This is a genomic window from Pantoea eucrina, assembly GCF_001691555.1.
Classification (GTDB): domain Bacteria; phylum Pseudomonadota; class Gammaproteobacteria; order Enterobacterales; family Enterobacteriaceae; genus Pantoea; species Pantoea borealis.
Window position 1 is genome coordinate 2,329,780 of record NZ_MAYN01000008.1, and the last position, 56,378, is coordinate 2,386,157.

Annotated in this window: 57 protein-coding genes, 3 tRNA genes, 1 pseudogene and 1 other annotated feature (2 of these 62 only partly in view); of the genes and pseudogenes, 24 read left to right on the top strand and 37 right to left on the bottom strand. The window is 54.1% G+C overall.

Going from position 1 to position 56,378, the window contains the following annotated elements; genetic code table 11:
• The 3 genes from thrA to BBA90_RS17085 all read right to left on the bottom strand — a co-directional run.
• A protein-coding gene (thrA, locus tag BBA90_RS17080; RefSeq protein ID WP_065650184.1) for a bifunctional aspartate kinase/homoserine dehydrogenase I crosses the window boundary here: on the bottom strand, positions 1-682 show its beginning. Its footprint begins 1,781 nt before the window's first position; 682 of the gene's 2,463 nt are visible here — the first part of the coding sequence; it begins with the start codon at positions 680-682; the stop codon falls past the left edge of the window.
• A 26-nt stretch (positions 683-708) separates the two neighbouring features.
• Positions 709-831 (bottom strand) — a sequence feature (Thr leader region).
• A complete protein-coding gene (gene thrL / locus BBA90_RS19695; protein ID WP_071669149.1) occupies positions 767-838 on the bottom strand; it encodes a thr operon leader peptide in 72 nt (23 codons plus the stop codon). (Overlaps the previous feature by 65 nt.)
• A gap of 185 nt (positions 839-1,023) precedes the next feature.
• Positions 1,024-1,728, bottom strand: a complete 705-nt coding sequence (locus BBA90_RS17085) for a tRNA/rRNA methyltransferase (RefSeq protein WP_065650185.1) — start codon at positions 1,726-1,728, stop codon at positions 1,024-1,026.
• Between the two features lie 610 nt (positions 1,729-2,338).
• On the opposite strand from BBA90_RS17085, the gene arcA reads away from it, so the two are divergent.
• On the top strand, positions 2,339-3,055 hold the full coding sequence (gene arcA / locus BBA90_RS17090) for a two-component system response regulator ArcA (RefSeq protein WP_039382461.1): 717 nt from the start codon (positions 2,339-2,341) through the stop codon (positions 3,053-3,055).
• Positions 3,056-3,101: 46 nt separating this feature from the next.
• Here the strand turns inward: arcA and creA are convergent, their stop codons facing one another.
• Positions 3,102-3,575, bottom strand: a complete 474-nt coding sequence (gene creA / locus BBA90_RS17095) for a protein CreA (protein ID WP_065650186.1) — start codon at positions 3,573-3,575, stop codon at positions 3,102-3,104.
• Between the two features lie 194 nt (positions 3,576-3,769).
• Here creA and robA point away from each other — a divergent pair, with 194 nt between their 5' ends.
• Positions 3,770-4,651 (top strand): MDR efflux pump AcrAB transcriptional activator RobA, encoded by an 882-nt coding sequence (gene robA / locus BBA90_RS17100; protein ID WP_065650187.1) that lies wholly within the window; start codon positions 3,770-3,772, stop codon positions 4,649-4,651.
• A 296-nt stretch (positions 4,652-4,947) separates the two neighbouring features.
• On the opposite strand, the gene gpmB is transcribed toward robA, so the two are convergent.
• Positions 4,948-5,601, bottom strand: coding sequence for a 2,3-diphosphoglycerate-dependent phosphoglycerate mutase GpmB (gpmB, locus tag BBA90_RS17105; protein ID WP_039382453.1), 654 nt, complete (start codon positions 5,599-5,601; stop codon positions 4,948-4,950).
• 51 nt (positions 5,602-5,652) lie between these two features.
• Here gpmB and yjjX point away from each other — a divergent pair, with 51 nt between their 5' ends.
• Positions 5,653-6,171, top strand: coding sequence for an inosine/xanthosine triphosphatase (gene yjjX / locus BBA90_RS17110; protein ID WP_065650188.1), 519 nt, complete (start codon positions 5,653-5,655; stop codon positions 6,169-6,171).
• Here yjjX and trpR read toward each other — a convergent pair.
• Together trpR and sltY are read right to left on the bottom strand one after the other, a co-directional pair.
• Complete coding sequence (gene trpR, locus BBA90_RS17115) at positions 6,146-6,469, bottom strand: trp operon repressor (protein WP_065650189.1); 324 nt, start codon at positions 6,467-6,469, stop codon at positions 6,146-6,148. The two genes, yjjX and trpR, sit on opposite strands and share 26 nt — an antisense overlap.
• 43 nt (positions 6,470-6,512) lie before the next feature.
• Positions 6,513-8,432: a murein transglycosylase gene (gene sltY / locus BBA90_RS17120; protein ID WP_065650190.1), complete on the bottom strand. Its 1,920-nt coding sequence runs from the start codon at positions 8,430-8,432 to the stop codon at positions 6,513-6,515.
• 298 nt (positions 8,433-8,730) lie between these two features.
• On the opposite strand from sltY, the gene deoR reads away from it, so the two are divergent.
• Positions 8,731-9,495 (top strand): DNA-binding transcriptional repressor DeoR, encoded by a 765-nt coding sequence (deoR, locus tag BBA90_RS17125; RefSeq protein ID WP_065650512.1) that lies wholly within the window; start codon positions 8,731-8,733, stop codon positions 9,493-9,495.
• Positions 9,496-9,648: 153 nt separating this feature from the next.
• A complete protein-coding gene (gene ettA / locus BBA90_RS17130) occupies positions 9,649-11,316 on the top strand; it encodes an energy-dependent translational throttle protein EttA (RefSeq protein ID WP_075050757.1) in 1,668 nt (555 codons plus the stop codon).
• A 53-nt stretch (positions 11,317-11,369) separates the two neighbouring features.
• On the opposite strand, the gene nadR is transcribed toward ettA, so the two are convergent.
• The 3 genes from nadR to serB form a co-directional block, all read right to left on the bottom strand.
• Complete coding sequence (gene nadR, locus BBA90_RS17135; RefSeq protein WP_065650192.1) at positions 11,370-12,596, bottom strand: multifunctional transcriptional regulator/nicotinamide-nucleotide adenylyltransferase/ribosylnicotinamide kinase NadR; 1,227 nt, start codon at positions 12,594-12,596, stop codon at positions 11,370-11,372.
• A gap of 322 nt (positions 12,597-12,918) precedes the next feature.
• Positions 12,919-14,301: a DNA repair protein RadA gene (radA, locus tag BBA90_RS17140; RefSeq protein WP_039382437.1), complete on the bottom strand. Its 1,383-nt coding sequence runs from the start codon at positions 14,299-14,301 to the stop codon at positions 12,919-12,921.
• Positions 14,302-14,314: 13 nt separating this feature from the next.
• Positions 14,315-15,292, bottom strand: a complete 978-nt coding sequence (gene serB / locus BBA90_RS17145; protein ID WP_065650193.1) for a phosphoserine phosphatase — start codon at positions 15,290-15,292, stop codon at positions 14,315-14,317.
• A gap of 107 nt (positions 15,293-15,399) precedes the next feature.
• Here serB and BBA90_RS17150 point away from each other — a divergent pair, with 107 nt between their 5' ends.
• Positions 15,400-16,071: a YtjB family periplasmic protein gene (locus BBA90_RS17150; protein ID WP_065650513.1), complete on the top strand. Its 672-nt coding sequence runs from the start codon at positions 15,400-15,402 to the stop codon at positions 16,069-16,071.
• Positions 16,072-16,169: 98 nt separating this feature from the next.
• On the opposite strand, the gene yjjG is transcribed toward BBA90_RS17150, so the two are convergent.
• From yjjG to BBA90_RS17165, 3 genes are read right to left on the bottom strand one after another with little or no spacing between them, the layout of a single operon-like run.
• Entirely contained in the window at positions 16,170-16,850 is a 681-nt protein-coding gene (gene yjjG, locus BBA90_RS17155) for a pyrimidine 5'-nucleotidase (RefSeq protein ID WP_065650194.1), read from the bottom strand.
• Between the two features lie 19 nt (positions 16,851-16,869).
• Complete coding sequence (rimI, locus tag BBA90_RS17160; protein WP_065650195.1) at positions 16,870-17,310, bottom strand: ribosomal protein S18-alanine N-acetyltransferase; 441 nt, start codon at positions 17,308-17,310, stop codon at positions 16,870-16,872.
• The gene (locus BBA90_RS17165; protein ID WP_065650196.1) at positions 17,282-17,692 is read right to left on the bottom strand and encodes a DNA polymerase III subunit psi; all 411 of its coding nucleotides are present in this window, start codon (positions 17,690-17,692) and stop codon (positions 17,282-17,284) included. The genes rimI and BBA90_RS17165 overlap by 29 nt, the downstream gene beginning before the upstream one ends.
• Positions 17,693-17,798: 106 nt before the next feature.
• On the opposite strand from BBA90_RS17165, the gene rsmC reads away from it, so the two are divergent.
• The 4 genes from rsmC (at position 17,799) to BBA90_RS17185 (ending at position 19,283) form a co-directional block, all read left to right on the top strand.
• A complete protein-coding gene (gene rsmC, locus BBA90_RS17170) occupies positions 17,799-18,830 on the top strand; it encodes a 16S rRNA (guanine(1207)-N(2))-methyltransferase RsmC (RefSeq protein WP_065650197.1) in 1,032 nt (343 codons plus the stop codon).
• A 134-nt stretch (positions 18,831-18,964) separates the two neighbouring features.
• A tRNA-Leu gene (locus BBA90_RS17175) sits at positions 18,965-19,051 on the top strand.
• A 31-nt stretch (positions 19,052-19,082) separates the two neighbouring features.
• Positions 19,083-19,169: transfer RNA gene (locus BBA90_RS17180), tRNA-Leu, on the top strand.
• A 27-nt stretch (positions 19,170-19,196) separates the two neighbouring features.
• Positions 19,197-19,283, top strand: a tRNA-Leu gene (locus BBA90_RS17185).
• 90 nt (positions 19,284-19,373) lie between these two features.
• Here the strand turns inward: BBA90_RS17185 and BBA90_RS17190 are convergent.
• Positions 19,374-19,658 (bottom strand): DUF1435 domain-containing protein, encoded by a 285-nt coding sequence (locus BBA90_RS17190; protein ID WP_065650198.1) that lies wholly within the window; start codon positions 19,656-19,658, stop codon positions 19,374-19,376.
• A 216-nt stretch (positions 19,659-19,874) separates the two neighbouring features.
• On the opposite strand from BBA90_RS17190, the gene BBA90_RS17195 reads away from it, so the two are divergent.
• The 3 genes from BBA90_RS17195 (at position 19,875) to BBA90_RS17205 (ending at position 22,427) form a co-directional block, all read left to right on the top strand.
• A complete protein-coding gene (locus BBA90_RS17195; RefSeq protein WP_065650199.1) occupies positions 19,875-20,969 on the top strand; it encodes a GGDEF domain-containing protein in 1,095 nt (364 codons plus the stop codon).
• Between the two features lie 161 nt (positions 20,970-21,130).
• The gene (gene fhuF, locus BBA90_RS17200; protein WP_412159298.1) at positions 21,131-21,871 is read left to right on the top strand and encodes a siderophore-iron reductase FhuF; all 741 of its coding nucleotides are present in this window, start codon (positions 21,131-21,133) and stop codon (positions 21,869-21,871) included.
• A gap of 91 nt (positions 21,872-21,962) precedes the next feature.
• The gene (locus BBA90_RS17205) at positions 21,963-22,427 is read left to right on the top strand and encodes a YbaK/EbsC family protein (protein ID WP_065650201.1); all 465 of its coding nucleotides are present in this window, start codon (positions 21,963-21,965) and stop codon (positions 22,425-22,427) included.
• A 35-nt stretch (positions 22,428-22,462) separates the two neighbouring features.
• On the opposite strand, the gene BBA90_RS17210 is transcribed toward BBA90_RS17205, so the two are convergent.
• The 4 genes from BBA90_RS17210 to BBA90_RS17225 form a co-directional block, all read right to left on the bottom strand.
• Positions 22,463-23,452 (bottom strand): nucleoside hydrolase, encoded by a 990-nt coding sequence (locus tag BBA90_RS17210; RefSeq protein ID WP_065650202.1) that lies wholly within the window; start codon positions 23,450-23,452, stop codon positions 22,463-22,465.
• A gap of 21 nt (positions 23,453-23,473) precedes the next feature.
• Positions 23,474-24,487, bottom strand: coding sequence for a LacI family DNA-binding transcriptional regulator (locus BBA90_RS17215; RefSeq protein WP_065650514.1), 1,014 nt, complete (start codon positions 24,485-24,487; stop codon positions 23,474-23,476).
• A 76-nt stretch (positions 24,488-24,563) separates the two neighbouring features.
• Positions 24,564-25,952, bottom strand: coding sequence for an MFS transporter (locus BBA90_RS17220; protein WP_065650203.1), 1,389 nt, complete (start codon positions 25,950-25,952; stop codon positions 24,564-24,566).
• 506 nt (positions 25,953-26,458) lie between these two features.
• On the bottom strand, positions 26,459-27,409 hold the full coding sequence (locus BBA90_RS17225) for a hypothetical protein (protein ID WP_065650204.1): 951 nt from the start codon (positions 27,407-27,409) through the stop codon (positions 26,459-26,461).
• Positions 27,410-27,824: 415 nt separating this feature from the next.
• Here BBA90_RS17225 and BBA90_RS17230 point away from each other — a divergent pair, with 415 nt between their 5' ends.
• Positions 27,825-28,844, top strand: a complete 1,020-nt coding sequence (locus BBA90_RS17230; RefSeq protein WP_065650205.1) for a glycosyltransferase family 32 protein — start codon at positions 27,825-27,827, stop codon at positions 28,842-28,844.
• Here the strand turns inward: BBA90_RS17230 and BBA90_RS17235 are convergent.
• Positions 28,818-29,729 (bottom strand): LysR family transcriptional regulator, encoded by a 912-nt coding sequence (locus BBA90_RS17235; protein WP_139074204.1) that lies wholly within the window; start codon positions 29,727-29,729, stop codon positions 28,818-28,820. The two genes, BBA90_RS17230 and BBA90_RS17235, sit on opposite strands and share 27 nt — an antisense overlap.
• Before the next feature lie 128 nt (positions 29,730-29,857).
• On the opposite strand from BBA90_RS17235, the gene BBA90_RS17240 reads away from it, so the two are divergent.
• Positions 29,858-30,247, top strand: coding sequence for a tautomerase family protein (locus tag BBA90_RS17240; protein ID WP_065650207.1), 390 nt, complete (start codon positions 29,858-29,860; stop codon positions 30,245-30,247).
• Between the two features lie 179 nt (positions 30,248-30,426).
• Entirely contained in the window at positions 30,427-32,721 is a 2,295-nt protein-coding gene (gene opgB / locus BBA90_RS17245; protein WP_065650515.1) for a phosphatidylglycerol--membrane-oligosaccharide glycerophosphotransferase, read from the top strand.
• 8 nt (positions 32,722-32,729) lie between these two features.
• On the opposite strand, the gene BBA90_RS17250 is transcribed toward opgB, so the two are convergent.
• Both BBA90_RS17250 and BBA90_RS17255 read right to left on the bottom strand, forming a co-directional pair.
• Positions 32,730-33,443: a GNAT family N-acetyltransferase gene (locus tag BBA90_RS17250; protein ID WP_065650208.1), complete on the bottom strand. Its 714-nt coding sequence runs from the start codon at positions 33,441-33,443 to the stop codon at positions 32,730-32,732.
• A 52-nt stretch (positions 33,444-33,495) separates the two neighbouring features.
• The gene (locus BBA90_RS17255) at positions 33,496-33,993 is read right to left on the bottom strand and encodes an RcnB family protein (RefSeq protein ID WP_065650209.1); all 498 of its coding nucleotides are present in this window, start codon (positions 33,991-33,993) and stop codon (positions 33,496-33,498) included.
• A gap of 226 nt (positions 33,994-34,219) precedes the next feature.
• On the opposite strand from BBA90_RS17255, the gene BBA90_RS17260 reads away from it, so the two are divergent.
• Positions 34,220-34,900, top strand: a complete 681-nt coding sequence (locus BBA90_RS17260; RefSeq protein WP_065650210.1) for a YecA family protein — start codon at positions 34,220-34,222, stop codon at positions 34,898-34,900.
• Positions 34,901-35,475: 575 nt separating this feature from the next.
• Here the strand turns inward: BBA90_RS17260 and BBA90_RS17265 are convergent.
• The 7 genes and pseudogenes from BBA90_RS17265 to BBA90_RS19560 all read right to left on the bottom strand — a co-directional run.
• A complete protein-coding gene (locus BBA90_RS17265; protein WP_065650211.1) occupies positions 35,476-36,522 on the bottom strand; it encodes a DUF1176 domain-containing protein in 1,047 nt (348 codons plus the stop codon).
• Positions 36,523-36,633: 111 nt separating this feature from the next.
• Positions 36,634-37,011, bottom strand: coding sequence for a DUF1090 domain-containing protein (locus BBA90_RS17270; RefSeq protein WP_065650212.1), 378 nt, complete (start codon positions 37,009-37,011; stop codon positions 36,634-36,636).
• Positions 37,012-37,344: 333 nt separating this feature from the next.
• Entirely contained in the window at positions 37,345-38,031 is a 687-nt protein-coding gene (locus BBA90_RS17275) for an outer membrane protein (protein ID WP_065650213.1), read from the bottom strand.
• A 32-nt stretch (positions 38,032-38,063) separates the two neighbouring features.
• Positions 38,064-38,561, bottom strand: coding sequence for a GlcG/HbpS family heme-binding protein (locus BBA90_RS17280; protein ID WP_065650214.1), 498 nt, complete (start codon positions 38,559-38,561; stop codon positions 38,064-38,066).
• A gap of 103 nt (positions 38,562-38,664) precedes the next feature.
• A complete protein-coding gene (locus tag BBA90_RS17285; RefSeq protein ID WP_065650215.1) occupies positions 38,665-39,294 on the bottom strand; it encodes a response regulator transcription factor in 630 nt (209 codons plus the stop codon).
• Positions 39,291-40,613 (bottom strand): sensor histidine kinase, encoded by a 1,323-nt coding sequence (locus BBA90_RS17290; protein WP_065650216.1) that lies wholly within the window; start codon positions 40,611-40,613, stop codon positions 39,291-39,293. The genes BBA90_RS17285 and BBA90_RS17290 overlap by 4 nt, the downstream gene beginning before the upstream one ends.
• A 180-nt stretch (positions 40,614-40,793) precedes the next feature.
• Positions 40,794-40,976 (bottom strand): annotated as a pseudogene (locus BBA90_RS19560) (tyrosine-type recombinase/integrase); the annotation flags it as partial.
• On the opposite strand from BBA90_RS19560, the gene BBA90_RS19390 reads away from it, so the two are divergent.
• A complete protein-coding gene (locus BBA90_RS19390; RefSeq protein ID WP_167350682.1) occupies positions 40,904-41,125 on the top strand; it encodes a hypothetical protein in 222 nt (73 codons plus the stop codon). The pseudogene BBA90_RS19560 and the gene BBA90_RS19390 overlap by 73 nt on opposite strands.
• Before the next feature lie 168 nt (positions 41,126-41,293).
• On the opposite strand, the gene BBA90_RS17295 is transcribed toward BBA90_RS19390, so the two are convergent.
• From BBA90_RS17295 to BBA90_RS17340, 9 genes are all read right to left on the bottom strand, one after another.
• Positions 41,294-42,130 carry a DUF4942 domain-containing protein gene (locus tag BBA90_RS17295; RefSeq protein WP_065650217.1) on the bottom strand — a complete coding sequence of 279 codons (837 nt, stop codon included), beginning with the start codon at positions 42,128-42,130 and terminating at the stop codon, positions 41,294-41,296.
• Positions 42,131-42,243: 113 nt separating this feature from the next.
• On the bottom strand, positions 42,244-42,564 hold the full coding sequence (locus tag BBA90_RS17300; protein WP_065650218.1) for a TA system toxin CbtA family protein: 321 nt from the start codon (positions 42,562-42,564) through the stop codon (positions 42,244-42,246).
• A 33-nt stretch (positions 42,565-42,597) separates the two neighbouring features.
• The gene (locus BBA90_RS17305) at positions 42,598-42,963 is read right to left on the bottom strand and encodes a type IV toxin-antitoxin system YeeU family antitoxin (RefSeq protein ID WP_065650219.1); all 366 of its coding nucleotides are present in this window, start codon (positions 42,961-42,963) and stop codon (positions 42,598-42,600) included.
• Positions 42,964-42,994: 31 nt separating this feature from the next.
• A complete protein-coding gene (locus BBA90_RS17310) occupies positions 42,995-43,216 on the bottom strand; it encodes a DUF987 domain-containing protein (protein WP_065650220.1) in 222 nt (73 codons plus the stop codon).
• An 8-nt stretch (positions 43,217-43,224) separates the two neighbouring features.
• Positions 43,225-43,695: a RadC family protein gene (gene radC, locus BBA90_RS17315; protein WP_065650221.1), complete on the bottom strand. Its 471-nt coding sequence runs from the start codon at positions 43,693-43,695 to the stop codon at positions 43,225-43,227.
• A 70-nt stretch (positions 43,696-43,765) separates the two neighbouring features.
• Positions 43,766-44,587 carry a DUF932 domain-containing protein gene (locus tag BBA90_RS17320; protein WP_065650222.1) on the bottom strand — a complete coding sequence of 274 codons (822 nt, stop codon included), beginning with the start codon at positions 44,585-44,587 and terminating at the stop codon, positions 43,766-43,768.
• A gap of 622 nt (positions 44,588-45,209) precedes the next feature.
• A complete protein-coding gene (locus tag BBA90_RS17330; protein ID WP_065650224.1) occupies positions 45,210-46,049 on the bottom strand; it encodes a hypothetical protein in 840 nt (279 codons plus the stop codon).
• A gap of 59 nt (positions 46,050-46,108) precedes the next feature.
• Positions 46,109-46,543, bottom strand: coding sequence for a hypothetical protein (locus BBA90_RS17335; protein WP_065650225.1), 435 nt, complete (start codon positions 46,541-46,543; stop codon positions 46,109-46,111).
• 361 nt (positions 46,544-46,904) lie between these two features.
• Complete coding sequence (locus tag BBA90_RS17340) at positions 46,905-48,179, bottom strand: hypothetical protein (RefSeq protein WP_065650226.1); 1,275 nt, start codon at positions 48,177-48,179, stop codon at positions 46,905-46,907.
• Between the two features lie 329 nt (positions 48,180-48,508).
• Here BBA90_RS17340 and BBA90_RS17345 point away from each other — a divergent pair, with 329 nt between their 5' ends.
• From BBA90_RS17345 to BBA90_RS17370, 6 genes are all read left to right on the top strand, one after another.
• On the top strand, positions 48,509-48,712 hold the full coding sequence (locus BBA90_RS17345; protein WP_065650227.1) for a helix-turn-helix transcriptional regulator: 204 nt from the start codon (positions 48,509-48,511) through the stop codon (positions 48,710-48,712).
• Between the two features lie 351 nt (positions 48,713-49,063).
• Positions 49,064-50,095: a YagK/YfjJ domain-containing protein gene (locus tag BBA90_RS17350; RefSeq protein ID WP_065650228.1), complete on the top strand. Its 1,032-nt coding sequence runs from the start codon at positions 49,064-49,066 to the stop codon at positions 50,093-50,095.
• Between the two features lie 945 nt (positions 50,096-51,040).
• Positions 51,041-53,425: a dynamin family protein gene (locus tag BBA90_RS17355; protein WP_065650229.1), complete on the top strand. Its 2,385-nt coding sequence runs from the start codon at positions 51,041-51,043 to the stop codon at positions 53,423-53,425.
• A complete protein-coding gene (locus BBA90_RS17360; protein WP_430914193.1) occupies positions 53,422-54,327 on the top strand; it encodes a diguanylate cyclase regulator RdcB family protein in 906 nt (301 codons plus the stop codon). Before BBA90_RS17355 ends, BBA90_RS17360 begins: the two co-directional genes overlap by 4 nt.
• Positions 54,324-55,397: a patatin-like phospholipase family protein gene (locus tag BBA90_RS17365; RefSeq protein ID WP_065650231.1), complete on the top strand. Its 1,074-nt coding sequence runs from the start codon at positions 54,324-54,326 to the stop codon at positions 55,395-55,397. Before BBA90_RS17360 ends, BBA90_RS17365 begins: the two co-directional genes overlap by 4 nt.
• Before the next feature lie 922 nt (positions 55,398-56,319).
• Positions 56,320-56,378: the 5' portion of a contractile injection system protein, VgrG/Pvc8 family gene (locus tag BBA90_RS17370; RefSeq protein ID WP_065650232.1), read on the top strand. It continues 271 nt past the right edge of the window; the window shows 59 of its 330 coding nt (coding positions 1-59); its start codon is at positions 56,320-56,322; its stop codon lies beyond the right edge, outside the window.

Genomic DNA, 56,378 nt, shown 5'->3' on the forward strand with positions numbered 1-56,378 from the left:
CGGTCCAGATTTCGCAGCAGTCAGCGCGCAGACAGGCGGCCAGCACGGCAGCCGAATAGTCGGAACCGTTACGCCCCAGCACCACCAGCTCACCCTTTTCATTACCGGCGGTGAAGCCCGCCATCAGGATCATATGATCGGCCGGGATCTGGCTGGCGGTGATACGGCGGGTGGATTCAGGAATATCCACGGTGGATTCCAGGTAGTGCCCCACGGCCAGCAGCTTCTCAACCGGATCGATAACGGTTACCGGATAACCACGCGCCTGCAGCAGCGCTTCCATAATGGCAATCGACAGCTTTTCGCCGCGACAGATAATAGCCGCATTGACCGCATCCGGGCACTGCCCCAGCAGGCTGATACCGTGCAGCACCTGCTTCAGCTGAGCAAACTCCAGCGCAACAAAAGTGCTCATGCGATCAACGTCAAACCCCGGCTGGGCCGCCGCGAGTCCCTGCAGGAGATCGGCAAAAATGCGCTCAGCGTCACTGATATTCGGCAGGGGATCCTGGCCGCTGATGGTTTTTTCAATCATCGCTACCAGGTGATTAGTAATTTTTGCGGGTGCAGAGAGCACGGTGGCAACCTGTCCCTGCTGCGCATTGCTTTCCAGAATGTCCGCCACGCGCAGAAAACGCTCTGCGTTGGCTACTGAGGTTCCGCCGAATTTCAGCACTCGCATGGTTAAAGCTCTCCTGAATTTTTGCCGAAAAAAAAGCCCGCACTGTTGAGGTGCGGGCTTCTTTTTTATTTTTTCCTGTATGCGTCAGCCCGCACCGTTACCTGTGGTAATGGTGGTGGTAATAATTGTTGTGGTGTTCAGGCTGTCGTTACGCATTAAGATTTTTCTGTCTGTCTTTGTCTTGTCCGTCTGCCTTCCAGAAGTAAAGCAAAGCACACGTTAAGTCAACGAATTTGTCTTTTGCGGGTGAACCTGCAGCCGGGCAGTGCTGCGCTGAATCGGGCAAATGCTGTTAAGATCGTTTACGACAAACGCGAGATGCCCGATCAGCAGCTACCAACTCAGGGTTTTTCCGAGTAATTCTCTGCCAGCTTTTTTTCCACATCGTGCAGCAGCCGGTGCAGCATTGCGCTGTCGCGCTGCTCCAGCAGACCGATGCGCTGCTCGATCCAGTCCACCATTTTAGTGTCATCGCTCACCTCCAGCGTGGTAAGCAGCTGCTGAAACCGCTGACGCAGCGCCTGCAGCTGCAGCGCATTCGCCGTTTCTGCCGGGGTGACGGTGACCTGATTAAGTGAAGCGAGCTGATAGCAGTAGACCATGACCGCCTGCCCCAGATTCAGGGAGGGATAATCCGCCGCCATCGGGATACCGGTCAGCAGGTCGACCCGATCCAGCTCCTCGTTTGTCAGTCCGCTATCTTCACGTCCAAATACCAGCGCAATGCGCGGCAGCCACTGCCGCTTTTCCTGCAATATAGTCTCAACCTGTGCAGGCGTAGCGTAGTAGCGAAACTTCGCCCGGCTGCGTGCAGTGGTGGCAACAGAAAAATCGACATCGGCCAGCGCTTCACTCAGCGTGGCGTAAGTCCGGACACTGTCGAGGATTTCACCGGCGCCGTGCGCAACACGTCGCGCCGCCGGATCCTGCCATGCGTCGCTGGCGACAATGCGCAGCTCAGTAAAGCCCATGGTTTTCATTGCGCGGGCAGCGGCACCAATATTTTCCGGGCGGGCGGGTGAAACCAAAATCAGGGGAAAAGACATAATTTTTCCGGTAGCAAATTAACACTGTGCGCTATGGTGGCATGCAGTGATAAAAATACCAATTGTTATGCAGTGATAAAGCGGAATGTTAATAATGTTAAACTGTCGGAATAAATTGTGCTGAAGACATTTGTCACTCTCAGGCAAATATTATGGCGTTATAAAACATAAACCCTGTTAATTCATTGCACTACGCCAGCTATTTATGCAATTTGCACGCGTTTAAAACCGCGGGTTAAATGTAGCGAAAATGCTGCTTTTTGTGAGCTAAGCTGGCAATACAGGAGAAGTTTTTCATAAAAGTGTTAACGTGCTACACTTGCTTTTGATATAAGTCAACGAAGCGTTGTTTTTATGCTTATCGGTTGTTGCTGGTGCTGTTAGGTTGCTGTTAATGCGGTTAGGATAAACGCTATTCCGATCCCAACGGGGCGCACAGATATTCATTCTGACCGGCTGAGCTGACACTGACGTTGACCTGATGGATGGTATATTCCGAAGATTATTTCGTACTCCGGTTGCGCACACGCCTATGACACATTTTTATTTTGTCGCGGCAACGGTTGTACGCCCTGTTTTCGATTTGTTGGCAAATTTTAGGTAGCAAAACATGCAGACCCCGCACATTCTTATCGTTGAAGACGAACTGGTCACGCGTAACACGCTAAAAAGTATTTTTGAGGCGGAAGGTTACGTGGTCTATGAAGCCACTGATGGTGCTGAAATGCATCAGGTTTTAACAGACAATGACGTAAACCTGGTGATTATGGATATCAACCTCCCAGGGAAAAATGGATTGCTGCTGGCGCGCGAGCTGCGTGAACAGGCAAACGTCGCGCTGATGTTTCTGACCGGTCGCGATAATGAAGTGGATAAGATCCTCGGCCTGGAAATTGGCGCTGATGACTACATCACTAAACCTTTTAATCCGCGTGAGCTGACCATTCGCGCGCGCAATCTGCTGTCGCGCACCATGAACCTGGCCATGCCGGGTGAAGAGCGTCGTCAGGTTGAGAGCTATCGCTTCAACGGCTGGGAGCTGGATATTAACAGCCGCTCGCTGATCAGCCCAAACGGTGAGCAATACAAGCTGCCGCGCAGTGAATTCCGCGCGATGCTGCATTTCTGCGAAAATCCGGGCAAAATCCAGACGCGTGCCGACCTGCTTAAGAAGATGACCGGTCGCGAGCTTAAGCCGCATGACCGTACCGTGGATGTCACGATTCGCCGTATTCGTAAACATTTCGAGTCAACACCCGATACGCCGGAAATCATCGCCACCATCCATGGCGAAGGCTATCGCTTCTGCGGTGAACTGCAGGATTAAGTTAAACAGTAAAAAAACGCCCGTCCGGGCGTTTTTTTTAACGGCTTTAATGCCACGGCATAATGGGCACCGCGCTCAGCGCGTTTTTCGGTGATCCATCCACGACCTTATCGGAATAGCTCAGATAGACCAGCGCGTTGCGTTTCTGATCAAAAAAGCGCACCACCTGCAGCTTTTTGAACACCAGCGATGTCCGCTTGCGAAACACCACTTCTCCCTGCGCCTTGCCTTGTGCGATTTTCTCGCTAAGCTCTACAGGCCCTACCTGCTGGCAGGAGATAGCCGCATCCGACGTATCTTCAGCCAGCCCCAGTCCCCCTTTGATGCCGCCGGTTTTTGCCCGGCTGATATAGCAGGTGACATTTTTCACGTCCGGATCGTCGAACGCTTCGACCACGATTTTATGGTCGGGGCCGAAAATTTTGAATACGGTGTCAACAGAGCCGATCTCCTCCGCCAGCGCGACGGGGGTGAACATAAAAGTTGCCAGCGTGACTATAAGAGCGCGATTTATTGTCATTGGGTTACCATTGCAAAGGAAAGAGATGTGGCGATAATGTACCGTCACCAGATAAAAGAACCAAACCTGAACGGGTTATCACCCGCATTGATATAGCACACTTGATCAACACACAAGCGCCGCGCGTTTGTGCATTTAGTGCTATTATTCGACGACTTCATCGTTGCGCCACCAGAGAGTTATGAGGATGTTTTATGGACCAAGCCGGTATCATTCGCGATTTGCTTGTCTGGCTGGAGAGCCATCTGGATCAGCCGCTTTCACTTGATAACGTTGCGCTGAAAGCGGGTTACTCCAAATGGCACCTGCAACGGATGTTTAAAGAGGTTACCGGACATGCCATCGGGGCATACATCCGTGCGCGCCGTCTCTCCAAAGCCGCGGTGGCGCTGCGCCTGACCAGCCGCCCTATCCTTGATATCGCTCTGCAGTATCGCTTCGATTCACAGCAGACCTTTACGCGCGCGTTTAAGAAACAGTTTAATCAGACGCCTGCCTGGTATCGTCGCTCATCTGAGTGGAACTCTTACGGTATCCGTCCGCCTATTCGTCTGGATAACCAGCCCGTGCCAGAAGCACAGTTTGTCACGCTGCCGGAGACGATTCTGGTGGGGCAGACGCAGAGTTACACCTGCGCGCTGGAGCAGATCTCCCGCTATCGCGATGAGATGCGCGTGCACTTCTGGAAGCAGTTCCTGCTGGAAACCGATACCGTGCCGCCGGTGCTTTACGGCCTGCATCAGGTACGCGCCAGCCATGAGAAAGATGATGAGCAGGAGATCCTTTATACCACTGCGGTTCCGGTCGATCAGCAGGCGCTGGACATGCAGTCTAACCAGCGCGTGACGCTGGAAGCAGGAGACTACGTGCAGTTCAGCTATGAAGGGCCGCGCGTCGCACTGCAGGAGTTTATCCTGATGCTCTACGGCACCTGCATGCCGATGCTGGGATTAATCCGCCGTCAGGGCCAGGATATTGAGCGCTTCTATACCCACGGCGGCAAAAAACGCAGCGAACCGCCGGCCGATATCCGCTGCGAATACCTGATCCCGATCCGCCCGCAGCCCGTTAATTAATCGCCCAAGAAGCCTGCAGGGGCGCATTAATGGCGTCATCATATTCCGTACGCGCATCAACCCGGGCGCCATTAATGGCGCCCCTACGGGGAATGTGGGGGGCGCATTAATGCGCCCCTGGCCGCGGTAAAAACATCATCACGTTCCGCATGCGCATTAACCCGGGCGCCATTGATGGCGTCATCACGTTCCGCACGCGCATCAACCCGGGCGCCATTGATGGCGTCATCACGTTCCGCACGCGCATTAACCCGGGCGCCATTAATGGCGCCCCTACATTTTCCGTAGGGGGCGCATTAATGCGCCCCTGGCAGCTCATCCAGTGCCGGAGCGTCAAGATGCGAGACATCACCGGCGGTCTCTACGATCCAGCCAGAGGCCAGCCAGGCGCTCTGCTGATGATCCACGCGTGAAATTGAGCAGTTGCGCAGGCGCAGCCGGCGTTCCGCGTGCGCCGGTAACCCCAGAATGGTACTGACCAGCGCACCCAGCGCCATACCGTGGCTGACCAGCAGCGGCCGGCTGCCAGCTGGCAGATCGAGGCAGGCATTCAGCGCATCGTGCATGCGTGCCGCCAGCTCGCTCATTGACTCACCGCCAGGAATGCGCCCCGCTTCTGTGCCATCCACCAGCGCCTTGCGCCAGCGCTCTTCTTCGGCCGTCAGGCCATCAAGCGGACGCTGCTCCAGACAGCCCATATTGAGCTCGCGCAGACGTGCATCCAGCGTAACCGGGCAGCCGCAGGCGTCAGCAATAATTTCTGCCGTACGCCGGGTGCGACCTAAATCGCTGGCGATGACGTGCGTAATGCCCAGCGTTTTCACCCGCTCACCGACCTGACGTGCCTGCTGTTCACCTTTATCCGTCAGAGCACTGTCGGACTGCCCCTGAATGCGTCGGGCCGCATTCCAAACCGTTTCACCGTGACGAACAAGATAGACCTGTAACATGCGTGATTTCCGTTATACTGCGACAAATTTGCCTTGAGGGTTCAACCCATTATGTACCATGTTGTCGCAGCCACCACCAATCCGGCAAAAATTCGCGCGGTTGCGCAGGCGTTCAGCGACGTTTTCGGTGAGGGATCCTGCCATATTCGCGGGGTAGCGGTCGAGAGCGGCGTGGCGGCTCAGCCGCTCAGCGATGCGGAAACGCGTTGCGGCGCACGTCAGCGCGTAGTTAATGCCCGTGCGGCCGCGCCAGAGGCGGATTTTTGGGTGGCTATTGAGGCGGGCATTGAGGGCGACTGCGCGTTTGCATGGATGGTGGTGGAAAATACACAGCAGCGCGGTGAATCACGCTCTGCCAGTTTTACGCTGCCGTCGGTTGTACTGGCAGGGTTAGCAGCCGGGCGCGAGCTGGGCGAGGAGATGGCACGCCTGACTGGCGTAGAGAATATCAAACACAAGGGCGGCGCGATCGGCGCCTTTACGCAGGGCCTGCTGACCCGCTCCAGCGTCTATCATCACGCGCTGATCCTCGCACTCTGCCCGTTTACTCATCCGCTTTATCAGCAGTAATTAGCCGGGCTTCCAGCCAGCGTCTGAGTTCAGGCGGCGCTTCTTTCAGGCTGTTGGAGCCTCGCGTTATCGTTGCGATGCCCACGCCCAGCTCGTTTTTCAGCTCACGCTGGCTGATATCGCCGTTGATTAACGCTTCAATGATGCGCAGCCGCGTACCGAACGATTCACGTTCGTCGGGCGTCATCATCAGCTGCAGCATCGGCAGTGCCAGGTCATCAGCAAATGCGTGCTGCATCAGGTCGATAAAACTCAGCCAGTGATCGTCAGCGGACTGTTCAGAAAGGGATGAAGGCATAGCGGCTTCCGTACTCATTAACGAGTACGGAAGCATAACACACTCAGTAACGCTGATTCCACTCGCTGTCGCTGAGAATCTTGTCAGGTTTACCCAGGAAGTAACGATAATAGGCGTCATACGCCAGCACGTTCTTCACGTAACCCCGCGTTTCAGAGAACGGAATCGTTTCAATAAAGGCCACGGCATCCAGTTTGCCTCCGCTATTGTTGCGCCAGCTGCGCACCCGTCCCGGGCCGGCATTATAAGCGGCAGAGGAGAAGATGCGGTTCTGCCCGAACTGCTGATAAACATACTCCAGATACTGCGTGCCAATCTGGATATTGGTTTGAGGATCAAGCAGCTGGCTGCTGTTCACGTAGCCGGGAATATTGTACATCTTCACGGTATGCGCGGCCGTGGCTGGCATCACCTGCATTAATCCGCTGGCCCCGACCGGGGAGCGCGCTTTCGGGTTCCATGCGCTCTCCTGACGCGAGATCGCCATGGCGTAGCTCGGATCGATCGCCTTATCGCCGGTATATTGCTGATACAGATTGCGCCACGCCAGCGGGAAACGCTCTTTCAGGCTATCCCACATTTTTGCACTGATCGTGGCCTGCACGCTCAGATCCCACCAGTCCTGCTGGTTTGCGTAGTGCGCCAGCATCTGCTGCTGCGTGCGGGTTTTACTGACAATCAGGTTTGCCCACTCGCTGCGCGCGAGGTTATCCATGCCCCAGTACATCAGCTCACGTACGCGCGCCATCTCCGGCCCCTGCACGATGCTGTTGTCCGCAGCCGGCGCGTCATCAATTTTCAGCGGATAGTCGGTGCCAAGACGCTGCGCCGCGACCATCGGGTAGAAGCCGCGCTGCTGCATCAGCTTACGCAGGATCTCGTCCGCCTCCTCTTTACGTCCCTGCGCTATCAGCAAATCGGCCTGCCAGTACTGCCACTCATCTTTTTCTTTCGCTTCCGGCGGCAGTCGCGCAATCCAGGTGTTCAGGCCGCGGCGGTCGTTTTCGCTCAGCGCAAGGCGCACGCGACGCTCCATAAGCGCGGTGGATTCACTGTTCATCACGACGGCATCACGCCAGCGCGCCTGCTCTGAGGTCAGGTCGGCTCCCATCATGCGCCATACCACAGCCTCTTTCAGATCCTGTTCTTCTGCCTGACTCATCTTCTGCGCGTTGACCAGCTGCGGGATCATCATGCGCGCGTTATCCATATCTTCGCGCGCCACGCGCGCAAAGGCGTAGCTGGTGGCCATGCGGGTAAAGTCGGTCGGCCCCAGCGTGGCGGCAAAGGTCGTTACGGTCTGCGGGTTCTGCTGCAGGGCCAGCAGTGCGCTGGCGGTGGTCTGATAATCTGCCGGCAGCATTTTCGCCAGGTAGTTCACCAGGCTGTCGTTGCCCGCCTTCATTGCCAGCCGGATGCGCTCCAGAATGGTAATCGGCGAGAGCTGGCCTGACGCCTGCCAGACCGAGAAGAGCCGGTCACAGTCGGCGGGCAGTGCCGATCCGCGCAGCCAGATGCTTTTCGCACCGGCAAACGCCGTTTGCTGCTGGCCGGTGGCCCATTTAGCGTAATACCAGTTGCAGCGCGCCTGCACCGGCTTTGGCTCATCCGGACTAAAACTCAGGATCCCCTGCCAGTCCTGCCGGTGCGCCAGTACATTCACAAACCGCGTCTGCAGCGATTTTGCCGGCGGCAGCGTCGGATACTGCTGAATAAAGTTTTTGATCGCCAGCCCCGCTTCCTGATCGAGATCCTGCGCCAGCAGGCGATATTGCAGATAGGGATAGAGCGGATAATCCTGCAGCGTCGGCATCAGCTGCTCAACCTGGTCCATCTGTTTGTTATCCCAGGCCTGCTTGATCTGCGCATAGCGCTGTCGTTGCTGATCCAGCGAGTCGGCCCATACGCTGCCTGCCGTGCTGACCAGACACATCCCTATCATCCAGTTACGCCACTTCTCCACTCCGCTCTCCTCTCTGCTTCGGTCCAGCGTATGCCGGACTCCCTTCATGCTAACCAGGGCTTTCATCTCTCGCCACGTTCTTAACAAAATTTACCTGGTGAGTATGTTCATGCCACCCTAAGCCGCTTGTGCACCTGCAACGCAGTTTACGCCACCGCGCCTTTAAGGCTACTATTAGCCACCCGCTGCTGACGGCGCCGCAACCGCCTGAAACCTGTCAGGATTGTCTCGCTCAGAGGCTAAATGGCAAACCGCATCCGCTGCTCTGCGGCAGAACACCACTTTTACCGAGATGCTTATGGAAACCCGGCGCGACGAACGACTCAATAAGCTGGCCCAGGCCCTGAAACGCACCGATAAGCTGCATCTGAAAGAGGCGGCGCAGCTGCTGGGCGTCTCTGAAATGACCATCCGCCGCGATCTCAGCGAACCCGCCTCGCAGGTGGTACTGCTCGGTGGCTATGTGGTCAGCGATCCAAAAAGTCATGTCGGGCACTATTTTGTCTCCGATCAGCACGGGCATAACGCCGCACGTAAACGTCGGCTGGCGCAGGCCGCCGCCGCGCTGATTCGTGAAAATGATACGGTGTTTTTTGACTGCGGAACCACGCTGCCCTACGTCATCGATGCTATTCCGGACACCCTTCCCTTTACGGCTATCTGCTGCGCGATGAACACCTTTCTGGCGCTGAAAGAGAAGCCCGCCTGCAGCGTGATCCTCAGCGGCGGCGAGTTTCACGCTGACAATGCGGTGTTCACGCCAGTCGGCAACCACTCCATTCTTGATGACCTCTGCCCGGCGCTGGCGTTTATCTCAGCAGCCGGCGTGGATCTGCAGCAGGGGGCAACCTGCTACAACCTGAATGAGCTGGCGATGAAGCATCACGCCATGCTGCGCGCGCGCGAACGGGTACTGGTGGCAGACAGCAGCAAATATGGCAAGGTGCTGCCCGCGCGTATCAGCGCACTGCACCGGTTTGAGCGGCTGGTCAGCGACAGCGCTCCTGACGACGCGCTCAGTGCGTGGCTGACAGAGCAGGCGATTACGCTGCATCTGCCCTGATCGCCGTCAGCGCGTACAATTACGCAGCAGTGCGCCTGACATCACGCCTGTCACGCAAGTTTCACCGTGGCGCGGCTGTGATTAGGCCGTGAAAAAAGCTAAACTTCAGCATCTGACGTTCCACTATTTACAGACCAAGAGGCTCATCACAACGTGGCTCAATTCGTCTATAGCATGCATCGCGTCGGCAAAGTGGTACCGCCGAAGCGTCACATTCTGAAGAATATCTCTCTCAGCTTTTTCCCGGGCGCCAAAATCGGCGTTCTCGGCCTGAACGGCGCGGGTAAATCAACCCTGCTGCGTATCATGGCCGGTATCGATAAAGATATCGAAGGGGAAGCACGCCCGCAGCCGGGCATTAAAGTGGGCTATCTGCCACAGGAGCCACAGCTCAACCCGGAACACACCGTGCGTGAATCGGTTGAAGAAGCGGTGGCAGAAGTTGCTGGCGCCCTGAAGCGTCTGGATGAAGTCTATGCGCTTTACGCCGATCCCGATGCGGACTTTGACAAGCTGGCTGCCGAACAGGGTCGTCTGGAAGAAGTGATCCAGGCGCACGATGGCCACAATCTGGAAACCCAGCTCAACCGTGCCGCCGACGCCATGCGTCTGCCGGAGTGGGATGCCAAAATCGGCAACCTGTCGGGTGGTGAGCGCCGTCGCGTGGCGCTGTGCCGTCTGCTGCTGGAAAAGCCGGACATGCTGCTGCTTGATGAACCGACCAACCACCTGGATGCGGAATCTGTCGCCTGGCTGGAACGCTTCCTGCACGACTTTGAAGGCACCGTGGTGGCGATCACCCACGACCGTTACTTCCTCGATAACGTAGCGGGCTGGATCCTGGAGCTGGACCGCGGTGAAGGTATTCCGTGGGAAGGCAACTACTCCTCCTGGCTGGAGCAGAAAGATCAGCGTCTGGCGCAGGAAGCGTCACAGGAAGCTGCACGCCGCAAATCCATTGAAAAAGAGCTGGAGTGGGTTCGCCAGGGTGCGAAAGGCCGTCAGTCTAAAGGCAAGGCGCGTCTGGCTCGCTTTGAAGAGCTGAACAACAGCGATTATCAGAAGCGTAATGAAACCAACGAACTCTTTATTCCGCCTGGCGCACGCCTCGGCGATAAAGTGCTGGAAGTGAAAAACCTCAGCAAATCGTATGGCGACCGCGTCCTGATTGACGATCTGTCATTCTCGCTGCCAAAAGGCGCGATTGTCGGGATTATCGGGCCGAACGGCGCGGGTAAATCGACACTGTTCCGTATGATGTCGGGTCAGGAACAACCTGATTCCGGCAGCATCGAGCTGGGCGAAACCGTGAAGCTGGCGTCGGTCGATCAGTTCCGTGACGCGATGGATAACACCAAAACGGTATGGGAAGAAGTCTCTGGCGGTCAGGACATTATGCGTATCGGTACCACCGAGATGCCAAGCCGTGCCTATGTCGGACGCTTTAACTTCAAAGGCACCGATCAGGGCAAACGCGTGGGCGAACTCTCCGGCGGTGAGCGCGGACGTCTGCACCTGGCGAAACTGCTTCAGGTAGGCGGTAACCTGCTGCTGCTGGATGAACCGACCAACGACCTCGACATCGAAACCCTGCGCGCGCTGGAGAATGCCCTGCTGGAGTTCCCGGGCTGCGCGATGGTGATCTCGCATGACCGCTGGTTCCTGGACCGTATTGCCACCCACATCATCGATTACCAGGATGAGGGCAAGGTTGAGTTCTTTGAAGGTAACTTTACCGAATACGAAGAGTATAAGAAACGCACCCTCGGCGCGGATGCGCTGGAGCCGAAGCGTATCAAATACAAGCGTATGGCGAAGTAATCTGCTGATAAAAAAGGCGCCTCCGGGCGCCTTTTTTTATTTGTGCTCAGGCGCTAATTGCCCAGCCGCTCTTTTACCAGCTCCACACAGCGCAGGAAGCGCGCATCGTAGTTGTCCTCCTGCACGTGCACAAACTCAACGTTATTTTCCCGCAGCATGGTCACCAGAATGGACTGAAACTCACGCCGGTCCACTGAGCTGCCGAGGCTGCGCAGGCCGTCCGCCACCCACGGCACGTTGTTCTCCAGCAGGATCACCAGGTCAAACCGGTACTCATCGATCAGCGCCTGTACAAAGGGGTGTTCGCGCCCTTCATACTTCAGACAGAACGCCTGAGTGGTAATAAAGTCGGTATCGATAAAGGCGACTTTATTCGCATATTTCACGGCAAAATCGATGTACTGCGCCTGACCCAGCGCAATTTTATCGTAGTCCGAGTACTGCAGCGCCATTTCATCACCGCCCAGGTGCGAAAAGACGTAGTCGCGGCCATACTCCCAGGCGCTGGTGGTGTTGAAGATGTTCGCCAGCTTGTTGACCAGCGTGGATTTGCCGCTCGACTCGCCGCCCAGGACCGCCACGGTGCGCACAAAGAAAGGCTTCACTTCCGTCGGAATATATTCCCAGTAGCGAAACGGATCCTGACGGATCTGGCTGCCGCTGATGCTCATAAACGATCGGTGTGGATCGATGACCCGCGCCGGGATCCCCAGATACTGCTGATACATCGGCGCATCCGGCTCTTCGCTGGTATAGACGCAGTCGGGCACAATCCCCTGCTCTGCCAGAAACGCACTGACGCCTGCGCTCCAGACATCCCAGCCGTGCGGATAGGGTTCGATCCCCTCTTCGTTGAACGAGTGAATACGAATGTTTTTCTGGTATTTGAATGTCTGCAGGAGCCAGCGCAGCCGATCGCTGACGGTGGGCTGCTGCGACATGGCGCTGCTCTCAAACAGCGCGCGATCGCGCGGCTCGTCGTGGCCCATAATAATATGCAGCTCATCCACCTGACTGCAGGCGCGCTGAATCAGATAGATATGACCGGTGTGCAGCGGATAGAACTTGCCAAATACCACGCCTACGGTTTTTTCACGACGCGGAAACTCCAGCCCGAGAAAGTGATGCAGCGCCGCCAGTTTCTGCGCGCCGGGGCTTTTTATTTTCGCGTTAAGCAGCTGGCTCAGGTAGCCTTTGGTCATTCCGCTGGCGTCAGCCACCTGCTGCAGCGTATGGCCCTGCTGGCGAATCGCGGTCTTCAGATAGTCAAATGCTGACACTCAGTGTCTCCTGCGTGCAATAAAGGATGATGCGGCCCTGGCTGCGTGCATCGTCTGAACCAGGGGCGCATTAATGCGCCCCCTACATATCGCCAGGGTGGCATTTATGCCGCCCCTGCAAAATTATGCGCATCCTCAAACGTAGGGGGCGGCATTTATGCCGCCTCTGCAAAATTATGCGCATCCTCAAACGCAGAGGCGGCATTTATGCCGCCCTGGAAAGTTATGCGCATCCTCAAACGTAGGGGCGGCATTTATGCCGCCCTGGAAAGTTATGCGCATCCTCAAACACAGGGGCGGCATTTATGCCGCTCTGGCGAAATTACAGCTCATCCAGAATGGCCAGCGCATCCGCCAGCTTCTTCGCGCTGTAAACCTTCATGCCATCAATCGTTTTCTTCGGCGCGTTGCCGGCCGGCACAATGGCGCGCTTAAAGCCGTGCTTCGCGGCTTCAGAGATGCGCTCCTGACCACTCGGTACCGGCCGGATCTCGCCCGCCAGCCCGACTTCACCAAAGATCACCACATCCTGCGGCAGAGGGCGATCGCGCAGACTGGAGACCATCGCCAGCAGCAGCGCCAGATCGGCGCTGGTTTCCGTGACTTTGACGCCACCTACCACGTTAACAAACACATCCTGATCTGCCATCTGCAGGCCGCCGTGACGATGCAGTACCGCCAGTAAAATCGCCAGACGGTTCTGCTCCAGCCCCACAGCAACACGGCGCGGATTGCCCATCATCGAGTGATCCACCAGCGCCTGGATCTCAACCAGCAGCGGCCGGGTGCCTTCCCAGACCACCATCACCGAACTGCCTGACGTGATCTCATCGCCGCGTGACAGGAAGATAGCCGAGGGATTGCTGACCTCACGCATCCCCTGCTCCGTCATGGCAAAGACGCCCAGCTCATTCACCGCACCAAAGCGGTTTTTATGGCTGCGCAGCGTGCGAAAGCGCGAGTCGGCGTCGCCATCCAGCAGTACCGAGCAGTCGATACAGTGCTCCAGCACTTTCGGACCCGCCAGCGAACCATCTTTGGTCACGTGGCCAACCATGATAATCGCCACGCCGCGCGTTTTGGCAAAGCGCGTCAGATAGGCGGCGGTTTCCCGCACCTGCGCCACGCTGCCGGGTGAAGACTGAATATCCGCCATGTGCATCACCTGGATAGAGTCGATAACCATCAGCTTCGGCTCTTCCTGCTCGGCAATCAGGCAGATCTGCTCAATACTGGTTTCGGACAGCATATTCAGGTTGTCCGTGGGCAGTCCCAGCCGGTGCGCGCGCATCGCCACCTGCTGCAGCGACTCCTCGCCGGTGACGTAGAGCGTCTTCATGCTCTCTGCCAGCTTGCACATCACCTGCAGCAGCAGCGTCGATTTACCGGCACCGGGGCTGCCGCCAATCAGGATAGCGCTGCCCGGTACCACTCCGCCGCCCAGAACGCGGTCAAACTCTTTAAACGTGGTGGTGAAGCGCGGCAGCGCCTCAAGGCTGATCTCCGAGAGCTTCTGCACCCGGCTGCTGCCGGCGTTACCTGCATAGCCGCTCAGGCGCTCATTGCGCGCAGCGGCAGGCGAGGCAGCAATACGCACCTCGGTAATGGTATTCCAGGCGTGGCAGGCGCTGCATTGCCCCTGCCAGCGCGGATAGTCTGCGCCACATTCGTTGCACACGAAGGCGCGTTTTGCCGCTTTGGCCAAATCAGTTCCTCAGTTAACGCTCTTCATGAATCAGGCTGCCGGTCAGGATGCAGAACACCCCCATCAGGTCAGCGTGACGGATAGTGACTTCCGTCTGCTCATTCACTTTTGGTTTAGCATGATAGGCGATACCCAGCGCCGCGCGTTTAATCATCGGCAGATCGTTGGCGCCGTCGCCAATCGCTACCGTCTGCTGCGGCGCGATGTCAAAACGTTGTGCCAGCTGATGCAGGGTATCCGCTTTATATTGTGCATCGACAATCTGTCCAATGACTTCGCCGGTAAGCTTGCCGTCGCGCATCTCCAGCTCATTGGCGACGGCAGCGGCCAGATGCAAGGTCTGACGCAGGTGATCCGCATAAAAGGTAAAACCGCCGGATGCAATCGCGACCTGCCAGCCCAGCGCCTGCAGCTTATGTACCAGCGTGGTCAGCCCTGGCATCAGCGGCAGTGCGTCGCGCACCTGTTTAAGGATAGCCGCATCGGCGCCAGCCAGCTGCGCCACGCGCTCACGCAGGCTGGCTTTGAAGTCGAGTTCGCCACGCATCGCCCGTTCGGTGACCTCAGCCACCTGCTCACCACAGCCCGCCAGTCTGGCGATCTCATCAATGCATTCGATCTGGATCGCCGTTGAGTCCATATCCATCACCAGCAGCCCCGGCGTTTTAAGGTGCGGGATTTTACCCAGCGGTGCCACGTCGAATCCGGCATCATGCGCCAGCCGGGTGGCACGCGGCGTCAGCGAGCCAGCCAGCCGGATCACCTGGTACTCGTCAACGTTCCACGCGCTGACAATCACCATGGCAGCGCCCAGCTGATGCTGGTAATCGGTCAGCTGCTGTTTATCGAGTCCGCGCCCATACAGCAGCCAGCCTGTGCGGCCGGCACGGTAGTCCAGCGGCATAACTTCATCACCGCTCAGGGAGAGGGGTAAACCCGGCCAGAGTGAGACATCGGCGGGCAGATCGCACCAGGTAAGACGATTTGGCATTACAGCTCCTGTAGGGACAACAAAACCACGCAAGAGGCTACCTTGTCTGCGCGGGTTCTGGCAACATAATTGCCAGCCTTTCTGCTGCTATGTCACATGGGTTTCTGATGGTTAAAACTGCACTGAAATTTCGCCTGCATCGCACGGTGATTGTTCTTATCTCTCTGGCGTTGCTGGTGGTGCTGATGCAGGGCGCCTCATGGTTCAGCCTGGGTCATCAGATGGCGCGCTCTGAGCAGGTTGAAGAGCTGGCTCATACCCTCACCCGGCAGGTGGCGTTCAGCCTGAAGCCCCTGATGGATAACAGCGATGACAACCGTACGCAGATTGCCGCCATACTCGATCAGATGACGGATAACAGCCGCATCCTTGATGCCTCTGTCTATGCCGATGATGGCAGTCTGGTGGCACACAGCGGCGAAACCATTAACGTACGCGACCGTCTGGCGCTGGATGGCAAACGTGCCGGCAGCTACTTCAATCATCAGATTGTGCAGCCGCTGGAAGGCAAAGAGGGGCCGCAGGGTTTCCTGCGCGTGACGCTGGATACGCACGTGCTGGTCACCGAATCCCGTCAGGTAGACAACACCACCAATATTCTGCGCCTGATGATGCTGCTGGCGCTGGCGATTGGCATTATCCTGACCCGCACCCTGCTGCGCGACCGCCGCACCCGCTGGCAGCAGTCGCCCTTCCTGCTCACTGCCAGCCGCGAGGTGAAAGAGGATAAAGAGGAAGGGTCAGCAGAAACGATCGACACAGAAGAAAAGAAAAAATAAGCGCCGGCCTGGCCCGATACCGCTTTTATTTTACAGGCCTGACAACGCCAGGCCGCTGTTTCTGCCTGGCTTGCTGTTTTTTACACGCTTTCGCTCTGCTAAGCGGTAAGAATGGCCTGAAGCTGGGCGAGATTGTTGACCTGGAAATCAGGGGTAATATCCGCAGGCAACGGGCGCGTGCCGTGATCGATCCAGCAGGTCTTCAGACCCGCATTCATCCCCCCGAGAATATCAGACTCGGGCGTATCACCGACCATCAGTACGCGCTGCGGCGCCGGATTGCCGAGCAAGGCCAGCGTGTGGGCAAAGATCTTCGCGTCCGGCTTGGGCACGCCAACCTGCTCTGAAATCACCAGCGCATCGAACATATCGTGAAAGCCCGTGCGTTCCAGTCGCGCCTGCTGCAGGGCCGTAAAGCCGTTGGTGACAATCGCCATTTTGACGTGGCCTTTAAGGCTCTTCAGCAGTTCAGGCGCGCCTTCCAGCGGCAGGCAGATTTCTGCCATAGCATTAAGGAAATCGCTGTTTAAGATGTCCGGCTCTACGCTGAGTTTCTCTCCCCAGAGCGTAAAGCGCTGCGTCTGCAGCTGTGCGGCAGTGATGGTGCCGTTCTGGTAATCCACCCACAAAGGCTTATTGATCGCCTGATAATCGGCGTAATCGCGATCGCTGAACTGCACATCGTAGCGGGTAAACATGCGCTGCAGCCCGGCAAAGGCGTCAAAATGAAATAGCGTATCATCAGCATCAAACAGGATGCAGTCCCAGTCGTTTAACATGGTACTCCTTAATCAGCGGTCAAAGTGTCAGCGCCATAATGACGGCGTCTTCCCGTCCGCCTGCGGTGGGATAGTAATTGGGGCGTACGCTGACCTGATGAAAATCCAGCTGCTCATACAGAGCAATCGCCGCGCGGTTTGACGCGCGAACTTCCAGCCAGAGGGTCAGGACATCACGCTGCTCCAGTTCGCCGATCAGCCTCTGTAATAGCTGACGCGCATACCCGCGACGCTGAAAGTCAGGATCAACGGCGATGTTAAACAGCGACGCCTCATCCAGCACAACCTGCGTAATAGCAAAGCCGGCAAGGCGTCCGTCACTGCGCAGCCCGAAATTGAGAAAACGTTCACCCTGATTGCTGGCGAAGGTCTGTTCGCTCCAGGGAAAAGCGTGCGCCCGGCGTTCAATGGCGAGCAGCTGCGGCCGATCGTCAGGCGTGATGAGCGAGATAGTGGTCATGGTTACACATCTGTTGCCACAGCGCGCGCCTGGCTGCGCCGCTGCTAATCAGTTCATTAAGGACGGCGCTGGTGAACACCACACCGTTAAAGCTGTGCCCGCTCTCCACGCCCAGCAGCCAGCCGGGACAGGCTACCTGCTCTGGCAGCATCGGCAGCTGCTCCGGCGTCAGCGTCATCACCTGCGCAGGCGGAATATCCAGCGCCCGCAGCACGTCCCGTATCAAAGGCTCATCCAGTGCCGGCGGATGTTCCGCTACCAGCAGCAGGCGCGTATCGGGTGCCAGCCTGACGGCGATTTCCCCTTGCAGCACGCGCGGACGCCGCAGCTGATACTGCGTGATCCCCATCTGCTGCAGAAGCCAGTCGCGTCTTGTACTCATGCTGTTTTCCGCTATGCCGTAAGTAATGCGCGCTATGCTAGCAAACCCGTCGAACATGCGCCAACAAAGCACTATAATCCCCGCTCTGATTTAACAGGAGCGTTCCATGTCTGCTTTTACCCCGGCCAGTGAAGTTATTCTGCGCCACAGTGATGAATTTACCACCCGCCACGTGCTGTTTGCGGGTGACCTGCAGGATGACCTGCCCGCCCAGCTGGAAACCGCGCTCAGCCGCGTTCATACCCAGCAGTATCATCACTGGCAGAACCTGAGCCACCGGCTGGGCGATCGCGCCGTATACAGCCTCGTGGCCAGTGCGGCTGATGTGACAGACTGCACCACCCTGATTTACTTCTGGCCAAAAAATAAGCCGGAAGCGCAGTTCCAGCTGCAAAATCTGCTCGCGTTGCTGCCTGTGGGCAGCGATATCTTTGTGGTGGGCGAAAACCGCAGCGGTGTGCGCAGCGCCGAAGGCATGCTGGAGCAGTGGGTGACGCTGGAGAAAATTGACAGCGCGCGTCGCTGCGGCCTCTATCATGGTCAGCTGACGCAGCAGCCTGAGTTTGATGCCAGCCAGTTTGGCAACACCTACCTGCTGGATGGGATGACGATCCATACGCTGCCAGGCGTATTCAGCCGCGATGGTCTGGATATTGGCAGCGATCTGCTGCTGTCGACGCTGACGCCGCATACCAAAGGAAAAGTGCTGGATCTCGGATGCGGCAGCGGTGTCTTAGCGACCGCGCTGGCGCAGCACTCGCCGAAGGTGCGTTTGTGGCTGTGTGATGTGCACGCTGCTGCCATTGAGGCGAGTAAAGCCACGCTGGCGGCAAACGGGCTGGAAGGCGAGGTGTTTGCCAGCAACGTTTTTAGCGACGTGACCGGACGCTTCGATCTGATTATCTCCAACCCGCCGTTCCATGACGGCATGCAGACCAGCCTTGATGCGGCACACAGCCTTATTCGCGGCGCGGTGAAGCATCTCAACAGCGGCGGCGAACTGCGTATTGTGGCGAATGCTTTCCTGCCTTATCCGCAGATACTTGATGAGACCTTCGGCAGCCATGAAGTGCTGGCGCAAACCGGCCGCTTTAAGGTTTATCGTGCGGTATATGGCCGTGGCGCGCGCGGACGCTAAGCGCCTGATACGGCGATAAAGCGTTGCTTTTTCCAGCAGTCGGTTTATCGCCGTAAAATATCTGTTGACGCATTGCGTAAAACCTCTAGAATGCGCCTCCGTGGTTAGCAATACTGTAAAGTGTTGCCAGGTATGCGAAGGTGGCGGAATTGGTAGACGCGCTAGCTTCAGGTGTTAGTGTCCTAACGGACGTGAGGGTTCAAGTCCCTCTCTTCGCACCAATAATCACAGAGTTTATATCGCGTGCACTGCGCGAAGGTGGCGGAATTGGTAGACGCGCTAGCTTCAGGTGTTAGTGTTCTTACGGACGTGAGGGTTCAAGTCCCTCTCTTCGCACCATGCGGTGATATAAACAGACAACACGATGCGAAGGTGGCGGAATTGGTAGACGCGCTAGCTTCAGGTGTTAGTGTTCTTACGGACGTGAGGGTTCAAGTCCCTCTCTTCGCACCACTGTTGTCACCTCTCCCCCGGCAGTTAATTCCCTGAATCACATTCTTTTGCTTATCACGCGCTGCGTGATGTTGCTGTTTCTGCACGCGGTTAACCCGGATAAAAATTCACTGACGCAGCCGTAATGCCGCCAGCCAGTGCTATGCAGGATGGCAGCAATATGTAGTGCCGCAGTCGCTGATGAAACAGCATGACCAGCGTCAGCAGAAGCATAACGATCATAATTGCCCGCCACTGCGCATACCCGGGTTCCCATAGCGCAAACAGCGGCATCGCGGTACAGGGCAGCAATATCCCCCAGCCGCTATCCAGGCGCTTACCCATTACCCAGCTCACGCCCCATAAGCCACAGGCTGCCAGCATTGCTGCAATCATCATCACACTCCTTAATGATAAGAATTACCATTATCATATGACAATCATTCTCATTCTGCAGCGAATTTTTCACTGCATGACAGAAATACTGGAAAATGCTAAATTGCCGCCGATAACACACCTGATAACAACATGAAACGTGCTGACTATCCGTATAGCAGAATTTACTCTGCAGGGTAGCGCTTTGATATTTCAGGGCTGTCACGGGTAATAACAATGAAATTAAACGCTTACGATGACCTGAAACACAGCAAATATCGGCTTTCACTGATGCTGTTTTTATTTCTTAATATCGCCGTTTCACTCTTTTGTCTGCTGCCCTGCCTGAACGTTCAGATACCGGTATTTACCCTGCCCGCGGTGCTGGTCGCCGGTTTCAGTACAACGCTGCTGCTGCTTTGCCTGATCGTGCCCGGCCTGCGCTTTTCCGTATTAACGCCGGTTGCGCTGCTGCTGGGGCTGCTATGGGCATGGCATATTGATCAGAAATATCATCTGATCTCTGCGTTTGAGAGCAGCTATTTAATTATCAGTTTACTTAGCGTCTTTTTTATCAGCGCTATTGCTCTGAGCGATTATTTAACTGCCTTTTGCCTGCATATTACACCGCCGGTGCTGACCGTCCTGCTGCTGGATAACGGACAGCATCTGATGACCATTCTGTTTACTATCACGCTGCCGCTAATTGGCTTTTCCCTGCTTCACCTGATGCGCCGGCGTTTTGATCATTTCACCCGCCAGCTGATCGGCCAGCTGTATGAAGAGAAACAGAGCTTCAGCGCGCTCAGCATGCTCGACCCGCTGACCGGTCTCTATAACCGGCGGGGGCTGCAAAACCGGCTGGAAACAATTCTGGAGAACCATGCCGGCAGCCACTTTATCCTGCTGCTGGATATCGACCATTTCAAAGCCTATAACGACAATTACGGACATGCGATGGGCGACCAGGCGCTGAAACGGGTTTCGGCCGCGATCCGGGACGCCGTACGCTCGCGCGATGTGGTCACCCGCTATGGCGGCGAGGAGTTTCTGGTACTGCTGACAAATGTCAATGCGTCGATAGCCCTGAAACTCGCCGAGCGTATCCGGCAATCGGTGCTGGAACTGGAAATCCCCCATCGCTCCAATACCGCGGTAGCTACTCACGTTACCGTCAGCACCGGTATTGCTCCGATGGCAGCGCACGATTTCGACCGCGCCGTCGCCAATGCCGACCGCGCGCTGTATGTGGCTAAAAACCAGGGGCGTAATACCATCCTGGCCTGGGAGACGCTGCCGGCACGCCGGCAGGCAATCAGCGAACCGTACTAAGGTGATGAATATAACGCTATAGCAATCTTATGCTGCTGCTATCTTGCTCACTCAATCAGGAACGATTATCATTTGTTTTTCGTTTCCCGTTATCATTCAGGATTGGCATGGCTACGATTACGCGTCAGGCGCACCGCTTCAGTGAGCAGTCCCCGATCTTCATGCAGCGCGATCGCACGCTGGTACGTGCGCTGCAGGAGCTGATACGTGAGCAGTGCAGCGACCGTCAGGCGTATGTCAGACTGGGAGAACCTGCGCCCGAAGGCGCTTTGACGCTGGCTGAATGGTCGACACCCGGGCACTATCAGCGGCTGATGCAGCGCTACGGTGACTATCTCTATCACAGTCATCCTGATACGCCACGGGAGGCGAAGCCGCTGCAGTCACTCTGGGCGCAGTGGTATTTCGGCCTGCTGGTGCCCACGCTGATGATAGCGCTGCTGCATGAACCGCGTGCGCTGAGCTGCTCGCCTGAACATATTCGCGCTGAGTTTCACGAAAACGGGCATCCCGCCGCCTTCTGGCTGGATGTGCAGGAGGATGAGCCCGCGCGCTTTCTCTCTGCTCCGCAGCGCATGGCGCGCCTGATCCAGACCTGCCTGCAGCCCGCCGTGGAAGGCATGACGCAGCACGGCGACATTAACGCGCGCCTTATCTGGAATAACATGGGGTATCTGATCTACTGGTTTCTGGGTGAACTCCGGGCGCAGCTGCCTGCCGCGCTGATCGACCAGCTGGAAGAGATGCTGTTTTTCACGCCGTCGCTGCCGGACGGCAGCGATAACCCGCTTTATCGCACCATGATCGTACGCCACGGCACGATGGAGCGGCGCAGCTGCTGCCAGCGTTACCGGATCCCTGACGTCGATCGCTGCGGTAACTGTACACTGAAAGCGCAATAAGCACGCGTGCGCCGTAAATTCTCCTTTTCTCTCGTTTACACTTTTTTCGCCTTATGGCAGCGTTCAGGTTCAGTTTTTACCGGAGAACACCATGAGCCTGGAGTCGGTACAGCAGTTCTTTGCTGAGCATGCGCCGGATATCGAAATTATTGAAACGCCTGAAAGCACGGCCACCGTGGCGCTGGCAGCACGCGTTCACGGCGTCTTACCAGGACAAATCGCCAAAACGCTGTCGCTGAAAGTAAAAGAGCAGGTCGTGCTGATTGTCACCCGCGGCGATGCGCGTCTGGACAACCGCAAACTGAAAGCCGCACTGGGCGCTAAAGCGCGCATGCTGAGCGTGGATGAAGTGGTGAACTGGACCGGCCATCCGGCAGGTGGGGTCTGCCCTTTTGGCCTGGAAAACCCGCTGACCGTATACTGCGATACCTCTCTGCGCAGCTTTGATGAGGTGCTGCCCGCCGCAGGTTCGGTGCGCAGCGCGGTCCGGATCTCTCCGCTGAGAATGGCGGAGCTGACCCACGCAACCTGGGTCGACGTCTGCGAAGTGCTGTGAGAGCGCAAAAATTATCGCGCCCTCACTGTCTCATTTCAGAGCCGGTGTGGCAGACGGATAAAGGCCTGTTCAAGCATATCCAGCAGCAGCGCATTATCAACTCGCTGGATAACATGAACCAGCGCGCCGGTCTCTGGCGGAATACCCACGTCGAGGCGCAGCGGCGGACGGTAACGCCAGCTCTTGCCGCGCGTTGCACCGGGACGCAGCTCAATATCCACGAAATAATCCGCCCCTTCCGCCACGCGCTGATTCAGCAGCCAGGCCACTACCAGCGCATCATGGATCCAGCAGCCAGGCAGCTGCCGGGTCCGCATTGAGTAGTCGATCCAGGGTCCCAGCGTCTCCCGGACAAACTGCGTCAGCGGATGCGGCGGTGCCGTAATGCGCGCGAGATCGTCGCGGGTCAGCAGCGTCTGCGTAGTCGCATCCATCGGCACCAGCGTGATGGTGGCGCCGCTGTGCAGTACCTGATGAGCCGCCTCCGGATCGAGGCCAAAATTGGTATCTTTGATGTAGTCATCAAGCGCAAATACGCCGCCCATGATCACAATCTCTGCTACCGCTTCAGCCATCTCCGGATAACGCTGCAGCGCCTGCGCCACGTTAGTCAGCGGCCCGATAGCAACCAGAGTAAACTCTCCCGGATTATCGCAGATTAACTGCCCCATCACGCCGGCAGCGTCATTGCCGTCCGCCGCCATGACGGCGGGCTGACGTACGCCCTGCCACAGCGCAGCCAGCGCCGGGTCGGCCAGATTATCCAGACGCGCCCGCCACGGCAGCGGATCTTCGCGCAGCGCTTGCAGCGCCCCCTGCACTACCGGAATATTCATCCCGAGACGTTTCAGCAAATCTTTTGCCACACGGGCACCCGTCGCGCTGGGCGTGTTACCGGTGACCGTGGTGATCAGTTCCGGCGACAATGCAGGTGATGCCAGCGCCAGCGCGATAGCCAGTCCGTCATCGGTATTTGCCCCTGCGATGCCATTCCCCGGATCGCAATCAATAATTACTCGTTTCATAATGTTTTATCGTTATTGTATTTAAGGCTGCAGGCAGCCACAGGATTCACCGGTTTCGATGTAGTGCGGCAGCTCTGCCATCACTCCCTCATCCGACTGGTTTTTCAGCATAGCAATAGCGCGCTGCGCCAGCTCAGACAGCGGCTGCCGCACCGTGGTCAGCGAAGGCACGTGAAACGCGGCCTGTGTGGTACCGTTAAAGCAGACCAGCGCCACATCCTGCGGCACGCGGATCCCCTGCTCGGCAAACGCACGAATACAGCCAATGGCCTGTCCTTCATTACTGGCAAACAGCGCACGCGGCAGGCGCCCGCTGGCGATCATGCGCTGCGCCGCGTCATAGCCCCCCTGCCGCGAGTAGTCAGCCGGGAAAATCAGGTTTTCATCAACGGGCAGTCCCTGCTCCTGCATCGCATCCCGCCAGCCCTGAATACGATCCTGGGCGTTAAACATTGCCAGCGGACCGCTGATCATCCCCACCTGCTGGTAGCCGTGACTCAGCAGATGCCGGGTTACATCGCAGGCTGCCAGCCGCTCGTTCATGCTCAGCACGCTGACGCCGGGCCGCGGAGCAATGCGATCCAGCATCAGCAGCGGCGTACCGCTGGCCTGTATCACATCAATATAAGGATGACGATCGACGCTGTTGTAAAACAGTCCGTCGATCTGACGGTTAAGCATTCCCTGAATCAGCTCCAGCTCACGCTGACGATCGTCACCGGCGTCGCCCAGCAGCATAATATGGCCGTGGTTAAGCGACTCCTGCAGCAGCACATGCGCCATGGAAGCAACAAACGGGTTAGCAATGTTCGGCACAATCAGACCAAAGGTTTTGGTGGTGCCGGAGGCCAGCGCGCGCGCTACGGCGTTAGGCCGGTAGCCCGTCTGCTTAATGGCAGCCAGCACCCGCTGACGGGTCGCTTCTGCGACCGGGCGCGGCCCGTTATTGATCACATAGCTGACCACGGCTACCGAGGTACCGGCGACGCGGGCGACATCGGTACGGGTTACGTTTCCGCCGGGAGATTTTGCCAAATTAGCCTCAATATAAATGCCGCTGGCCGGATTCACCGGCCAGCGTTATGTCAATGGTCCTGCCTGCGCCTGCGCGTCAGATAGCATCCTCCGGCAGATTAAGGTCACGACCGCGCGTTTCCGGTGCGACAAACGTCGTCAGAAATCCGATAGCGGCCATTGCGCTAAAGTAAACGGCGATCGGCCACCAGTGGCCGGTCCATGAGAGCAGCGCTGCCGCGACCAGCGGTGCAGTGCCGCCAGAAAGAATCGATCCCAGCTCTTTTGCCACCGCCATCTTGGTATAGCGGTGTTTCACGCCAAACATCTCGACGCCCCAGGCCGCCTGCACGCCAAATATCCCCAGCGACGCGAGCGCCATGCCGACAACAATAACCGCAATGATAATCGTCGGATCACGGCTATCCATCAGGCTGAAGGCGGGCCACGCATAGATCATCAGCAGCAGGCAAAAGCCCCGATAGGTAATGCGGCGACCAAAACGATCGGAGAGCCAGCCCGCAAAAGGAATAATCAGAAAGCCCAGCAGCGAGGCGATAAACACCGCGGTGGTCGGTACAGATTTATCCAGCATCAGCACTTTTGCTACGTAACCGACAATAAAGCCCTGAGCCAGATAAGAGGGGCCATTCTCACCAATGCGCAGGCCCACCATAGTCCAGAACGCCCGCGTACGCTGCCAGACGCTGCGGCTGTCTGTTTCAGTGTGTGCCTGAGCCAGCGTTTCACTGCGCTGCGCCTGCAGTTCAGCCTGCTGACGCTCAAACACCGGCGTTTCGCGCAGATGGCGGCGGATCCACAGCGCCACGATGGCGATCAGCACGCTGCTCAGAAAAGGAATACGCCAGCCCCAGGCCAGCAGGCTCTCTTTATCCATCTGGATCACCGCCAGCCAGACCAGAGAGGCGATCAGCGTGCCGCTGTTGGATCCCAGCGCAATCACGGAAGAGACCAGGCCGCGCCGTTCAACCGGTGCATACTCTCCCAGCATCACCGTGCCGCCAGAAAGCTCCGCCCCTGCTCCTAATCCCTGCGTAAAGCGTAGCAGCACCAGACAGGCGGGTGCCCAAAGTCCAATCGTTGCATAAGACGGGATCAGGCCAATCAGTGTGGTAGAGGCACCCATCAGAATAATCGTGCTGATCATCACGACTTTGCGCCCTTTGCGATCGCCAATCCAGCCAAACAGCAGCGCGCCTATCGGGCGGGCAATAAAGCCGACTGACCAGGTAGCAAAACTGGAGAGCAGTGCCATAGCCGGTGTCGCTTCCGGAAAAAAAATGTCGCCAAAGATGATACCCGCCGCCAGACCATACAGGGCAAAGTCGGCATACTCCATCGCCGTACCGAGCCAGCAGGAGAAGGTTGCGCGCCAGAAATCTTTCCGGCCAGCGGCAGTTTGCAGTCGTTCATCGGCCGCGGTGAGGTGTGGTGAGTGCTGTGCAGTGGGATGATGTTCCGTCATAACCCTTTCTCTTAGTGAAGTGAAAACAGTAAACGCCCTTCCATGGGTCTGTTCGCTTGCGCAGACAAGCGGAACGTCCCGGTGACGACGTTCGACAGGCAAATCCTGAAAGATCAGTAAGGAATTCCCTGGTGTTGGAATTCATCTCTCTGCTGCGTTTCGCCGATGTTTAATTCACCGATCGTATTAGCACAGCAAATGTAACCTGGTCATTTCGGGTCTGTAGCCGCGTCTGGCACCGTGAGTTATCACTGGGGAGACAGTCTATCTACGCGCGTAGATAAATCAAGCGGCAAAAACAAAAATTAGTTAGATTATTTTGACTATCCTCCCTGACTGATACCAAAAAAACACCATAATTCAGGCAATTGCATGCGTTTTAATTAAGCAAAAGCCGTATTAAAACGCAGCAATTGATATCCGTAATTTATCAATAGCAGCACACTGCCTGCTATCGCGCCGCCTTTATGCCACCTGCAGATGACACTAAAATGACAGCGGCTGCCTCAGCGCAGCGTAAAATAACTTAACGCCTCACAGCCTGTGCCCGCCTGCGGCGTGGCGATGACCTTTCGCTGCGCCAGATCGATAACGCTTAACGACCCCTCACCCTCATTGGCAATAAGCAGCGTGCGGTTATCTTCACTGAAACAGCCATCGCCGGGCCGGCACCCCACACGAACGGTGCCGGAGGGAGTAAGCAGATCGTCAAACAGCGTAACCAGTGATTCATCACGCCCGATCGCAACCAGTCGTTCACCACTGGCACTGAACCGCACAACATGGCAGGGCTGCTGGTGCCCGGCCAGCGTAATGCGCTGCCGGACCCGGTGGCTCTGCCGATCGATCACGTAAAGCAGCGGTGCGTCGGCGGCGCTGGCAACCAGATAAGGATGTCTGGGCGAGGCAGCAATACCGGCTATCGGACCAGGCAGCAGAATGTTATCAATGACGCGTCCTTCTGCCTCACATAAATCGATTACCGTGATGCTGGCATCCTCTTCATTTTCCGTGAACAGTTTGCGTCCGCTGGGTGAGAGCGTCAGCCGGTGCGCGTGATGCGAAGGCAGCGGTATGGTTTTCTCCACGCGATCGGTGTGCGGATCGATGACCGCGACCGCCGCGCTGTTTTCACAGCAGAGATAGACCTTGCCGTCGCGACCCAGCTGCCCGCTGTGTGGCGACTGCAGTGGCGTAAGGTCGATAAAGCCGCTGATCCGGCGCTGACGCAGATCGATAACAGCAACTTTATGCCCGGGATGTGGGTTAGCGCCGTGCATGCCGCTGCCATAGAGCGGGACATAGGCTTTCTCCAGCGCGGGCAGCATCAGCAGCTCATGCGGGCACGGCGGAAACGCATTCAGCTCCTGCTCAACGGTAAAGCGTTCCGGATGCAGAAACAGCACCCGGTTACCCTGTTTATCAACGGCTATCAGGCCGCGGGCAGATGACTGCATAATCACTCCTTAAACAGAATGCCTGACTAAAGCGTAGCTAAGCTGCATGACGAAGCTAAATTTCGCTCTGATGCCAGGCTAAAATCCAGCAAGGATAATCGTTCATTTCTTGCTGCAATTTTCAGATTGCCGCACCTTACGCAGCCCGCGGGGAATAATCTTAGGATTAATCCTGGTGGGAAAAATTAAACTGTGAAATTCATCACGCTATTATTTTGTTAAATTTTTATTGATAACGGCTGCTTCATTTTCCGCTTTATCTGAAAGAGAAAAAAAGTATTAGCGCAATCGCGAAGAATGTTTTATTAAGCTCAATGTAATACTTTTACACACAGCCCCCGTAAGGAAACATAAGAGCGTCTAAGGCGCCAGCATCAGGGACTCCTTGCCCATAATCACAATAATCAGGTGCATCATGTCAAAAAAACGTCTTCAGCCGGCGCGCGCGCTCTGGCACAACTGGAAAAGAATAGCGTTTACCGGTCAGTCATTACTGCAGAAAAAACAGCATAATGCGCTCTGCGCGCCGGAGTATGATCCCAGCGAAGAGGACAATATCGTGTTACTTTCTGGTGAGAAGACGTTGCCAGATATCCCGAAAAAAGTATGGCTGTACTGGGATACAGAATATTTACCAAAATCGCTGCAGGCGAATATTGCTAAAATACGCCGCGATAATCCTGACCACAGCGTTCACCTGTTAAATAAATATTCTGTAAAAGAAGTCCTGCCCGATTTTATATTTACTTCAGCGCAATTAACGGCACAGCAGAAAAGCGAAGTGATCAGGCTTGAGCTGTTATTACGCTACGGCGGCATCGCTATCGACTGCGCTGCGCTGCTGTTTGAAGATCTGAGCTGGGTACACAGCGCCCATCAGGAACGTCCGATGGATGTGATCGGCTATTATTGCGAACGCTCAACGCTGAATTATCTCGCACCTGTTATTGAGAACTGGTTCCTCGCTGCTGCGCCAAATAATCCCTTTATTCGCGAATGGCAGAAGCAGTATGCGCCGATTAAACATCAGGGTGAGCAGAGCTTCTTTAACGAAATGCGCAAGCGTGATGACTTTTCGCTGCTGACGCAGAGAATCGCTGAACCGGCACAGCAGCCGGGTGCGCTGGCGCAGCAGGCGGCCATGCGGGAATACCGCCGCGTTAATCTCTTTTTGCGTAAATGTGAAGCCAGCGCCTTTTACTATCAGCGCCTCAATAACTGGAAAAGCGACGCCTTTACGCATGCCATTCTGTTTCATCAGCGTCCGCATACGCCACCGCCGGTTATTAAACTGGACGGCCACGCGCAGCTGCATCTCGACTTTAACCTGCGCCTGGGTAACTACAACCGCAGCAGCCTGCTGGGCGCCATGATGCAGCCTGTCGCCCCGCTGAGCGTGGCGCTGCCCTCACCCGTCAATAAAGCGAGCGCGTAGCCAGTGGATAAAGGTCGTCACTGCACGCGGCACCTGTGCCGCGTAAGGACGCACCACCCAGAGGCGGTCGGCAAAGGCGTCGATTGCCTGCCACGATGACAGCACCGGCTGCAGCGCGCCGCTATCCAGCGCTGCGCGGGCGCTGAAGTCGGGCAGCATGGCAATGCCTGCACCCTGCAGCGCGGCATCCCGAATCGACTCGCTGTTGTTCGTGGCAAAATTTCCCTGAATTTTCACCGTCAGCGTTTCACCTCCCTGATGCGACTGAAAGCGCCACTGCGGCGCATCAGGACCGCGCGGATACCACAGGCAGTTATGCTGAAGCAGCGCGTCCGGCGTCTGCGGCACGCCGTGCTGTGCCAGATAAGCGGGCGAAGCCACCAGCAGCGCGCGCGTGGCGCACAGAGGCAGCGCGACGTGCGTTTCCGGCAGCGACTGGCTGTGGCGGATAGCAAGATCAAACCCCTCCCCGCCGAGTGACACCAGGCGGTCAGTCACATCCAGCTGCAGACGAACCTGCGGATATTCCCGCAGAAAGTCGCCGATAATCGGCACCAGCTGCTGCCGGGCAAACGCTACCGGCGCGCTGATGCGTACCTGCCCGCGTACCGGCCCCGCCTCATCGCGCACGCGATAAACGCTTTCCGCTATCCGGGTAAAGGGCTCACGCAGCTCGCCAGCCAGCTGTTCGCCGGCTGAGGTGAGCCGCACGCTGCGCGTGGTGCGCTGAACCAGCGCTACCCCGGTCAGCGTCTCCAGCTCTTTAATTTTCTGACTCACTGCCGCTTTACTCACATCCAGCCGCTCAGCGGCGCGGGTAAAACTGCCCTGCTCCGCCAGTACCGTCAGCCAGTAAAGATGTGTCCAGAGCGCCTCCGTTTTCATCCCTTTGCCCGCCATTGTTCAAAATAGTGAACAATCAGTTTATCGCAGACGCTTTTTCTTTGCGCGTACAGCGGGCAGCATAGCCACATCTGTCTCTGCTTTTTTGCCACTACTGCGAGGGTTTACCGATGCCATTACTCACTTTTGATCTGATTCAGGGCCGCTCTGAGAGTGAAGTTCGTACTTTACTGGATGCTGCCCATCGCGCCGTGCTTACCGCCTTCGGTGTCCCTGAGCGGGACCGTTATCAGATTGTTCACGAAAACAAAGCGTATCAGATGGTTTTTCAGGATACCGGGCTGGGCTTTTCGCGCACGGATAATCTGGTTATGGTACGGGTCTACACCAGCCCGCGCAGTGAGGCGCAAAAAGCCAGTTTTATGGCAGAACTGGCGCGCGAGCTGCGCGAAAACTGCGGCGTGCAGGGACACGATCTGATGATAAGCTTTATTACCAACAGCAAAGGCGACTGGAGCTTTGCACAGGGTGAGGCGCAGTATCTTACCGGCGCGTTATAAACCACCATCTGCCAGATATGCCGCCGCGCTTATTATCCCGCCTGGCGGCACGATTCCGAATGTACCGCACAAATCCCGCCGGACAGGTTGCAGCCCGGTGACAGCCAATATAGATTGACGCAAACCCCCTGAGAGGGCGCGCAGCCACTGGCGCTGTGCTATTCATCTATCGTGAGGATTTGCCGTTGGCATTGCTTTCAATTGTGCTGTTTCTGACCGCCATTATCGTTTACAGCTGTAAAGCCGGACGCAATACTTTCTGGTTTATCCTGATGCTGCTGCTGCTCACGCTGTTTATTGTGCTGAATGCCACGCTGTTCGCCAGCAACTATTTTACCGGTGACGGCATTAACGATGCAGTGATCTACACGCTGACCAACAGCCTGACGGGCGCCGGCGTCAGTAAATATGTGGTGCCCGCTATCGGGCTGATTATCGTGCTGTTTCTGCTGTTCTGCTTTCTCTCATGGATTTTGCGCCGCCATAAACGCCCGCATCATCTCGGCTGGAGCCTGCTGGCGATCGCCTGTGCCGCCGGATCGGTACAGACCACGCCGGCGTTTCGCCAGGTTAAAGATCTGATTGCCTCCCACGCACACGCGGGCGACTCCGATTTCGCTACCTGGTATATTACGCCGCAGAACCGTATCGAACAGCCCGCGCTTAACCTGGTCTATATCTACGGCGAGAGTCTGGAGCGCACCTATTTAAATCAGCAGGCTTTTCCCGATCTGGCGCCAGAGCTGAGCCGCGAGCAGGCGCAGAGTCTGGATTTCAGCCATACGGCCCAGCTTCCCGGCACCGACTACACCATTGCCGGCATGGTCGCTTCGCAGTGCGGCATCCCGCTGTTTGCCCCTTTTGACGGTAACGCCTCAGCCGCGCTCTCCAGCTTCTATCCGCAGAGCCTCTGCCTCGGCGATATTCTCAAAAACAGCGGCTACGAGAACTGGTTTATTCAGGGCGCCGATCTGCGCTTTGCCGGCAAAGACACCTTTCTGCTCTCGCACGGCTTCGCTGCCGCGAATCTCTATGGCGCGCAGGAGCTGAAAAGCCGCGTGGCCGATCCCGACTACCGTAACAACTGGGGCTTTTACGACGATACCGTGCTGGACGAGGTGTTTGAAAAATATACTGAGCTGTCACAGCAGAATAAACGCTTTGCCCTGTTTACCCTGACGGTGGATACCCATCACCCTGATGGCTTTATCTCACGCAGCTGCCGGCGCAAGAGCTATCAGTATGACGGCAAACTGAACCAGTCATTCAGCGCCGTCACCTGTTCGCAGGAGCACGTGGCGCGCCTGATTGAGCGTATCAAAGCCTCGCCGTGGTTTAAAAACACCGTCATCGTCGTCAGCTCCGATCATCTGGCGATGAACAATACCGCCCATCCCTATCTGACGAAGCTGCCGCGCCACGATCTCTTTATGGTGATCCGCGGCGACCAGCCGCAGGCGGCGGTGCGCGATGCCCCCCGCAGCACGCTGGATAACGGTGCCACGGTGCTGGAGATCCTCGGCGGCGACAAAGCGCTGGGTCTTGGCCGCAGCTCACTCTCCACGCCGTCGCTCTCCACGCAGTTTGACGACATGGCGAAGAAGGTCAGCAGCTGGAAAGCCGATATTGTGCAGCTGTGGAATTTTCCGGCCAGCATGAAAGATTTCACCATCGACCAGCAGAAGAATACCTTTACCTTCTCCGGCGCCACGTTCCGCCTGCCGATCCTGTTCCGGCTGGGCAATAAGCAGGTGGAACCGCTGCCGGAGGGGGAGTATGCCGCGCCGCTGCGCTATCAGCTGGCGGATTTTGCCGCGAACGACAAATTTGTCTGGGCTGACCGCTGCTTTAAAATGGCGCGACTCTGGAAGCCGGAGCTGGCGCTCTCTACCGATCTCTGCCTGGCGATGGGCCAGATGGGCGGTCAGCCCAGCGTGGTGCGTATCGATCAGCCGCTCTGGCACGGCAAAACGCACTTCCCGCCGCTGCGCGTCAGCCCGGAAACCTGGCGGCTCAACCAGCAGCAGATCCGCATTGAAGATAATGACATTCGCTACGATGCCGACAGCTTTGTGCTGAACGTGCCGGGCGCCCCGCACAGCATCCGGCGCTTTAGCGGCATCTCGCGTCCGGAGAGCTGGGGACGCTGGTCAAACGCCAACCTGGCTCCGGAGGTGAATATTGAGTATGCCGACCCGCTGCCGCCGCGGTTTGATCTGGTGATCACCGCGCGCGCGTTTGGTGCCAATGCGCAGCAGCCAATTCCGGTACGCGTAGGCAGCGAGGAGCACGTTCTGCGGCTGGGCGATACTTTCTCAACCACCACACTGCACTTCAGCAATCGCGACGGCAGCCATAATCTGGTGATTGTGCCACCAGCGCCGCAGCTGTCGAATCAGGATAATATTGTGGGTCAGGCGCCGCGTAAGCTCGGCATTGGCATGGCGGAGATCCGCATTGTGCCACGGCCCTGAGCGCGGCCTCAGTCGCGCTGGCGCAGCGTCTCCAGCCGCTCCCGCTGCGTGCCATCGGCGCTGAAATTATCCGGCGCCAGCCAGCGCTCAAAGGCGTGCTTTAACACCGGCCAGTCGCTATCGATAACAGAGAACCAGCAGGTATCGCGGCTGCGGCCTTTATACACCATCGCCTGACGGAACACGCCCTCGGGCTGAAAACCGAGCCGCAGCGCCGCCTGGCGCGACGGCTGATTGCAGCTGTCGCATTTCCATTCGTAGCGGCGATAGCCGAGCTGGTCAAACGCATATGCCATCAGCAGAAAGTGCGCCTCGGTTGCCATGCGGGTACGCTGAAGCAGCGGTGAAAACACCACATATCCTACTTCCATTACGCCGTGCTGCGGCTCGATACGCATCAGGGCGAGCGTCCCTACCGCCTGCCCGCGCTGCAGGTCAATCACGGCAAAATGCAGGTAATCGGGAGTATGCTGGCAGGCGGCGGCGAACGTCAGCCACTCATGCTGCGATGCCGGACGCTCCACGGGCAGCCAGGTCCAGCTGCGATCGTCTGCGGCCTGCGCATGCGCGGCGCTGAGATCGGACGCATGGCGTGGCGCATCCAGCGGCTCAAGGCGACAGTAACGCCCCTGAAGCGTAATGCGCTGCGGACGCGGGCGCGGCTGCCAGTCAGGTAATGCAACACCCGTCGGCTGGCCAAATGCATTAACGGTCGGGGCCATCTTTCCTGCCTCTGAAATAAAACAGGCGGACCCGGTGGCCCGCCTGCTGGCGTTATCCCTTAAAGAAGATGTCGCCCGATTTGCCCATCACGATTTTGCCGCTGTCATCGGTGATCTGAATATAGTTGGCGTTGATGTAAGCCCAGTGAGCACCGGCCTGCGGAGCGGGCAGATGACGCGCCTGCCAGTCAGTGATGGTGTACTCTTTTTTGCGATACTCTTCCGGTACCACATCGCCGACCTTGTGCTCTTTGTAGTCGATAATAATGGTGTGCAGATTGTAGTTGTTGGCGGCGGAAGGCTGCTCGCCGGTGCCGTTGTTAGACGGGCGAACCGGCGCGTCGTCGCCTGATGCAGCAGGTGCCTGAGCGGCTGGCGCATCGGCGTCTGGCACCGGTGCGGCGTCAGGAGCCTGCGCGTCCGGCTGCTGCACCTGAGGCGGCATTGGTACACTATCGGTCTGCTCATCCGCTGCCAGTGCGGCTGGCGTCAGGCTGAGCGCCCCCAGAAACAGGCTGGCTGATAAAAAGGTTAGGTGTGTCCTGCGCATTGGTGATTCCCACTCTGATGAATAGTCTGATGTCCATTTACTGACAAGCGCACCGGGCCAATGGTTCCCGCTGCCGAGCAGCGCTCGTCGCGTCATGCCACAGCATACCTCAGCCTGGCCCGATTCAGGCGCGCTAAAATTGCAAATAATCGTGATAATGCCGCTATAATCGCGCCATGAGATGCGGGCCTGGCCCGTACAGAATATTACGTGCAGGAGAGAACCGATGAATCAGGGGCCGTTAACGGAAAAAGAGCTGAACTGGCTGGATGACATGCTGGAGAAGTATGGCAATGCGCACTCCGTGGTGGATACGGCCGAGCTGGATGGGATGCTGACCGCCCTGCTCTCCGGCCCGAATGATATTGAACCCAGCGAGTGGCTGGTGGCGATGTGGGGTGGCCAGAAGCATATCCCTAAATGGGCTAATGAGCGCGAAATGGATCGCTTTATGACCCTGACCTTTCAGCACCTGAATGATATTGCTGAGCGTCTGGCCGAGTTTCCGGAGCAGTTTGACCCGCTGTTTGGCCTGCAGGAGATGGAGGGCCAGGAGTTTACCGTGGTCGAAGACTGGTGTTACGGCTATATGCGCGGCGTTGCGCTGGACGCCGACTGGTCACAGCTGCCCGACGCGCTGCAGCCGCAGCTGCAGGCAATTGCCCTGCACGGCAGCGAAGAGCAGCGTGAAGCGCGCGAGGCGCTCGATCCGGACGCGTTTGAAGCAAGCATGGAGGCGATTCGCCCGGCGGCGCTGGAACTGCACGAATACTGGCAGGCCGAGCGCATGGCGCAGCCCGATCCCGAGCCACAGCTGCCGTTCTTTGCCGGTGACAAAACCGGCCGCAACGATCCCTGCCCGTGCGGCAGCGGCAAAAAATATAAGCAGTGCTGCCTGAATAAATAACCTGCGTTGGGGTCGCATGATATCGCGCCTAATCCAACCCGGGCCGCATAAATGCGGCCCCTGGGGGTATCGCGCCCAATCCACCCCGGGCCGCATTAATGCGGCCCCTACAAACGCCGCCACAGAGGCGCCATTCATGGCGCCTTGGCCACACCGCGCACCTGGCCCCGGGTCGCATTAATGCGACCCCTACATTGATATCCGTAAGGGCGCCATTTATGGCGCCCGGGCCACATCGCGCACCTGGCCCCGGGCCGCATTAATGCGACCCCTACAACAATCCCCGCAGGGGCACCATTTATGGCGCTCTGGCCACACCGCGCACCTGGCCCCGGGTCGCATAAATGCGACCCCTACATTGGTATCCGTAGGGGCGCCATTTATGGCGCCCGGGTCACACCGCGCACCTGGCCCCGGGTCGCATTAATGCGCCCCCTACATTGATATCCGTAAGGGCGCCATTTATGGCGCCCGGGCCACACCGCGCACCTGACCCCGGGCCGCATAAATACGACCCCTACAAACGCCGCCGCAGGGGCGCCATTTATGGCGCCCTGGTCCCATACGGTCTGCAGTCAGGGGGCGGGTCTGACATCGCTGACCAGCACCGGCAGCTGCCAGGCGCCGCCGGCGCGGATGGCGCGGCACATGCCGGTGGTGGCGTCGCTGCTCTGTACAAAATTGCGGCCATCCCAGACCCATGCAGCGGTACTCCAGCAGTCGCCAATGCCGCGGCCTTTCTGCGCTTCGCTGATCGTCCCGGCGTGATAATCGGAGCCGGAGTCGGTGATCAGCTGCGGCGGCCCCTGCAGCGCGCGATCCATCAGCCAGTAGCCATACCCTTCGTTATAGGCACCGCGCCAGCAGAGGGCGGCGATCAGCACGTGGTCCGTATCCACGGTGGTCAGCGTCGGCGGCTCTGCGCCCTCTTCCGGCTGATCGTCTGCCGGTGCAAGATTATCGCAGCTGTCATCATCCGTCAGCGTAGCGATAAGCGCCGGCTTGATCCGCGCCAGCTCCTGCGGCGTCAGCGGACGCGGCTTTGCCTCAACGGTTCTGGCCTGGATAATCACCGGCAGCGGTACCGCAGGCGGCACGCTGCTTTCCGGCTTGCTGCCTTTACGCACCAGTGCACCCGGCGTGCCGATGCGCCCCTGCGCCTCATCCATTTTCAGCAGCACGGCAAAGGCACCGTTTGCAGAGAGATCAAACGGCTCGGCACCGCCACGGAACTCCACGCTGCCGCTGCCTTTAATGGCAGTAATAATCGACCGGGTCTGCGCATCGGTCAGCGTCCACTCATCATTATCGGCTTTTGCCAGTTCACCCAGCGGGCGATCGTCGATCCAGAGCGTCAGCGCGTCGACCTGCTTTGAGTCATCATCACCGGTATCCGCCAGCACCACCCGGCCATGCGTCGCCGTATCCGGCCCGCCCGCCCGCGTCAGTAACACCGATCCCCCCGCGCCCTCTTCCGCGCTGTAGCCCGCCGCACGACAGGTCAGCGTGTTATCGCACGCCAGCTCCCACTCTTTATGAGCAAACGAGACGCCTTCTTCAGCTATCGCCGGTACCATCAGGGCGTTAAGCAGAGGAAGCGCCAGCAGCAACCGTATCTTCATGGCATGTTTTCCATCAGAATAAAGCGGTCAGTGTGAGGATTTTTTGCAGGCAGGAGAAGTGAATTTTTGCAGCGGCAGAGACGCACAGATGTCGCCTCTGCCGCTTAGTGCTTAGCGGGCCAGTTCCGCCTGCGCGTCAGCCAGCTCTTCACGCGCCTCAGTGAGTTTGCGCTGCTGTTTTTCAATCTTATCGCGGCGGCCGCTGGCCTGCGCTTTCTGCAGATCCGCTTCGCGCTCAGACACTTTCTGCTGCTTCTCCGCCACTTTCTCCTGCTGTGACTGCAGCAGACCCGCATCAGTGCAGTGCTGCTGATTTTCGCGCAGCGCTTTCTCCAGCCCGTTAACGCGCGCTTTATTGCCATATTCGCGCGCCATCTCCAGCTCCTGCTGGATCGCCTGCTGTTTCTGCTGACAGCCACCGGCAGCCTGTGCGGCGGTGGCAGAAAACGCTGCTGCCAGCGTAATAAGTGCAATCGCTGTTTTTTTCATGGTTTCATCCTGAAAGTCGGGTAATGCGCTCATTATACGGCGAGTTCTTAAGAGGTTCTTAAAGGCACAGCGCTGCAAAGAGAAAAAAGGGGCTTATTTTGATTAAGATCAGGATTGTCACTGAATGGGGGCTACCGTAACGGTTCTTTCCGGGATGCCTCTGTCTCCGGTATTTCAACGGCAGTACGCTTTTAACTTCCGGTAACCGCTGACGCTGGCATCAATAGCAGCAAGGCAATCTTTTGAACGCGGTTAATCCATGTGTGTGGCAGGCTGAGTTAACAGCCACACTGCCACACGCTCAATAATGTCCTGCCTGAAAGCTAACGTGCCTCAGAAAAGATAGCGCGCGCCCAGCGTAAACTCGTTTGATACCAGGCGTGCTTTCATTTGTTCATCTTTCAAGCCGCGGACATTGGTGAAGTTATTGTAACCACTTTCAATTTTTCCCAGATCCACATAGCGGTACCCCAGATCGAGGGTGAGTGGTTCAAGCACCGTATAGCTAATCCCTGCACCCAGCGTATAGGTCAGGTTGTTCTGCGTCGCTGACGCATATTCGCGCGTCGTCACGCCCTGCCAGCCACCCGCCCTGATTTTGCTGACGCCGAGGCCTGCCGTGCCATACAGCGAAAATCCGTAACCCAGAGCATAATCGCGGTAGACATTAAGCATCAGACTTTCGGTTTCTGTCTGCAAATGATTAAAACTGGAAGGGAAAAGAGTGGAGCCACTGGTGTACTCCGTTTTTTGCCGGAAACGGTACTCCGCCTCGGTACGCCAGCCATTGCCAAACTGATATCCGGCAGCCAGGGCTGCGCCGTCCAGATGCTCTTTCTCGTTGCCGCTGACAAATTGCCCGACTCCGGGGCGACTGCTGGTATTCAGTTCGCTGGCCCGCTGTGTGCTTTGCAGGTATTTTGCAGAACCGTAATACCCTGCCGGAAGATGAGCATCGGCCAGAGCATGACCCGCGGTAAAAGCCAGCGGCATAAGGAATAAAACAGAAGTGATTTTCATACGTCTCTCTTAATTGATTCAGGTGGGGAAAATCATCCGGCGCTGAGAGCGTTCTGATTATTTTTCAGTGCGTCGAGCGCGCACTGCTGGTCCAGATGACCACCCGGCGCGCCGCCTACGCCGATCGCACCCACCACGTCCTTACCGGATATCACCGGTACGCCGCCGGCCAGCAGTAAAAATCCGGGAATACTGGCTAAATGCGCGGCACCGGCATTGGCCTGCGCGGTTTTCATGACCTGCTCTGTGGCATTACGCGTACTGAGGGCGGTGTAGGCTTTCATCCGGCTGGCCTCCAGCGTATGAGGACCGGCATTATCCATGCGTTTGCTAACCAGCGGCACGCCAGCGCGATCGACGACGGTGACGGCGATAGCGTATTGGCTGGCATGACAGGCCTGTATCGCGCTTTGCGCCAGTTTATCGGCCAGGGTCAGAGAGAGTGTTTTAACGGTCAGCGTATCGGTAGCTGAGCTGGCGAACGAGGCCAGGCTGCTCAGTACAACTGCGGTGAAGAACAGGCGTTTCATGATAAGGAGCTCCTTGCTTATCCCATGTTGACGATCCACAGGATAAAAGGAGTACCGGCGGTAAACTATTGGCATAACTACCAGGCGTGCCAGGTAAAATTACTTAGTCACCTGCAATTTTTTTCCACCGCGCCAGTTCACCATACGCGCTTATCAGCCTGGAGAGTGAGTGCACATCGAGCTTATCGAAAATGCTGGCGCGATGCGCTTCAACGGTACGTGGCGATAGCGCATACCGTCGGGCAATCTCTTTACCCGACTGCCCCTGCATAATCTGCGCAAAAATTTCGCTTTCGCGCGCGGTCAGCGTACTGAGGCGTTCCTGCATCAACTGCAGCTTCTGACGCTGCTTCTGCTGTTGCGCCTGCTGCTCCAGCGCCCCGCCTACTACTTCAAACAGCAAGTCTGCATCTATCGGCTTGGTCAGAAACTCAAATGCCCCGTTTTTAAATGCCCGGCGGCACAGGTCGATGTTGCCATGCCCGGTCATGATGATCACCGGAATTACCAGCCCCTGCTGTTGCCATTCGTCCAGCAGCGTAAGCCCGGTTTTACCCGGCATACGAATATCCAGCAGCATGCAGCCATTGAGTAAGGAGAGCTCTCCTGCTTCCCGCTGAAAAGTTTGCGCGCTATCAAAAGTTTTCGTCTGCCAGCCGACCGTACTTAACAGCGCGCTGAGAGAGGCGCAGATGGCCGGTTCATCGTCGATAAGATAAATTGCCTGCGTCATCTTTTTTCCTGGTGAGTCGCGGGTAACCACAGAGTGAAGCAAGCGCCCTGTCCGGCAATGTTCGCGACGTCAATTGTACCGTTAAGGCGCTGAATCAGAGTATCCGTTAACGCCATACCTAACCCAATCCCATTGGGCCGCGTGGTGAAAAACGGCATGAACACCTGTTGCAACGCTGGCACAGAGAGGCCAGGCCCGCCGTCGCTAATGCTGAGCCGGATACCGTCATTTAACGCGGCGGCTTCCAGTCTGATCCAGGCCGTACCGGCTTTATTGTGCCGCTGGGCCTGCAACGCGTTATGAACGATGTTATGCAGGATCTGTTCTATCCAGAGCGGCGGGGCAACCAGAGCCGGCAGATCCGCCGGAATATAGCTGGTAACGGTGACTTTATCATGCCGGATTTCATTCTCTAAAAGCGTGATCACCTGCCGCCAGAGCGAATCAAGCACAATCGGCTGCCAGTCAGCCTGCTCGCTGGTCAGCTTTTGCCGAAACTGCTGTAACAGCGCATCGGTCCGCTTGATCTGAACCACGGCCGCTTCCAGCAGCGGCGGCACCGGCTCCGCTTTCCCCTGCTGCAGCCAGCGCAGCGCCGTTTGGGTGTAACTCAGCGTCGCGGTGAGCGGCTGGTTAAGTTCATGCACAATACCCGCCGTCAGCTCACCCAGCGTATTCAGACGGGTCAGTTCCGCATAATGTGCACGTAAATCAGCAATATCACGACGGCGGCGGTTGATGCGGTACTGATCGATCAGATACAGCGTTGCGCCCCAAAACAGTCCGGGCGAGAGGATAAGCCACCACGGCAGCGCTCCCCAGGCAGGGTTGTCACCGGCGCTGAGCAAAAACGATTGTGAAGGGCTGACGATGGTTTTTTGCCACTGCCAGTGTTGTGCGTGACTGCGTGTTCCGCGCGTAATCACAGGCTGACTCTGCCACGTCATAACAAGCTGCCGGAAGCGCGTTTTCTCCGACAGATTGTCGAAAATGACATTCAGGTCGATCAATAACGAGCGCCTGTCGATATTCAGCCAGTAACGGCCGTCCGGCTCAATGACGATTGTCGGACGCGGTATATTGTCCGGGCGGGCACGCCACTTAACAATTTGCGGGAACAGCGTTTGCACCTCACGACTGTACTGGCTGGCTGGCAACAGCTGAATGATAGCGTCATGCTGCGCCAGCTTTACCGTCACATCGCGATATAAAATGCGAAACTCAGCGCTCTTCTCTTCATATTGCTGCTGCAGGAAATAGAGAGTTAACCCACTGCCGGAAAGCAGGGTCAGGAGCATCCAAACGACAATTTTCAGCATGTTTCGCCAGGCCAGGTGCGGGTTTATTGGGTCAGTTAAATCAGTGGATGATAATTTTTTCCTGATAGATCGGAGCTGACTCTCTGTCCGCAGTCACCGCTCATTCGCATAGATTACGGGAATTGTTATTCCACCAGAACCCCCGGCATTTGCCATAAGTATCATTTTTCGCTCAACATTCACCTTCTGGCTTACGTCGTGCCAGAGGTGAGCCTGACGGGTTTTGAGCCAGCAAATCTCAGACGAATTGATATCAGGGAAAATATACCGTTCAGGGTAGCGCAGGATCCGTGAACAATAGTCGTCACTTCAGCGCTGGTTACTTGCATGCCATTCGCGGGCAATTATTTCAAAAGTATACGCTGCAATGGTATCCGGATTTTAACGGGCAACGTTGGATGGCTCAACGGATGGAAATTGCTGCCACCATTGATTTTAGAGGGATAACTGAAGTTTGGAGGGTTCCTGCAAGTACTGATGGTGCGAAGGCCGGACTCGCCAAATCAATATAACCATCTGAATTACATAAATATTAAATCAGTTAAATCTTCGTTATATACTCACTTGTATACTCAATTAATTTTAGTTTGCTATCATTATAAATCAATGAGTTATAGCATTTTGTATAGTCTCAGTTTTGAGCCATTTTTACCAGCAGGAAGCAACTGAAACTCTCCGCTTCAACGAGGCTTAGCTAACATCCCCGGATAGTGTTTCGCAATAATGTCATTCATCCTTTCTATCAACTCCAAACGCTTGAACGTCAGATGGGCTGTTCCCTTTTGAAAGTAACGAATACTGAAGAACTCATCCTCGTACATATCCTTAGCAGGGTTATCCCGAATATGTTCCATCAACCGGGTAGAGATATCACCACGGTTGTCGGGAATCGATTTGCCATCGAGTAAAAACAGCATCCGCTCCAGATCCGCCAGTTGATCCCGCCTCCAGCCCCAGTTCAGACTAAATCCCCAACGGTTATGCGTCACCAGATTGTTAATGATGATCTTCTTACCAAAGCTACAAGGGCTATTGGTCTTATAATCCCATGACAGACCTTTGAACACATTGATGATCCCACGCTCAAATACATCCATTTTATTCAGATGTAACTGCTCAAAAGTACTGAGTATATTCGCCTCGCTGATGGCAGGTAGATCGCCCTCCTCCAGGTTCTTATGCCATTGGTCGCGCGCCTGAGCATCCATCAATGCCATCATGCCAGACTTCAACATCAAATCACGCCAGATACTGCGGTCAATATTGCGGGTGACAGCAGGGATCGCTTTATCCGCAGTGTCAGTCAGCAAACTATCGTAGCGGTGCCCGGCTTTCATCGCCCAGTCTTGCGCTGTACCACCGCCAACTTCAGAGGTTAACCGTGAAATGTCATCAAGCTGCTGGATGAGCTGTTCAATTTGCAGCAGTGCAGCATTTCGGCCAGAAACTACTCGTTCGATACTGGTCGAACAGATGAGTTCATTGTGTTCCGTTAATACAACGGGTTCTGTTTGCATCGTCAATCATCCATAAAAGCAAACACGCCTGCCGGAAATGGCAGGCGCATTATGCGATGAATAAATAAGGTGGGAAGCTCAGAGGTAAAAATCAGGAATGATGCTCGAAGAATTTATATATTCATTAATCCGGTAGCTCGCCTGGCTCTGAGAATATCGATAGCGGTCAGAAATGGTGTCTGCTCTTGCCATGTAAACCCTTTGCGGTCAGTGCGTATCAGTTCATAGCGTTCCACTAGAAAGTTCACAGCATCAGCCAGTGCTATTCCTGCTTCGATATGTTCCTGGATGGCGGAATCATCATGGAATGGTGTGTCGTTGAGCGTAAGACCGTAATGATGTTCCAGTAGGTACGTTAACAGTTGCTGCCAGACCTGAACGGGCGACAGGCGTGGCGAAACCGGCACCGTGGCCGGTACAGTTGAAATATGCATGAGTTGAGTCCCTGATAAAGGAAGAGGAAGGTGTTACCTGGTTAAGGCTGACTGGGGATAAATAGCGATGTAAACATAGCCATGAGAGCCGAGAGTGTCAGCTTCACAGGTGAGTCCATTGTGATGCAGAGTGACGCAGTGTTGACAGCGGGGATCAAGCTCTCCAGTGGTGAGCATCCGCTCTAGCTGTTTCATCATCAGTGGAAACACCTGGTCCAGACGCAATACTTCATCGTCACTGAATGAGCCATCAAACCCAGCCCGATCAGTCAGAAAGTAGAGACGGTTGCCTTCCTGTACCAGGCGAGCGCCGAAGCACGGCGTGATATTACGTTTTAATCCCCACTGAAGGCAGGATGCGTTCTCCGCTGATGAGCCGGATAAGGTGGTCGATTGCATTAACATATTCCTTAATAACTGAGAGAGGTGATTAATTCATCGTCACGCTGCGAAGGATGGCATATGGGCCTGCCCGATCCTGACGACGCTCAACAAAAACAGCGAGTATACCGCTGATATCCTGAACTTCACGTCCGTAGTAATGGCAGACACTGCCATGCCACTGGTAGTGACCTGTACAGAAGGCAGATAACCGGGATTCGGGATGCTGACGATAAATATGCATCGCCTGGTGCTTACTGATGATTTTCATTCTGTACCTCACAACCAGCCACATTCAGCAAAAGACACCACTTCGTTCCCAACAACCAAATGATCCAGCACTCGCACTTCTACCAGTGCTAACGCTTTCATTATTCGCTGGGTGATGTGTTTATCCTGCTGACTGATTTCTGTAGTACCAGACGGATGGTTATGCGCCAGAATTACTGCAGCGGCGTTGTGTTTCAGGGCTGACTTCACCACTTCGCGCGGATGTACTTCGGTATGGCTGAGCGTGCCGGTAAACAGCGTTTCTCGCCCCAAAAGGCAGTGCTGGTTATCGAGATACATCACGATAAATACTTCCCGCTCCTGATGAACCATCTGTAGCTGAAGCCAGGTCTTGGTGAAGCTGGTGGAGGTAAAAGACTCACTCGGTTGACGCTGATATTTTTCCAGCAGTCGTAACGCCCGACGAATAACGCGCTGCTCATTTGGCAGGAATACCGGGGATAAATTGATTGCCGACATAATTGCTCCTTAAAACAAAATGCCCCGCTTGCTTAGTGGCAGGGCATGAAGAGATGGATGGTAAAAAGGTTCATGAAGCAAGCTGCAGCATATTCTCAGCCATCACCCAAAGTGCGCGGTTCAGCTTCACATCCCCGTCGATGCCTTTAACGGCACGTGTATGGGAGCGTTGACCTTTGGTCGTTCGCCCCGACAGACCGCCTTTAATCAGGTTTTCCTGAATACGCTGGTAAGTGGTCCAGAGATCATTGCTTTCGTCCTGCCAGCGGCGAGGAGAAAGTATCTGTGATTCCGTCACCGGCTGATGATCTTCGCCAAAGCGATAGGTTAAAGCCGCTTTCGCCATGGCCTGCTGTGCAGGTGGCGGTAATATCAGCGACTGCATGGCATCACGTTTCTCTTCCACCCGATCAAAAATCCCCAGCACTTCATAAGCCCCTTCAATGACTTTCTCCACTACGTTGCCTTTATGCGGCACGCGCACCACACCAAAGCTCTCACCACAAATCAGCCCATTCTGGCAAACCGATCTGAATAACCCCGGCAACATTTGGTATGAGCTTGAACCGTCATGGCTGTTAAGCAGGATGATTTCTGGCACCTGTTTGCCAGTGATCTGGCCTTCGCGACGCAGACGCAGCATGTGTTTGGTGTGCTCTCGCTTGCTCTGGTCCCGAACTCGGGTCTGACAGGCAAAGAATGGCTGGAAGCCTTCGCGTTGCAGGTTATCGAGCAGGGAAATAGTCGGGATATAGGTGTACCTGTCACTGCGGGATTCATGTTTGTCTTCGCTGAAGACACTCGGCACATAGTGCGCCAGTTCGTCACGGGTTAACGGGCGGTCGCGGCGAACAAGATTGACCGCACCAAAGCGGCTGGCTAAACGGGTCATAGTTAATTCCTTTAAAAATTGGCATAAAAAGCCACTCCAGTAGAGTGGCGATGGATGGAAGAGAAAATGTTCAGGTAGAAGCTGGTGGCTACTCTTGCTGTGGCGACAGTTCACTGTCAGGTAATGTCGGCGGGATTAGCTTGTCGATCTGGTGATGTTGTAATCGACGCAGAATGAAAGGTTTACCGTACTGGAAGCATCGAAAGTACCATTCATACTTCACGACTCGCCTTATGACGGGAGGCAGGTGTTCATACGCTTTGCTGCATACCAATAAAACAAAGGCATCATCATTAATCCTGTCCTCCACTATCGCAGCCAGCCCTTTGATAACGCAACAGCAACACTTCAGCTTTTGTCGAGAAGTAGCTTTCAGGCAAGAGTGGCTAGTTTTTTTATGAGTCTTATCAGGCTAAAGGTCATCAGGCTGGCTCCCATTGTCTGGCATATGACCGACTTACTTCTTAGTAGAGTAAGTCCCGCGACGCTGAAAACAACGGGCCAGGTCAGATCCAGAGGAGCTGTATCTGGCGCTGTATCGTCCGGGAATTTTTGGCTTTTCATAGGTCTGTCCATAAAACGTCCGGTACCGCAGGAAGCGTATACCGGACCGGGTGAGTAATCAGGGGAGATCGACGGAGGCTATTTCCTCAGAAGCGTTTGTAGGGCCACTGTAAACACCGACGTATTCATTTAGAGGAAAGATAATTACTGCATTTTTCTTCGGGTCGAAAGAGCAACCATTTAATCCTGCAATTGCGGCAGTTTTCCCGGAGCTTGTGTTTTTGACAATCAGTTTGTTGTCAGCACAACTGCTAGCTTTGACGTAATTCACCACATAAGCATCCTGCTCTGCGACGATTTCTCCAGTTGCTGCTTTTGGCTGAGAGTTACTTTCTTTCTGCCCACTTACGCGTTTACTGCTGTAAGGAATATATTGCGCAGCATCGTTCCGAATGGTTGGTGGATCATCGTTCAGACCAAGATATACAGGACAATCGGAGGTACCCACCTCACAGCTCTTTTCGACGATAGCGCGTGACGGCCAGCCTTTTGTGCCGATGTAGGCAGCACCAGTTTCATCAAGGCAGTAAGTTTCCTCCCAGGTGTAATTTTTATTCTTACCCGGCATGGTTTGGGTTGTGATGAGGCAAGTCAGAGCTTTAACCGGTTTACCGTCGTAGCGGATAAAGTTCTGTTCAAGCGGGGATGCTGCATAAAGCAAAGGAGATATGTTCGCAGCAGCAGCCTTGCTTTGTACCTCAGCACTAAAACCAACTTTGTTGTTGAGTTTTACGCTGACCGCTGCATCGTTCATTTCGCGAAGCATTTCACCGCCGTTATCTGTCAGAAAGAACGTGTATCGCTCTGGGTGAATATTACCGGGAATGGTGATGGCAAAACTGAAGGCCGGGATTGAAAGAGTACAAATCAAAATCAGGCGTGAAATGAATGTCGCCATATAAAGATATCCTTACTGATGATTAACAATGTGGGAGCATGAGCTACCGTATGGGGTGATTAATGGCTGATGCAGTCTTCCCAGTTAAGGTCCTCCAGAGCATCTTTGAGCCCTGCGGTACTGAATGGGTGAGATAAGGGTTTATTCATTCGGGTGATTTCAATCTGCCCATGGCTGTCTGTGTTTTTGAGCGCTATGAAAGCGGCCTTACCTGGTGGGTAATGAATTGCGTTGATGTTAATCCCCATGGCATCTTGTCCTTCATCTGGTATATCCAATGGTTTCCTATCAGACCCGCTGTAGCTCAACATCAGATGACTGTCCCGGCAGGTGAGCGTCACGCGTTCTCCGGCGCTATTGTCGGTATTCAGTTCAAATTCCATCGCATTAACAGTGCCAAACCAGTTGCCCCATTGTTGCTCCTGGCCCATGGCGTGCACCGTTGCGCTGAACAGTGCCGTACTAAAAAAGAGTGCGGAGGTTATCTTCAACATAGAGAATCCTTGCTGTTGTTTTACAAACGAAAAATGGCCCTTTGCTGAACAAAAGGCCACCTGATCGTATGCATTTGAGAGGGGATGGGATAATCGTTAATACAGATCAGTTTCAACAAATCGATCGTTATAATCTATTCAAAAAACGATCAATTAATTAATTTTGATAGGTATCAACTATCACATGTAAAGCATCGATCGGTATTGCAGATCAATGCATAACAGCCATATCAGTAACAAATTCTGGCGCAGCTACATATGGGTTATATAGGTGTTAAAAATAATAGAAATAGTATTCTGTGGGAATGGTATTCGGCATATCACTTCGCGCTGACATACCGAAAGGATATCTTTCTAAATTCTAACCAAACCACGGGTTGGCATCGGAGTCTAATAATGGATTATCATCATCCTTCTTCTCAGATTGTGGTGGTGGGTTACGATTAATTTCATTAATTATTTCTTGAGCTTTATCTCTCTTTAATTCTTTTTCCGTCTTTATTACATCGCCTACCATTTCATTAACTCTAATATTAGTGGTCTCATTGGTTATTACATTATCATTATTTTTACTTTCAGCATGACGTTTGGTGTTTTTTTTCTTTGTTTTTCGGTAGGAACGTGCTTCCCATGCCTTTGATAATCTAGGAATGAAATTAGGATCTTTATAATAAAGAAAATAATAAATACATACAATACTCAAGTACATTTCTCTAGGATTAGGCGGCATAAAAAAGCCCAACAATGATGATGAGTGCAAATTGGTCTTTCTTATCATTTCAATACTTTTTTTATTCTTTAACTCAACAGCTAATTGTTGTTTTAAGAGATGCATATCAGACTGTACTTCTGCTAATTTGTTCAATACAGCCGATGTGGATTCACTTTCGTTCTCTTTCTTTAACTTCTCTGCTAATATAATTTTGTTATATAGGCCATCCCCTATTTCATTTATTCTTTCTAGTTGTGCATTAAGCTCTCTTTTTCGATGCCCATAAACAACTTGGCCTTTATTCTTATTAATATAGTCCCATGCCCAATTTATTTTTTTCTTCTCACTGCTCTTTAATGGTAGCTTTTTAACCGTTCTGCTGCGCTCATGCCATTCCAATTTAATCTTTTTTATTAGCTCTGTTTTGTTCTGAAAATTCAGTGTGCACCGGTCAAAAAAAGCAATGATAGACTCAACTCTGCTGCGATGATTCTCAGGAAACCGCTCACACCCAAGGTAATAATATTGCGTCTGTGGATAGAAAAAACAATCCTCATGATAAATATAGGAACTTATTTCAGAGTTTTTATTTCCGAATGCACGAATATTTATCCAGAAAAAGTAACAAGCATCATAACTACTCTTTAGCCAATCAAATTCTTTAATTGGAATCTGCAAACTCTGCATTTTCTTTAATTCTTTTGCATGGAGCTTATATATCTCAAGATCTGTATAAAATATTCTATATGCTTCGTTTATAGCGTGGACTGCCAGTTTAGGTTTTCTTATAAAAATATCATCATATTTATAAGAACGGTTTTGAACTGTAATGTAATTGACTATGGCAATATCATTCCCATGCTTCCAAAGAAAGAAATCCAGATCTCTGTTATTTTTTATGTCTATCCAAGGCAACTCAGCCAAAATAAAACCTCGCTATTGGATTAAATATTTTCCTACATTTTAAATCAAAAACGCATTCATAGCAAATTTCATAGTTAAAATCATAGTGCTTAATAACTTGATATGCTCCGTTATGACTGGCCTTCCATGCATAAAAATCAACTCATGCACAATGTACTTATGTCATGCATAAATGGTCACGACATTGATGCCGGTGCGGGTAGGAACGTCAGATAGAGCTGGTACTGAAAGGGCAATGGGAGCTCGAAATGTAAAACCATACATATGTGACCTATCCATTTGAAAGGATGCCGTCCGGCGTCCTCCCGATACATTCTTTTGGAGAAGTCATGAGCGAGTTTAATATTTACGAAGATAAATTTGTCAGCATGCAGTTTATTACTGAACTAACCGGTTTGTCCGATAAGTGGTTTTATAAAATGGCGCAGGACGGTAAGTTCCCAAAGCCGGTTAAATTCGGGCGTAGCTCTCGTTGGATTGAGCGTGAGATAAAAGAGTGGCTGGAAACCCGTATTAATAATTCAAGAGTATGAAATACAACTAAAGATAGTGATGAAAAAGGTTACTAACTTTACATCCTATTTTTATGCTTTCGTGCCTTATAGCACATGGTTTTATTCAGGTTTATAAGATCGGTTTATTTATTATTGTGTTTAATGTATTGCCAATGCATCAATTAACACATTAAATCACCAATCAATATCACTTCATATAAACACGCTATATCACACTCATTAATAGCGCACACACTTAGACTTTGTTATCACACAGGCACTATTTCTGATATCACTATTCATGCTGAATATCAGATGAAGACACTCACCCAATAACCACTTAATACATTGCCAGTCATCAATTACTGACTGGCTTCAGAGAAACACATTATGGACTTACCCGAATCATTCCTGTTATCTCATGCTGAGTATCATATTGAGAATAACACTCCCCGCATCATCATCTCTGATGACAATGAGTTCAGATTTAAATTAGAACAGCTGGATAGCTTCCTTAAGACTATCAGCAGAGGGCGTAAATTACCCTTCACTATTCTGTGCAAACGGTCTGGTTATAAAGAGAGTGCAGAGTCAGTCATCATCCTTGATGCAATCCGTTATCTTAATATACTGCCACAAGAAGCGATGAAAGTACGAATAGCTAATCCACGTATTGCTACATTCCAGTGTTTATTTAATAACACTGATTTATATGCACGTGTCCATAACGGGAAAATAGTAGGAGCAGATACCGTAACTACTGCAGAAATTCTGAACAAGCTGGTACAGGATTATCGATTCGCTGTGAGTCAGACAGGTTTTAAACAGGCGTACAGAAAGTACCTGCGGGCTTCGGTTAAAAACCTGAAAGGAGTGATGAATTACATCAGGCACCTGCAGGAGCGTCATTCCCGACTTCTGGTGTTGCGGATAGATTTGTCATGGGCAAATGAGCATAAGGCTGATATCACTGCTGATGACGCCCGTAAGCACCGCCAGCAGCTGTTTCGCAATATGCAAAAGAATCCATTGTTTCGCCATGTTCTCGGGACAGTGTGGAAGCTGGAATACGCGCCGCAACGTAAATTTCATTACCACATGCTATTTATTTTAAATGGCAATAAGGCACAACAGGATGGCGTGATTGCTCAAGCTTTTGGGGAATACTGGAAACACACCATCACTAAAGGTAAAGGCATCTACTACAACTGCAACGCTAACAAAGCGCGTTATGAGGACTGCTGCCTCGGCAAGCTGGAACGCGGTGACAGTAGTAAGGATAAGGGGTTGCTTCAGGCGCTAAGTTATCTTACCAAAATCGATGCCTGCGCCCAGCTGGTTCTCCCTGGAAATGCCAGAACCTTTGGTCGCGGAGAAGTACGTTCATTGAAAAACAGGAAGAGAACAAAAAGAGGTCGGTAAATCTAACCCGCTGCACCAGACGCTAATGCTTTCTCCCCCCATCTATCCACAAAGCCAGCTAACCATGCTGGCTTTTTTCATTTGTTCCGGAGTTCATGATGAATTATTTCGTTTTAGCCACTCACGCCGTCACCATAGATGGTGAATGGGTTACACCAGACTCTGTTCAACAGGTTGATTTTGATTCATTGCATTGCATTTACTGCAAACTGAAGATCGGTGTTCAGTTTGATCCTATTACAACTACAAAAACGTTTGTGCACCTGCCGGGGCATATCAACAATGTCGCTCGACTTAAAACATGTCGATTTAACAAGATCCGAACAGCACCAGCGCAAACCACACCAAAAACCATACCGCCTCCACAAAAGCGCCTTCCTCCGGCTAACACGACGAAACGGCAATGGCGATGCTGCTGGTGCCATGTCTGCTGGCATGGGGAGAAGATATGCCCTCAATGTGCTGGATGGATTTATGCAACTGATGCGTAAGTGGCGGTATCGACTGCTTTGTGCTAGGAGTGGGCATAACTTGCCCAAAATTAAAATACAACACTCAATTAGTGATAGCGAGCAAGTACGGTAACCTCGGGCTGACAGAGAACAGGATTTTCAATTTGCAGCCGTAAGGCTGTCCTGTTCTCCATGGTGGAGAATGGTCTTGCGGTGAGCTTAAAATAAATGATCTGACCTGTGGGATCAATTTTTCGTTACAATAATTTACGCATACGTTTGATTTTGATAGACATTTAAGCCATTTGCTACCGGCGACTTACGGTACGCTTACGTCGGTGAAACGCTTCATCCAGCAATGGTACAAGGCGGATAATCCAGCGGTGAACATATCTTCCAAAACAGCATGTTACCGGTTAAAGTCTCAATGCGATAAAATCAATATAGGGACCAATCCAAATGGTCTCAGCAAATGCATTCATAAGGAATAATAATGCACGAGAACAATATCACATTGCTGTGTAATGAAGCAGAGCGATTATTGCAGCTTAATATTAATTTGCTGAAAAAAATGGTTGATGAGCCGAATGTCCTTCTCGAAAACAAACAAAACAACACGGAACAACTCTTTAATCAAAGCAAAGCCATAAAAAGAATTGAAGAATTACAGGGTGAACGAACCAAAATTACCCGTAAAGAGATGGTACTGGCCGTCGTTGGGACCATGAAAGCCGGCAAATCAACGACCATCAACGCCATTGTGGGCAAAGAGATCCTACCAAACCGCAATCGCCCAATGACCTCAATTCCAACACTCATTCGCCACGTACCGGGCAAACATATCCCGGACCTTCAGCTAAACAATATCGAACCTATTCACCAGTTGCTGATCGCTCTCAAAAATAAGATAACGACCGACGAAGGCAAAAAGCGCGTACTTGAACTCGATAAGGATCAGGAGAAAAGTAAATTACTGCGGATTGCCACGGATGATAGCTGGTTAAAAAATAACTATGCCGGTGAAGCTGAAATTTTCACCTGCCTCGCTTCATTAAATGACCTGGTACGTCTGGCCACTGCGCTGAATGTAGAATTTCCGTTTGAAGCCTATGAAGAGGTGCATGAACTTCCGGTTATTGAAGTCGAGTTTAGCCACCTGACGGGAATGGATGATAGCCAGGGCACACTCACCCTGCTGGACACTCCAGGGCCAAATGAAGCCGGGCAACCCCAGCTCCAGACAATGATGCGCGATCAGTTACAAAAAGCTTCCGCGGTTCTGGCGGTGCTGGATTACACCCAATTAAATTCCGAAGCCGATCATCAGGTTCGCGCAGAACTGAATGATATTGCGAATGTGGCTACAGGCCGTTTGTTTGTCCTGGTCAATAAATTCGACCAGCAAGATCGTAATAGTGATAACGCTGAGACGGTCAAACAGAGCGTGCCCGCAATGCTTGAACATGGCGTTCTGAATAGCGATCGTGTTTATCCTGGCTCCTCTCGCCACGCATATCTGGCCAACCGTGCCCGCAGCGTGATAAGTCAGGCTGGGACGCTGTCTGTTCAGGAAGAGTGGGTGGAAGATTTTGCACAACTGGCCTTCGGCTTATCCTGGGAAGAAGAGGATCTCGCGAGTCCGGATGATGTCAGGAGAAACGCCGATAAAATCTGGCGCCGTTCATTGTTTGATAAGCTCATTACCGAGGTTATCCAGGCTGCACATGCTAAAGCGGCAGCGCTGGCCGTCGATTCTGCTGCAGCAAAGCTTGTTCAGAACGCGGAAAATGCCAACGAATATCTCTCGGTGCGCCATCAGGGGCTGCTGACCAGCATTCAGACCTTACAAAATCAGATCAACGGTTTGCTTAGCGATATCGATAATATCTCAACCTGCCAGAAAGATGTCGACGGCGAGGTGAAACGGGCCATGAAAGGCATCACTCGTGAAACGGATGCGTTGCTTGAACTGGCCGAGAAAACGCTGAGCAAAGGCCTGAATGAATACTTCAAAAATGGGAAGCGTCAGGAGAAAGAAGCGCTAGCGCTCAATCAGCCGCAGGAATTACAGGGTCGCAATCTTTTTGGATCGCTCATAAAGACGCTGACAGGTACAGCTCAGCCACGAGAACGTGATTTCGATCCGGACAACCCGGAAATGAAATTTAACGCGCGTTCTGACGCCGAAAAATTCATCCAGCAAATCGAAGACTCTGTCACCGGCTTGCTGGCGGAGACCGAAGAAAAAATTAAACCGACGCTGACCGAGATCGTTGCCGGCATAGAAAAAAGCTTCCATGGCAATGCGCTCCAGGCCGTTGAAAAAATTGCCCATCAAATCAACACTCGTTTAGAAGACGATGGCTTTACTGTCAATATTCACTTCCCTAAAGTGAGTCAGTTGCAAACCAATCTGTCTATCCGAACCCGCATGACCAGTCTGCTGGAGGAAAAAACCTTCAGTGAAACCAAGCGTCGCCGTTCGAGTGGAGCATGGGGAACGGTATGTAAGTGGTTCAAAACCGATGACTGGGGCTGGGAAGATTACAGCATCGATGTTACTCGTAGCGTGGTGGATATTCGCAAGATTAAAACGGCTGTGAAAAAGCAGACTAAAGAACATTTTGCTGAGTTAAACGAGACCATCGACGCGGGTATTAACAAGCCAATTCTGACCGAAATTGAGTCATTCTTCGGGACCTTTAAAAGTAAAGTGGAGCAGCTGCGTAATACGCTTATCCAGAGCACCGAGGATCATAAAAGTAACCAGAATGCGCAGGAACAGCTGACGCTGCGCCTACGTGAGCTGAATAAACTCACGCCGGAGATGATCCGCGACGGCAAAGCGCTCAAAGAAGAACTGGAGCCGATGCTGTGATGAACTCAATTCAGGAAGCACTTCCCGACAATGCGGCATGCCAGATCCTGACGTGCCTGCCGGAAAAGTTTATTGTTGATTTCGCCAACGGTATCGACATCACGCAAGATCATCTTCGGGTGCAGAAAAACCGCAGCTTCTTCACGCGAGTGAAAGAAGCGCTTAGCGGTCAGTCTTCCGCCCGGCAGAACGCGATTAATAGTGCGCTTGCAGATGGCGTTGAGGCCTCACTAACGTGGCTCACTGAACTCACCTCCTCGTTGGCCACCACCAACTATGCCCTGACGCAGGTGAATGACAGAGTGACATCTCTGGTCAGCGATACCGCGATGCTCGCCCACTATTCTGCCGACACCCGTGAGCAGCTGACCGCGCTATCTCTGCAGGTGAGCCAAAAGCTTAGCCACCTCGAGCAGCAGCTTCATCGCGTCGATATGCTCCAGCGCGGCCAACTGCATCTTGACCAGATATTTTCCAGCTGGAGCGCCGGGCGGTACTCTGCCCTGCCGTTGGCCGGACGCTGTTATGTCGCCCTTGAGGAGCTGCGCTGGGGAGCATTCGGCGATGTGATACGTCATGGCGATACGCATCAGGCAAACCAGATGATCGATATCCTCAAAAACAAAGCATTAGCCCAGCTTGCCTCCGATCACAGCTGCCTGCCGAGTGTACGCCACGACACTCACAGCTGGCTGTCATGGAATGCAGGCCAGATACAGCAAAATGACTGGCCCGATACTCTCAACTGGATGGCTGACTGGTGTACTGAAGATGCTCATCCTGTTATCTGGTCTACGACCCAGAAATACGACAATTTACCGTTGCGTATGCCGCGTCTGTGTTCAGCAGAACGCATTGCTACAAGCATGGTCGATGAAATATTCAGTCAGGAGGCTGCATGAGCCAAACGATGAAAGTGGGTCTGGCGCTTTCCGGCGGTGGGGCGATAGGTGCCTATGAAGCTGGCGTCGTCAAAGCGCTTGCGGAGTCTGGAACCGACGTCGATATGGTCTCCGGCGCCAGCATTGGCGCGCTGAACGGCGCGATTATCGCCTCTTCTTCAGGGCTGTCGCAGGCGGCGGAACGGATGGCGGAAATCTGGAACCATCTGGGTAATGGCACCGTTTTGTCGGTAAACAAATCAGCCTATTTTTCGCTGTTGTTGCAGTTTGGCATCGGGATGGGGCTCTCCCCGATGCTCAGTAAGACGGGAAGTATGCTCAGTACGATCCTCAATCGAGCGGCGCTGTTAACCGGCACAAAGGGATTTGAAAATCAGCCTTTGCTCTCGGATCAACCCTTGATTGCCCTGATGGACCGTTATCTGGACATGAACGCCCTTGCCACCGGCTTACCCCTTTTCGTCTCGTTGTACCCCACTGAGGGCGGATTGCAGGATATTGTCAACTGTATTGCCGCCGAATTGGGCTTAGGTTCAACGCGCGATTCCGAATTTTATCATGTGCAAAACTTACCCCCACAACAGCAAAAAGAGGCGCTACTGGCCTCGGCGGCATTGCCGTTGCTGTTCAAACCGCGTGAAGTCAACAGCACCAATTATAGCGATGGCGGAATGGGTGGCTGGGCGAGTTTGCAAGGGAATACGCCAGTTACACCGCTTGTCGAAGCCGGTTGTAACATGGTGATCGTCACCCATTTAAGCGATGGCTCTCTATGGGATCGCCAGGCATTTCCTGATACCACGATGCTGGAGATCCGACCACAGCGTTCATTACGCCGCAACGATGGGGCGCTGGGTGGTGCAAAAGATCTACTGGGCTTTACGGCGATGCATATTGATTCATGGATTGAACAGGGTTATCACGACACCATAAGCGCCCTAGACCGCATCCGTAACCCGCTTCAGGCCCGACGTACTCTACAAGAATCTAGTACCGCGTTAGAAAGCAGTCTGGCAGGAAATACCACTGCGGATTCGGTCTTAAAAAACGCAATGTCCCGACTTAAATAGGACGTGGCACTCAACGGAATGATTTCACATAATAAGAATTATTTTTAATTAAATCAAATTTTTATAGGTAATAATGACTTGAGCAAAAAGCGCATTGGGTCTGATAAATAATGGCTTTTACACGTTATACAGTTCGAGCCCCCAGACCCTGGCCACATATTTTTATGGCTTAACTCTCCACCTGCGCCCCAGCCCAGCACAAAACTTTGTATTTCGGTTTTCTACCATCTGGAAGTTCGTAAAATATTTCTCTTACGAACTTCCGCTCCTCGCTCACAGCGGACCTTTAGCTCAGATAGCTTGTCAGTTCATAGCAGACGTCATGCCCCTCAAACCTACCTACTTCGTATTAGAAATAGTCTTCAGAACCCGATTTGACATGTGTAATAAAGAACATTTAGTTCAATACGGAAGGGGGTAGGTATTATGAATAACTTATACAAACTATAAAGTTTTCGAAAGGTGACAGAATTCATGTGCAGGCTCATCACATACTGTTTCCGTTTTGCAGAGAGCGACACCGCTGGGAAGCACCCGGTCATTTCTGTCCAGTCTACTGTGTGCTGTTTCGGTGTGTACTGTAATTACGGCGAAAAATGAACTTATACAATATCAAGAATACTGTTTTATCTGTCCGAACAATCCGACCGGAACGAATGATTATAATTTTTGCCAGCTCAGAAGGTGATCCTGTTCTTATTATCCCCGCAGGAAGATGCTTCTGAATATATCCCGTCTTTTCTGCCTGTTCTTTTCGGGATAATACCCACGCGGCCCGTCTGTCAACGAAACGGGCTTATGATCATAAATATCCTGTGCACTGAGTGCCGAAAAACACGTACTGTACCGCGATATCATAGCGCAATGACTCTTATTCTGTAGCGGTTTTAAAGGGGTATATTTCTGACCAGGCAGGTAACCCATGCTTTCATCAATAACCGGATTAAATTTCACCCTCACATCCCATCTGCCCTCGGATAC

Excerpts from the sequence above, each read along its gene's own strand:
- BBA90_RS17085 (WP_065650185.1), bottom strand. The coding sequence starts at position 1,728 with ATGTCTTTTCCCCTGATTTTGGTTTCACCCGCCCGCCCGGAAAATATT.
- robA (WP_065650187.1), top strand. The coding sequence starts at position 3,770 with ATGGACCAAGCCGGTATCATTCGCGATTTGCTTGTCTGGCTGGAGAGC.
- BBA90_RS17310 (WP_065650220.1), bottom strand. The coding sequence starts at position 43,216 with ATGAAAATCATCAGTAAGCACCAGGCGATGCATATTTATCGTCAGCAT.
- BBA90_RS17265 (WP_065650211.1), bottom strand. The coding sequence starts at position 36,522 with ATGAAGATACGGTTGCTGCTGGCGCTTCCTCTGCTTAACGCCCTGATG.
- BBA90_RS17240 (WP_065650207.1), top strand. The coding sequence starts at position 29,858 with ATGCCATTACTCACTTTTGATCTGATTCAGGGCCGCTCTGAGAGTGAA.
- BBA90_RS17235 (WP_139074204.1), bottom strand. The coding sequence starts at position 29,729 with ATGAAAACGGAGGCGCTCTGGACACATCTTTACTGGCTGACGGTACTG.
- BBA90_RS17190 (WP_065650198.1), bottom strand. The coding sequence starts at position 19,658 with ATGATTGCAGCAATGCTGGCAGCCTGTGGCTTATGGGGCGTGAGCTGG.
- BBA90_RS17280 (WP_065650214.1), bottom strand. The coding sequence starts at position 38,561 with ATGAAACGCCTGTTCTTCACCGCAGTTGTACTGAGCAGCCTGGCCTCG.
- BBA90_RS17260 (WP_065650210.1), top strand. The coding sequence starts at position 34,220 with ATGAATCAGGGGCCGTTAACGGAAAAAGAGCTGAACTGGCTGGATGAC.
- BBA90_RS17285 (WP_065650215.1), bottom strand. The coding sequence starts at position 39,294 with ATGACGCAGGCAATTTATCTTATCGACGATGAACCGGCCATCTGCGCC.
- creA (WP_065650186.1), bottom strand. The coding sequence starts at position 3,575 with ATGACAATAAATCGCGCTCTTATAGTCACGCTGGCAACTTTTATGTTC.
- gpmB (WP_039382453.1), bottom strand. The coding sequence starts at position 5,601 with ATGTTACAGGTCTATCTTGTTCGTCACGGTGAAACGGTTTGGAATGCG.
- trpR (WP_065650189.1), bottom strand. The coding sequence starts at position 6,469 with ATGCCTTCATCCCTTTCTGAACAGTCCGCTGACGATCACTGGCTGAGT.
- BBA90_RS17205 (WP_065650201.1), top strand. The coding sequence starts at position 21,963 with ATGAGCCTGGAGTCGGTACAGCAGTTCTTTGCTGAGCATGCGCCGGAT.
- radC (WP_065650221.1), bottom strand. The coding sequence starts at position 43,695 with ATGTCGGCAATCAATTTATCCCCGGTATTCCTGCCAAATGAGCAGCGC.
- BBA90_RS17270 (WP_065650212.1), bottom strand. The coding sequence starts at position 37,011 with ATGAAAAAAACAGCGATTGCACTTATTACGCTGGCAGCAGCGTTTTCT.
- BBA90_RS17330 (WP_065650224.1), bottom strand. The coding sequence starts at position 46,049 with ATGGCGACATTCATTTCACGCCTGATTTTGATTTGTACTCTTTCAATC.
- deoR (WP_065650512.1), top strand. The coding sequence starts at position 8,731 with ATGGAAACCCGGCGCGACGAACGACTCAATAAGCTGGCCCAGGCCCTG.
- BBA90_RS17290 (WP_065650216.1), bottom strand. The coding sequence starts at position 40,613 with ATGCTGAAAATTGTCGTTTGGATGCTCCTGACCCTGCTTTCCGGCAGT.
- BBA90_RS17275 (WP_065650213.1), bottom strand. The coding sequence starts at position 38,031 with ATGAAAATCACTTCTGTTTTATTCCTTATGCCGCTGGCTTTTACCGCG.
- BBA90_RS17350 (WP_065650228.1), top strand. The coding sequence starts at position 49,064 with ATGGACTTACCCGAATCATTCCTGTTATCTCATGCTGAGTATCATATT.
- yjjX (WP_065650188.1), top strand. The coding sequence starts at position 5,653 with ATGTACCATGTTGTCGCAGCCACCACCAATCCGGCAAAAATTCGCGCG.
- BBA90_RS17305 (WP_065650219.1), bottom strand. The coding sequence starts at position 42,963 with ATGCAATCGACCACCTTATCCGGCTCATCAGCGGAGAACGCATCCTGC.
- BBA90_RS17355 (WP_065650229.1), top strand. The coding sequence starts at position 51,041 with ATGCACGAGAACAATATCACATTGCTGTGTAATGAAGCAGAGCGATTA.
- BBA90_RS17335 (WP_065650225.1), bottom strand. The coding sequence starts at position 46,543 with ATGTTGAAGATAACCTCCGCACTCTTTTTTAGTACGGCACTGTTCAGC.
- serB (WP_065650193.1), bottom strand. The coding sequence starts at position 15,292 with ATGCCAAATCGTCTTACCTGGTGCGATCTGCCCGCCGATGTCTCACTC.
- BBA90_RS17250 (WP_065650208.1), bottom strand. The coding sequence starts at position 33,443 with ATGGCCCCGACCGTTAATGCATTTGGCCAGCCGACGGGTGTTGCATTA.
- BBA90_RS17320 (WP_065650222.1), bottom strand. The coding sequence starts at position 44,587 with ATGACCCGTTTAGCCAGCCGCTTTGGTGCGGTCAATCTTGTTCGCCGC.
- BBA90_RS17300 (WP_065650218.1), bottom strand. The coding sequence starts at position 42,564 with ATGCATATTTCAACTGTACCGGCCACGGTGCCGGTTTCGCCACGCCTG.
- BBA90_RS17220 (WP_065650203.1), bottom strand. The coding sequence starts at position 25,952 with ATGACGGAACATCATCCCACTGCACAGCACTCACCACACCTCACCGCG.
- BBA90_RS17255 (WP_065650209.1), bottom strand. The coding sequence starts at position 33,993 with ATGCGCAGGACACACCTAACCTTTTTATCAGCCAGCCTGTTTCTGGGG.
- rimI (WP_065650195.1), bottom strand. The coding sequence starts at position 17,310 with ATGACCACTATCTCGCTCATCACGCCTGACGATCGGCCGCAGCTGCTC.
- rsmC (WP_065650197.1), top strand. The coding sequence starts at position 17,799 with ATGTCTGCTTTTACCCCGGCCAGTGAAGTTATTCTGCGCCACAGTGAT.
- BBA90_RS17210 (WP_065650202.1), bottom strand. The coding sequence starts at position 23,452 with ATGAAACGAGTAATTATTGATTGCGATCCGGGGAATGGCATCGCAGGG.
- arcA (WP_039382461.1), top strand. The coding sequence starts at position 2,339 with ATGCAGACCCCGCACATTCTTATCGTTGAAGACGAACTGGTCACGCGT.
- yjjG (WP_065650194.1), bottom strand. The coding sequence starts at position 16,850 with ATGTTAAACGACTGGGACTGCATCCTGTTTGATGCTGATGATACGCTA.
- BBA90_RS17365 (WP_065650231.1), top strand. The coding sequence starts at position 54,324 with ATGAGCCAAACGATGAAAGTGGGTCTGGCGCTTTCCGGCGGTGGGGCG.
- BBA90_RS17230 (WP_065650205.1), top strand. The coding sequence starts at position 27,825 with ATGTCAAAAAAACGTCTTCAGCCGGCGCGCGCGCTCTGGCACAACTGG.
- fhuF (WP_412159298.1), top strand. The coding sequence starts at position 21,131 with ATGCAGCGCGATCGCACGCTGGTACGTGCGCTGCAGGAGCTGATACGT.
- BBA90_RS17345 (WP_065650227.1), top strand. The coding sequence starts at position 48,509 with ATGAGCGAGTTTAATATTTACGAAGATAAATTTGTCAGCATGCAGTTT.
- BBA90_RS17165 (WP_065650196.1), bottom strand. The coding sequence starts at position 17,692 with ATGAGTACAAGACGCGACTGGCTTCTGCAGCAGATGGGGATCACGCAG.
- BBA90_RS17195 (WP_065650199.1), top strand. The coding sequence starts at position 19,875 with ATGAAATTAAACGCTTACGATGACCTGAAACACAGCAAATATCGGCTT.
- BBA90_RS17225 (WP_065650204.1), bottom strand. The coding sequence starts at position 27,409 with ATGCAGTCATCTGCCCGCGGCCTGATAGCCGTTGATAAACAGGGTAAC.
- BBA90_RS17150 (WP_065650513.1), top strand. The coding sequence starts at position 15,400 with ATGGTTAAAACTGCACTGAAATTTCGCCTGCATCGCACGGTGATTGTT.
- BBA90_RS17295 (WP_065650217.1), bottom strand. The coding sequence starts at position 42,130 with ATGCAAACAGAACCCGTTGTATTAACGGAACACAATGAACTCATCTGT.